The sequence below is a fragment of the Nostoc sp. genome, assembly GCF_036917655.1.
Classification (GTDB): Bacteria; Cyanobacteriota; Cyanobacteriia; order Cyanobacteriales; family Nostocaceae; genus Nostoc.
Genome location: NZ_JBALCY010000065.1, coordinates 173,014 through 230,684, shown reverse-complemented (window position 1 = coordinate 230,684; position 57,671 = coordinate 173,014). Strand labels below are relative to the sequence as shown.

Here is a 57,671-nt window from a genome sequence, read left to right as displayed (position 1 = left end):
ATGCAAGATATGCAGCATTTTTTGCCACCATATCTTGTTGATTACTACAGCCAACATTGCCGAGGTGAAGAAGATATGTTGATTCAGTTGGGAGTTAGTTTTCAACGGTCAATGTACTGTGTCACTTCTGCGGTAATTCAAGCCTTGCGAACTGCACTTTTATATCCATTAGATGACCCAAATCCCAAGCATTTACAAGCCAATCGAGATTTTTTTGAAATGCAGCTAAATCGTTTTACTCGACCCGACTACAATATTCGTGATGCTGCACGTTTGGGGAGTATTCAAAAGCAAGATTATAGATAAGAGATCCTCCCAATCCCCCTTAAAAAGGGGGCTTTTTTTACTAATAGTGGATTTACAGTTTCTCTTGATAATATCTGTGGAATAGATTAAAATCACGCCCTTAAGAAATTAAACATTCAAATCCCCCCCTTTTTAAGTGGGGTTATATCATGTCCGCTTGATTGCTTATTAAACCCGAAGAACCCCACCCCGCCAAAGCTATGCTTTGTCTCCCCTCCCGAAGAGCGGGGAGGGGATTAAGGGGTGGGGTGCAATGACTATGGGAATCACAACGAATTACCCGGACATGATATTAGGGGGGATCTTCACCCGTATCCACAAATGTCTAGACAAAAAAGCTTACTCCACCCAGATTTTCACTTACCCTACAACCCGAAACTTGTGGAAAGGGCAAAGGAGCTACGAAAAAACATGACCCCAGCAGAGAAAAAGCTGTGGAACAACTACTTAAAAAACTTGAAATTTAGATTTTTAAGGCAAAGACCAATTCATAACTTTATTGTTGATTTTTTCTGTGCAAACTTGAAATTAGTGATTGAGGTTTATGGTGATAGCCATTTCACACATGAAGGTAAAGATTATGATGCAGAAAGAACAGCGATACTAGAAGGTTATAGACTAAAGGTGATAAGATTCACCAATGATGATGTTTTAAACAATTTTGAAGGTGTGTGTCAACAGATAGAGGAAGTTATCACTTTTACTAACAGTTAGTTGAGATCCGAATGGCACTAAGTTAAGATATAACCCTTGCCCTGACTGGTTCCTAGCCTGAAGGCTGGGAACCCATCCTGGGAGGCTCCGCCTCCTCTTTCTTGACGAGAGGCAGAGCCTCTTGGAATACATTCCCAGCCTCCAGGCTGGGAACGAGCAACACAAGGCTTTGGGCTTATCTTAGTGCCATTCAGTTGAGATCCCTCCAACCCCCTTTAAAAAGCAATACGCTTAGTATTAGTGATATTTTGCCCCGGAAGATCCCCCCAACCCCCCTTTTTAAGGGGGGCTTAATTCAAAAAGGCTTGCTCTTATCCCCCCCTTTTTAAGGGGGGCTAGGGGGGATATTATTGCTACCCAATCTCCAATTATTATTAACTGGATAATACTCCTGCAATACTCGTCAATTCCATAATTTTCTCAAACTGAAAATCATGAGCTAAATTCTTGATAAAAGTTCGCAGCGCAGGATTTTTTGAAGGGATTTGCTCAATCAATTCTAAAATCAGGTCATCACTGCATTGGGCTGCGGCAGTGTATACCTGTTTCACCCATTCAGGCGACATTTCAGATAATAGAATCACTAAATCCGTAAGCGTCAACATTGATTCTATTTCCTGCTGGTTTGCGTTTGCTATCTGATAGCTTTCTTCTTGATAAATATATTGAACTCCTAAATATTCGTTCAATTTTTCTAGTAATATTTCCTCACGGAAAGGCTTGTTAATATAATCATCACAACCCGCTTTGATCATTGCCTCTCGCTGTTCCTCAAAGGCATTAGCAGTTAAGGCAATGATAATAGTCTTGCGATTTGGCATTTGGGGTCGCACCTTTGGTGTGCTTCCAGCGCAACTGAGATTTGGGATTGAGCTTTCTTCTCTAGCTTTAATAATTGTTGTGGCTTCATAGCCGTCCATAATCGGCATCCGCATATCCATTAAAATTAGGTGTGGTTGCCATGTCTGCCAAAGTGCGATCGCTTCGGTGCCATTTGTTGCTTCCTGGACTGCAAAGCCGATAGATGTCAGAATTTTCACTAGCACTAAACGGCTGTCTGTGGCGTCATCAACCACCAAGATCCGGTATTCGCTTTGATCAGGCGCTAAACTAATAACTTGGCGTCTAATTTGCTTTATCTGGATCTCGCTGGCTGCGGCTAGACCAATTTGAATATCAAAGGCAAATTTACTTCCCTTGCCAATAATGCTGGAGACGCTAATATCTCCCCCCATTAATTGCACGTATTTGCGGCTAATTGCTAAACCTAGTCCTGTTCCCTGTTGCGATTTCCTTCCGGTTTCAGTTTGCCCAAAAGCTTGAAACAGCAAATCAATTTCTTGTGGGGCAATACCGCGACCAGTGTCTTGTACCTCAAAGATTAGGGATTGGGCATTAATTATTTTCTTCTGCTCCTCTGCTTGTTCCCCATCCCCCACCCCTACATACAGCATCACCCTCCCAGTATCGGTAAATTTGATTGCATTTCCCAAGAGGTTAAGCAACACTTGACGCAGTTTACTTTCGTCAGCTTGGACGTACTGGGGGAGGTAAGACGTATATTCAAAGACCAATTCTAATCCTTTGGAGGTGGCGCGGAAGCGCAACATCTCTTCGAGGTTTTCTAAGAGGCGAATTAAGTCAAAACTATTGAGATTTAATGTTATTCTCCCAGCTTCGATTTTAGACATTTCCAAAATGTCGTTGATTAAGTTGAGGAGATGTTCGCCAGCACGATTGATGATTGCTAGATTTTGCTGATGTTCAGTAGATAAAGCATGATCATGACTCATGACTTGGGTAAAACCGAGGATGGCGTTGAGTGGGGTACGCAGTTCGTGGCTCATGTTGGCGAGGAATTCGCTTTTGGCGCGGTTGGCAGCATCAGCTATAATCACAGCTTCTTGCAATGCTTGTGACTGCCTTTGAGTTTGTGCCAGCAATTGTGCCTGCTGTAAAGCAACACCCAACTGATTACCAATTTGAACTACGATGTTAATTTCTCCTGGTTTCCATTGGCGGGGATCGGAATTTTGATAACTCGCCAGTAATCCCCAAAGCTGACTACCATATAAAATGGGGACAATAATGTAGGCTTTAGCCTGAAAGCGCTCTAAGAGGTTGATATAAGAAGGATGAAAACCAGCGTTGTAAATGTCTGGGACACAGCGGAAACTTGCACCTTGAGTTGCTTGCACATAAGGATCTTCCACCTGGCTATCCGCGCTATCCAAAATTTTAGCTAGGCAACGGTCGTCTTGTAAGACACCTTCTGTGAGATGAGGGTCATTGTTGTGTTCTTCTATCAGAGAAATCCAACCATTACCCACCGACTCGGAGACAAATTCGCCACTCCAGTGGGGATTGAAACGATAGACAACAACCCGATCGCAGTTGAGTACTTGCCGTAATTCTTGGGTTGTAGCTGCAAATATAGTCTCTAAATCCAGTGTTTGGCGCATCCTTTGAATCACTTGGGCGATCGCTCTTTCCCGTTCTGCACTCTCACGCAAGGCTTCTTCTGCCAATTTTCTCTCGGTAATATCTGTAATTGTACCGATGTAACCTTTAATTTCTCCATGATCGCCAATTTCGGGCAATGCTTGAGCAATTACCCAGACAACTGCCCCATCCTGATGTAAGAAGCGATACTCGCAATTGGATGGAACTTTCCCGGCGGCTGCTTCATACCATAAACTCAACACGCGATCGCGGTCTTCTGGATGTAAAGCATTTGTCCAACCTTTCCCCAGAGACTCTTGTAATGAAAGTCCGGTAATCTGAGTGCAGCGCTGATTTAAATAGAACCAATTGCCATCTATATCTGCGTTAAATATACAAACTGGTGAAGCTTCTGCTAAAAGTTGATATCGCTGCCTACCTGACTGCAAAGCCAGTTCTGCCAGTTTAGCATCGTTGATGTCTGCCCAATAACCAACATATTCTATAGCGTTCCCAACTTCGTCACGGATTAACCTCATCTTTTCGTAAAACCAGTGATAAGTTCCGTCAGCGTGTAGCCACCGATATTCGTAGGAGCTGTACTCCCGTTCAACAAGTTCTTTAAATTTTCCCAAGATGAGTTCAACATCTTCTGGATGGACGTGATGGAGCCAGAAACTGGGATTTTCGATAAATTCCCGCGCTTCGTACCCAACCATTGCCTTAACGTTCTGACTAATAAAGGTAGTGCTAAAATCTCCTAAGGTTTTTTTGCTGCTATAAATAACCACAGGGCTAGATGTAAGCAGATATTGTAGCCGTTCGTTGGCTAAACGCAGTTCTTGTTCGACACGTTTGCGATAACTAATTTCTACTAAAACTGTTCCCACACCAGAGGGGCGATCGTCCTCACCAGGAATCGGAAAATAAGAAGCTAAGAAGTGGCGGATAATATCTGGTTGTTTAATTGATGCGCCGCTTAATTCTTGATTGAGAATGGGTTGACCAGTCAACAGAACCTGTTGATAGATTGGTTCCACTAGGGGGGCGATGTGGGGTAAGACTTCATGGATGGTTTTGCCAATATGATCTTGTTGAGGTAGTCCATTAATCTCCGCCAGCAGTTGGTTGATTTGCACAAACCGCAGCTGGTTATCTACAATGTTCATGCCGACAGGAGCACTGCTAAAAAAGGCATTGAGGCGAGCTTCTCTGAGTGCTAGTTCTTGTTCTAGGGTTTTGCGCTGAATCAACCCACCTAACTGAGCAGCAACAGCACTAACTAGCAAGAGCAAACGTCTATCTACCAATACTGAGCCACGTTTAAAAAACACTAAAACAGCTAATACTTGGTTCCCAGCCAGTATGGGAACACCAAAACCAGCTTTTAATCCTACTTTGGCAGCTTGTTGCGATCGCAAAAAAATTGGCTGTGTAACTTGAGAAACATCTTCTATCCATTCTGGTTCCTGGCTTTGCCAAACTCTTCCTGGTAGTCCAACTCCCAGAGCAAATTTCAGAGTTTGGCTTTGGCGGCAGAATTCTTCTAAACTGCTTTCCTCACCGTACCAGCGCAGACTGTGTTCTAAAGTACCATCTTCATTAGATATCCATGCTTCACCAAAATCCCAGCCAATGGTATGACAAATTAAGCGCAAGACCACTACTAAAGCGCTATTAACATCACTGGTGCTAGTGATAGCTTGGGTTGTCAACAACAGCAAACGGCTTTCATTTTCTGCCTGCTTGCGTTCAGTAATGTCTTTCGCTGTGCCCAGTACGTACCATTGCCCATCAATCTCGATCATTTCCGCACTAAACAGTGTCGTCCTGATTTCTCCTGTTGAAGTGCAGACATCAATCTCATAGTTGCGGATAGCTTTAGTTTGTTGCAGCGTCTGGGCGAGGAAATTATATTCTTCTGGATTCGCCCAAATATTCAATTCTTGCTCGGTGCGGTCAATAACCTGAGAACGAGAATAACCAAAAAACCGACAAAAGCTGTCGTTAACTTCGACATAGCGGTTGTTGGGAACAGTAATTAAGGCAATTGGATCGGGAGATGACCGAAAAGCTGATGCTAACTTTTCTTCAGAAGCCCGTCGTGCTGTTTCTGCGCGTTGGCGTTCTTTTGCCTCCAACACTAAAGATACTAAATTGCCCAGAGAGCGAGCGAAATTTTGGTCTTCTAGCGTCCAATGATGAGTAACTCCCACTGCCTCCAGACATAAAACTCCTACGGTCTTACCCTCCAGCCTAATGGGTGTATGGAGTATAGAGGTAATGCTTAATCTTGAGTAAAATGCAGAAAATTCTCTAGTTCTGGGATCAGTATGGGCATCATCTGCGGCGATTGGTTGGTCTTGCTGCAAAGCTGCAAAATAAGCTGGATAGTCTGCTACTATCAAGGAAAATCCTTCGCTATGTTGATTGCGACTGGCCTCAAATCGGTCAAAACACCGGATTTTCGTGCCTGTTTTGTCATACAGCCAAACACTGGTTCGTTCCACCCCAATATTTTTGACAGCTGTTTCTGTGATTTTACTCAAAGCTGTTTTCAAGTCACCCTGATAAAGCGTCTGATTTTGTGCCAGTTGGGTTAGCACTAGGTTATGATTGCGGAGCTTAATCGCACTTTCTTGGAGTAATTTTTCTGCTCCTCGACGCTGTGTAATATTACTAGCAGTGCCTGTCATGCCTACAACTAGACTCTCTTCGTTGCGTAAGGCGATCGCATTAAACATTAGATAAAGTAAAGTACCATCTTTAGCTATACAGGTCGTTTCATGCTGGAAGATCGACTTTCCCTGAAAAACACGCTCAAAGGCTACTTTATCTTTAGCAACTTGTGTAGGCGAGATGAAATCAGTCAAGGCACGCCCGATCATTTCCTGGGGTTCGTAGCCATAAATCTGCTTGACTGCCGGGTTGACAAAGGTAATTAGTCCATCAATATCCACCGACCAGATCATATCCTGGGATGTCTCAACTAGGTGGCGATACTGACTTTCACTCTTCTTCAGAGCGGCTTTGGCGTAGCCATCGCTTTGGTAAACTTCTCTACAAAAGGCTTTGCCAAGGCTAACGGGAATTTCTTTAAAAATTTCTTCTATTTGTTTGTTCCGAATATTTAACTCAATAGCAACCCGTTGACGCTCTTTAATCTCCTCTTGTAGTTGGGCATTTTGTTCTTTTAACTGTTTTTTCAGCCCTTGAAGAGTGAGTTGATTTTGTATGCGTAATAAAACTTCTTTAGTTTGGAATGGTTGAGTAATATAGTCAATATCGCCTAAATCAAAGACGTTTATTTTTTCAGACAATTCATCTAAAACACCGAAAAAAATTATTGGAATATCTTGAGTTTTCTGGTTAGCTTTCAAATGTTGACAAACTTCATAACCATCCATCTGTGACATGAGAACATCTAGCAAAATCAAATCAGGGGGAGAAGCTAGCGCCGTATTGATTGCCACTTGTCCAGAAAGGACACTTTGTACCTGATAACCTTGGTGTTGAAGGATGTCTGATAAAAAATGTAAATTCTCTAGCTTATCATCAACTAATAAAATTTTTATTTTTTGAGCATCCATATCAGTTACTAAGTTAATTGTCAATCAGGAATAAATTATTGAATCAAACCGAACATAAATCAGAAGGCAAAACTCTGTTACAAGATTGTAAATAAAATTATCGTCGCTTACCAGCATACTTCAGCGTAAGGTGTAGAGTATTGGTATCAAAAAGAAAGAGCAGTGCGATCTTCTCCCTACAGCCCTTCTCCTAAAGGAGACGCTCTTGCGAACGGGCATCCTACGGCGGGCGCTAGCCTCTCCCATAAAGGCTATGCAATACCCGAATCTTTTTTAACATAAGTGTAAGGCAAACGCGGAGGGGATAACAGAAATAAATCACGGAATATGATTGACAAAACAGACGGAAAATGTAGTAGGAGGGCATGGCGCGATCGCCTAGCGTGTCGGAGGCAATCGTTAACTAGTAACATTAGATGGAGAATCTGAATGTAAAAGTTAGTATTTACGCATCATACATAAGTACTCAGGACTTACGCAAACAATAGCCGAAACACTTATTTTCAGGTAGGGGCAATTCATGAATTGCCCCTACAGCGTGTAGGTTTGCGTAAGTCCTAGTACTATACAAAATTTGGGCTTTTGATCCATATATAACACCCAACACAGTAAATATACGACTAAATCAGCGTTGTGAGCAGCGCTTGCAACGGATATTTTGGGTAATACACATTAGGATTAGTTTGTACACTGCCTAATAGCCCTTTCAAGGTGACTCCAAAAATCTCTTTTTTCTCTCTGTGTTCTCTGCGCCTCTGCGGTTTAAAAGTAATTTTTTTAACCACATAAACACAGATAACACACAGGTAAGAGATTAAAAAGGGATCTGTTGAAGATGAGTTAATCCAAGGTGTTCGGTGTACCTTGTTAGCGCTCTTTTATTACTCTGAAAAAATCAAATATTTGTAGGTTGGGTTGAACATTCGTGAAACCCCAACAAAATCAATAATTTTTGACTTGGGTTTCGTTCCTCAACCCAACCTACCCCTAGATTTATAGAAACTAGTGACAACATAGGTTTCTGATTTTTATCTGGTGAGAGTCATAGAAGAGGGTTAGTGCAGGGCTAGATCAGAAAATGAAAATGTACTCTCAACGACTCTGTTTAGAACCACTAGAACCGGATCATGCCGAACTGCTTTTTGATGGATTACAGAGTACGAGTATATACGACTTTATCGAAGATATGCCGCCAGAAAGCGTTGAATCGCTTCGCGATCGCTACATGGTGTTGGCACGTCGTCAATCACCAGATGGAACGGAGATTTGGTTGAATTGGGCTGTCTACTCTCTTATAGAGAAATGCTATGTTGGATATATTCAAGCAACAATTACTGGAGATAATAGTGCAATCCTGGGATATGTGTTTTTCCCTAATTTCTGGGGAAAAGGTTATGCACGTGAAGCGGTGAATTGTATGATTAATTTTTTAGTTAAGACATACCAAAATATTTATTTTTGCGCTTACGTTGATGTAGGAAATCATCGTTCTATTGCTTTATTACATAATCTAGGATTTGTCCGCTCGACATTTTTTCAAAATATTCAGTCTAACCAAGATGAATTTAACTACGAAGTAGAGTACCGAAAACGGTGATGTTTTGAAAACACGCTTTTTTCGATGTCCTGATCAAGCCAGACGAAACACCCAGTATTGGCATTATCTCTTTATGTTTGTATCCACATAGCAGCATTTTGACTGCTATTGCTCGGATGATTTCATGCTTGTCTTGATTATTTTTGATAAAATCTTCCAATGATTGCATCCACATTGCTACACCTTATATTTTTGTAGCAAACATAACTTTTATCCTACTTCAGTATTTTCTCACGAATGATTCAGGATTGCTAGAAAAGCTGGCAACAGTAACACACAACTCAATATTACATTCCAACAAAGCGTTCAAACTGCTTGAGAAGATGTTCTATTCTCTCATTCAATAGTTCCTATATTTCTGTATTAGGAAAATTTTGATAGAAACCCCAGCTAAACTAATCGGCTGGGGTTTTTGTCGTTTAACTCCTAAAAAAAATGGATAGCCTAATTGAGATGTTCTTACTCTTGGCTATATTGATCGAATGAGGCTTGAGCAAAATGTTGGAAAAAGTTTGAGTAAAATTTTGTAGCCTACTCGCAACTTCAGATATTTGCCCAATGGCAGTAAATTAAGCCAGAGGGTGCTATTCCTCTTGCACATCAACCCAGATACTGCCTTCTTCCACACGAATAGGAAACACTGGGAGTGTCTTTGGTTGTGAAACCAACGAGAGTACTTTACCTACACCAGGGGGCCAGGAACACCAGTCTTTTACCTCACCAGTCCGCAAGTCAAAAGCACTGTGATGGAAGGAACAAACAATTGCCCCACTTTCAGTGATTTTCCCACTTTTCAGCGGTAATTTTAAGTGAGGACAGGTGTTATCTACAGCATAAAGCTGATTTTCGTGATTCAAAAGCAGAATTTTCCGGTTGCCTACTTTCACCACTTCTCGCGCACCTGGGGAAAGTGCTTCAACTGCAAGAACTTTAGTCCAGCTCATTAGGTTCTCCTTTCCTAATAGATCTGCTTTCAGTTTCCCGCAATTGTGACCAGTGCGATCGCCTTTCAATACTGGGAGTGGGGAACGATAAAGTCAGTAGATCACAAACTTTTCCTAAAAGAGCGATGTCTAAGACATGCTCCCTCTACGAGAGGCGACGCTGGTGAGATGCCAAAACTATAAAATCTTACATCAAAATACTATCTTGTTACTGAATAAACTGATTTTTGGGTAAACTAAAAAGAGCACTTCCTATCCTGGCATCATAGGGCTTGTAGCTTATAACAGACAATTTTCAGGGATATAAAAAATGATTAAGACAAGTTACGAATTTGACCAGTCTATCCTCCCCGCAGGATCTTCATTAAAAACTAATATTTTGCTACGTTTTCGGGCTGACATAGCTGAATCTCCCCGACGTAACCTTAACCTTTCTCTTGTAATTGACCGTTCAGGCTCTATGGCAGGCGCCCCCTTGCATCACGCACTCAAAGCCGCTGAGTCTGTGGTAGATCAACTTGAGCCAGATGACATTCTCTCAGTAGTTGTTTACGACGATGAAGTAGACAGCGTTGTGCCACCCCAAGCTGTGACTAACAAAGCCACACTGAAAAATTCTATCCGCAAGGTTAGAGCAGGGGGTATTACCAACTTATCGGGGGGATGGCTCAAAGGCTGTGAACATGTGAAGACGCGACTTGATCCGCAAAAAATCAACCGTGTTCTCCTGCTTACCGATGGTCACGCCAATATGGGCATTCAAGACCCCAAGATACTCACAGCGACATCGGGGCAAAAAGCTGAGGAAGGCATTACCACAACTACGTTAGGTTTTGCTCAGGGTTTCAATGAAGACCTGCTGATTGGTATGGCAAGGGCCGCCACGGGCAACTTCTACTTCATTCAGAGCATCGACGAAGCAACTGAAGTGTTTAGTATTGAGCTAGACAGTCTCAGAGCAGTAGTGGGACAGAATCTATTGGTGACACTTGAGTTGGCTGATGGTGTTAGTCTTGTTGATACCTTAAGTCTTGCTAAAGTTAGCCAGAATAACGCTGGTCAAACTGTCCTCACCTTGGGAGAGCTTTACGAAGGCGAAGACAAACTTCTCGGATTAAGTCTGGTGATATCAAGCGCTCAAGTTGGCGAGTTACCTGTGATGAAACTGCATTACAGCGCCGATGTTGTGCAAAATGATCTGATTCAAAGTGTGTCAGGGACAACAGATATTATTGCCAAAGTTGGCACCGTTGAGGAAGCAGCTTTTGCCTCTACAAGCCATATCATTCTTGAACTGAGTCGCCTCACGATCGCTAAGGCCAAAGAGACTGGTCTTAATCTAGCTGAACATGGCAAGCATCAGGAAGCTGAACAAACCCTCCGGGCGCTTGTAAAAGATTTGCGCGATAAAGGGTTGAATGAGAATTTTGAAATTGCTGAAGAGATCGATCAGCTTGAGTATTTCGCGGGTCGGATCGCCCAAAAAGCTCTAGGCAATGCCGGACGTAAAGAGATGCGGGATCAGTCTTACCAGACGATGACGCGCAATCGCAGCGATCTGGTGGGTCGCGGTGTCACTGCTGGCGATGAAGTCTACGCGATGCCGATTGTCAAAGAAGTCGGTTCAGGTGTTGAATTGCACTGCGTTCGGGAAGGGGGAAAACTGCGCGTCAAAGTCATCTCCGAAGGCTACGATTCAACCAAGAACATCCAGTTTCCTCGGGCCATTCGGGCCGAGGGAGCACGCTATGTTGTTGAAGGGCTGGAACTCTCAAGCGAAGGCACTTTCTACCGTGTACGTGGCAATATCAACCGTTTTGCTCAACTTGGTGAAGCAGATATCTTCGTTGCCCCTAGACAATCGAATCTAACTAACACAGGCAAAGCCTCCAAAGGCCCTGCCAGTGCTGCCGATCTTCCCACAACTGACAGTGTAGGGGACAGCATTTTAGTTCAGTGTGTCAAAGATGGCAGCAAGCTCCGTGCTAGGGTGGTTTCCGACGGATATGAACCGGATTGGAATATGCGTTTTCCGCGATCGGTTCGCGAGGAAGGAATGCTTTACCTCGTTGATGAGGTCAAAACAGCACCTGATGGAAAATCCTATATTGCGTGTGGTGAAATTAAGCGATTTGTCCAACCTACTACTAATGTGTCAAGTTGAAATTGATGGGTAGACATACGCTTGGGTTAAGGCTTGATCCTCCCTAACCCTCCTTAAAAAGGAGGGAATTAGAGCAAGCCTTGCTCTTAAAGCAGCGGTGAGTGTCAAGCCTCGATCGCAGGGTTATAATCATCTGGGTTATTAAAACCTGCAATCCAGGCGGCTGCCTGATGGCAATTTCGCATATCAGGGGGAACGCGCAAGACATGAATATGTCCTGTAGATGGACAAGTAACTTTCAAAATCATAAGCGGCTCGTCATCCTCAAAAGGAATGTAGACTAGTTGACGTTCTCCACCCGCGTCTCGATCGCGATCGCGGATCAACCCTCCCACTTGCTGCAAAAATGTCTCGTATCCCAGACGCTCAATCAGCACGCGACGCAACTCAACATTCTCTATATTGAGGATATCCTGCCCCGTTAGAGACTGGGATTCAAAGGCAATGCGATCGTTCACCTGCACACCTCGCCAGCGCCAGACAAAACCATGTCCCGCAGCTAGACTGGTAATCCCACTTCCGGCCAACTCGATCCAATAAGTGACGTGGAGTCCTTGGGGAAGGGTAGTGAGGTTTACACAGTCGCTGATATCGATACTTTCACAGGTGAGATTTTCAGGTAGATTGTAAAGATCCAACGCACCGCTTAAATCCAGATGACCCAAAACGCGCATACCATCCCAGGCGCGATGCTCAAGGATGAGTTTTCGAGCATGTTCAGCCGATACAGGCTCGTGGCTTTCGTTTGGACGCTGCAAAACTTGTTTATTCGGCACACGTCCCTTCGACATGAACTTGAGCATTAGTCCATCACCTCCACGTAAGTATCAGGGCGATATTCACGTTGTCTCCAGACGCGGTAAAGCCCTTGGGGTAATTCAATCGCCCGATGTTCTTCATGAACTAAAGTCGCACTTGGTTCTTTAACCTCAAGAAAAAGGTCACTACCATGTACCCACAACTGAACAGCATGGGATTGCTGAATGCGATGGCTGTGTCCTGTGATTTCACCATGAGCCAGAGTAGCACCTACACGCCTCTGAGCACCGACAGGTAAGGTAACAATACGTCTGATCAAAACGTCGCCATGTCTGTAGAGAATAGTAGCTTGGTTAGCTTGGGAGTTATTGCTGTGGTTAGACATCTTTTCATTATAACTAGGACTTACGCATCATGCATACATATGTACTATACTATTTTTGGGCTTTTGAGCCATGTTTAACACTCAACACAGTAAATATGCGACAAAATCAACGCCCTAGTCTCAAACCTCTTTCCATAAGCATCTGAGGTTCGATATTCTCAACTTTAGGTATCGCTTCTAACTGAGGAATGCCAGCGATCGCATCAGCAATATTACCTGATTGGGCCCGCAACCAAGCGGCGTGAGGTGCATAGCCAAGGCTTTGCGCTATTTCGTAACCCGCTCGATTTATTACCTCGCGCTGGGACTCCACATCAACGCCTTCAGCAAAGCGGATGAAAACCAGTCCAGTTGGTACTGCTAGGGAACCATTGGATTGTAGTGTGTAAATTGGACTTAGTGTCCTCTGTTCTGATTGATTGGGTTCGCCTGGAAAAACTGCGATCGCACCGTCGTTAAGTTGTAAAATTGCTCCTGATGCCACGCTGCTGCGTTGATTGTAATGTATTGCATAGTATCCAGGCTTACGAGTGTAGAATATAGCAGTGCGTAGGCGTAGCCCGCCGTTGGCATCGCTGCTAACGCGAATTTGTTCAGGATACTCAGAAAAGTAGTCTTTTTGAAATCTCACTTCAGCAATCAGGGGTAAAGAGTACACCTGTAGAAAATACTCAGCCGGAAAATAAAACATCTTTCTCAAGTTCTAATGATGTTATAGCGTTTTTCAGTGGTATGGAATACAAATCTTTCATCGGGATGGAAGCTATACGCCCCTATTAATAATGAAGATTTTTAAAGTAACCTGACTTTAAATTCCTCTTTTGTAGAAAGACGAATCGAAGGCTTGTATAAATTTAGTACAGCATTTGATTAATTCGTAGCAAATTAAATTTGGCAATACCCTACAATCCCAATGCATTCTTATGCATTGTTAATACGTCAGCTTATATTGTGAATGCGTTGGCTTGCATTGTGAATGCGTCGGCTTGCATTGTGAATGCGTCGGCTGACATTGTGAATGTGTCGGCTTGCATTAAAAAGACTACGCTTTTACGCAAAACTGTACTTATAGAGATTACATTCTGTTTAAGCTGTATCTTTTTAATGCCGTAATACACAGATAACACATGAAATAAGAAGCTTCTATAAACTAAACGTAAGCGCAAAGCGCCCGCTACGGGAACACAACACATGATGCGGTTTTTCCCATCCCAATGTCCCAGACCCAATTTTCAAGACATTTAATATCCCAGGAGATTAAACTATGGTTCAGGTTCGCTATGGTGGACAGAACGGACAACAGTATGAACTTGCTATCAGTAACGAACATGTTGTAGTGCGTACCGAAAGCCGCAGTACTCTTGTCGGTGCAAGACCCTTTGAAGTCGCATCTATGTCACCCACAGCTCGTAGCATTCTCAATCAATTCGAGTTAGTAACGCGATTTCGGCAAGCGGGTGTAGAAATTCTGCGAACGAAAGTTTCGACTCAGGGTGTCGCTTTGCGCGATCACGCCCGTGAAATTCTCAACAAAGAGTCTGAAGTCGAATTTGCCGGACGTGTTCTTGTCGATCCAGTATCCAAACAACCTGTAGTCTACACCGAAAACCTCTTCGTTAAATTCGATAACGAAGAAGAGTCAAGGGTCTGTCAAAGGGTCTTAGGACGTTATGGCTTAACAATTAAACGCCAACTTGAATATGCACGAAATGCTTACTTTGTCAGTGCGCCGGCAAATACTGGTATAGCCGTCTTTGACATCGCCGAGAGACTTCTGAATGAGGAATCAGTAGAACTGTGCCATCCTGAACTAGCGCGTGAATCACGCCAACGTCAGGTTTTCCCGCAGCAGTGGCACTTAAAGCAAATAACAATTAATGGTAGGGTAATTAAGGCCCATGCCAATGTTGAGGCAGCTTGGAAGTTAAGCGATGGTACAGGGACGATTATTGCAATAATCGACGACGGTGTGGATCTCGATCATGAAGAGTTCCGTTCCTCTGGAAAGATTGTTACCCCGCGTGATGTCACACGTAAAACTAACAATCCCAGACCAGGAAACGACAATAACCACGGGACAGCCTGTGCTGGAGTAGCTTGTGCAAACGGCAACTTTGGTGCATCTGGTGTCGCACCTGGGGCAAAGCTGATGCCGATTCGTTTAGCTTCGGCGTTGGGGTCACAAGACGAAGCAGATGCTTTTATTTGGGCGGCTCAAAATGGTGCTGATGTCATTTCTTGTAGCTGGGGGCCAGCAGACGGTGTTTGGTATGAGCCAAACGATCCTGCACACAACCAGAAAATACCTCTGCCTGACTCCACACGACTTGCCATAGATTTTGCAATCAATAAAGGGCGCAACGGCAAGGGCTGTGTAATTTTATTCGCGGCTGGTAATGGTAACGAAAGTGTGGATAATGATGGCTACGCCAGCTACCAAAAGGTAATTGCTGTAGCAGCTTGTAACGACTTCGGCACGAGAAGCGCTTACAGTGACTTTGGTCAGGCGGTCTGGTGTGCCTTCCCCAGCAACAATGGCGATAGTTCTCAAACCTCTGGCATTTGGACAACCGATCGCTCTGGCGTAGTTGGCTATAATTCGGTTAATCGGAATCTGGGTGACGCCGCAGGCAACTACACGAACGAATTCGGCGGAACTTCCAGTTCTTGTCCAGGTGCAGCTGGTGTGGCAGCCTTGATTATTGCCAGAAACCCAAATCTGCGGTGGGACGAAGTGCGAGACATTATTAAACGCTCCAGCGATCGCATTGATCCATCTGGAGGTAAATATGATGCTAATGGTCGCAGCCCCTTCTACGGTTACGGTCGAATGAATGCCCTCAAAGCTGTAGAATTGGCCAAACCAGATCAAACATCGCCGATTAGCATTTTCAAAGCAGTGCAAGATATCCCAATTAATGACTTGCAGATATCAACATTGTCCTTGGCGATCGCTAATACCAGTCTGATGAAATCCATCAAAGTTAATGTAGACATCGAGCATACTTATATTGGGGATCTTGTAGTTACTCTCCTTCCCCCAGTGCAAATAGGCGTACTTCCAATAATTCTGCACGATCGCCAGGGCGGAGCTACAGATAATATCAAAACAACCTATGACGAGGTAAACACCCTTAAACTTGCTGCCTTTAAAGGTAAAAGTCCTCAAGGAACCTGGACTCTTCAAGTTGCAGATAAAGCTAACGCAGATACAGGAAAAATTCGCAGCTTGACCATTGAAATTGGATTTTAAGCTGCCCAGCAAATTACCCATAAAAGAACCTCACCCCCAACCCCTCCCCGCAAGCGGGGAACTCGGGGCCCCCTCTGGGGATTAGGGGCAGGGAGACAAAGCATAGCTTTGGTGGGGTGGGGTTCCTACTGTATTGCCTTAACTTTGAATCACACCCATAAAGAACCTTACCTCCAACCCCTCCCCGCAAGCGGGGAACTCGGGGCCCCCTCTGGGGATTAGGGGCAGGGAGACAAAGCGTAGCTTTGGCGGGGTGGGGTTCTTACTGTATTGCCTTAACTTTGAGTCACAGCCTCTTTCGCCAAGAACTTCTCTAATTCTGTCAGCGCATCAGCATCAACCTTGGTTTGCATTGGGCAGAACTTAGGCCCACACATTGAACAAAACTCAGCAGTTTTATAGATATCTGCTGGTAAAGTTTCATCGTGATATTCCTTAGCTCTTTCTGGATCGAGTGATAATTCAAACTGACGGTTCCAATCGAAGTTGTAACGCGCCTTGGAAAGTTCATCGTCTCTATCCCTTGCACCAGGGCGATGTCTGGCAATATCAGCCGCATGAGCTGCTATTTTATAGGCAATCAACCCATTCCTGACATCTTCAGCATTTGGTAGACCCAAATGTTCTTTAGGTGTAACATAGCACAGCATTGCAGTACCGTACCATCCAGCCATCGCTGCTCCAATGGCTGAAGTGATGTGGTCATAACCGGGAGCAATGTCTGTTACCAATGGCCCCAAAACATAAAAAGGTGCTTCCGAACACTCTTCCATCTGCTTACGCACGTTAAACTCAATTTGATCCATTGGGACGTGTCCAGGCCCTTCCACCATCACCTGTACATCATCTTCCCAGGCTTTGCGAGTTAGCTGTCCAAGGGTTTTCAACTCAGCTAATTGTGCTTCATCTGAGGCATCATGGGTGCAGCCAGGACGTAAAGAATCTCCTAAACTAAAGGAGACATCATACCTTTTGAAAATCTCAATAATGTCTTGGAAGTGAGTATAAAGTGGGTTTTGTTTGTGGTGATGTAGCATCCACCGCGCCAAAATACCGCCACCGCGAGAGACAATACCAGTGATGCGGTTTCTCACCAAAGGCAAATGCTCAATCAAAATCCCTGCGTGGATAGTTTGATAGTCTACTCCTTGCTGGGCGTGCTTTTCGATGATATGGAGAAAATCATCAGCAGTCAGGTTTTCAATTGTGCCGTGGACGCTTTCTAAAGCTTGGTATACTGGCACCGTACCAATGGGAACAGGTGAAGCTTTAATAATAGCGGTGCGAATTTCATCCAAATTACCGCCGCCTGTGGACAAATCCATCACGGTATCAGCACCGTACTTCACGGACAGATTCAGCTTATCAACTTCTTCTTGAAGATTAGAAGAGTTGGGGGAAGCGCCGATATTAGCATTTACCTTACATTTAGAGGCGATGCCAATAGCCATCGGCTCTAGGTTAGTGTGATTAATATTCGCCGGGATAATCATTCGTCCCCGCGCTACTTCGTCACGAATGAGATCAGCGGGAAGGTTTTCCCGTTGGGCGACGTAGTGCATTTCTTCGGTGATAACACCTTGGCGGGCGTAGTGCATTTGAGATACATTACCCTGCCCACGCCGTTTAGCAACCCATTCTGTCCGCATATTGTAATTCCTCGATAAACAGCTTCCCTCCGCTGGTATTACCCAGACTCAGGTGTTAAGGGTGTGATCTCAGCCTGGTTATATAGGCACCCCTAGCATGGATGTAGTGTACCACCTTGGTTATGTCTGGGAGCAAGGGTGTTAAAAATTTATGCTGTTTTTCGGAGTCTAGCGATGTCTACGACGGGCTGCGCCTACGCTGTTTCTGTTGAATTCTAATATCGCCTTGTGGATTTCTTCTGGAGTCATGGATGCGGGATAAGTCGCAGAGGGAGGTTTTGCCGTCAAACGATCCGCAAATGCGTAAAAAGCCTCTTGATCGTCTCGATGTTCATAGACATAGGCGCGTAATTCTGCTTCACTCATAGCATCAAAGTTTGGTTTTGTCATAGATATTCCCAGTTGCCATCACGACTAATCAGAATTTCTATATTTTTATAGTAATTTAATGGAGCCAAAGCCATAGTCTGTTAATTTTGCATAGTTTACAGCCGGAGGCATCACTGAGGTTTATGGCTATTGGCGTGCAAAAATCTTAGGATTTCTCAAGCTGTAACTCGAATATTAGTAGAAATAGATTGTTCGCAATACTTTCTAATTAGGGCTTGGGCATTTTCTCGGCGGTTTCCTGTAAATAAATTACATACTACTTCTTCAGATTGAGAGTAAAGATGTAATAATCCAAAGTCTTTCACCCGTGAATAAAGTAAGGGAACTTCTGCAAGAGAGAGTAAAGTTGCCTTTTTGCGATCGCGCTCTCTTGCTTCAGGATAATCATGATATGAAGATTGAAAATCCACTACTAAACAAGGTTTATAGTCAGAATTAGTGATCGGAGCATCTACACTGGAGCTAAAGAAAAACTTTCTTAGTTCGATATCAAGGTTGTTATCTAGTTCACAAAATTGGCATAAGCTAACCTGTGTATGAATTTTATAATTTTCATCTACACAGGTTTGCAAAAACTCTAGCATCCTTTCTTCATAAGGATTAACAAGTATTTTTATTTTTACAGACATTACTGTTTCTCCATTAATATTTTTGCAAAGCAACCAAAAAATTCTTCTAAAACTTCTCTTGAACTAATACACACTTGCCATGTGTAAGGGAAAAGTTTATCTTCCTCTATAACTAAATAACTATTTATGCTTCCCAATTCTTCAATTTTAAATTCTTTAGGTGACATTGATATAATGTCACCCCAGCTTGTGCCCTCATGATCGACGTAACTATAATAAGAATTCAATGAAAATCTCCCTCTAATTTCACCATTTAAAATTTTCGGATAGTGAGATTGCATTGCTTTTAAAAATATATCTTCTTTACTAGGTAAAACCCAAAATGTACCTAAAATATTCGTCGTGTAATGTTCAAAATGATCTCCACAATCTATTAAATCACCTTCAGTCTCACAAGTAAGTTCCAAAATATCTGGCTGTAATACATTTTTAGGAATAGAAATACATAGCCCCTCCTTTCGCTGGGCTAAAACAAGCTGATAACGTTTAGCGCCTTTTCCAGGATTTTTAAGTCGATATCCTATGTACTGAGATGTACGGTTCTCCTCAAACTTGTCATAAAAACCAAGTTTCTCCAGCATACTGATAGCTAAAGACATTAAATCTTCCCCGCCTTCAATCACCTGGATATTTGTTGAAATCAAACGGGGAACGCCGTTTTCTACCTCAAAACGCTGGATAACATCATATATAATTTTTGACATGAATTAATTCCCAAAAACCTTGGCTAAGGTTCATGGGAACAGTCTAACGCTTATTCTTAAATAATCCAATAGTCTTAGCTAAGATTTTTAGATTTTCTGGAAAGTGCTAATTTTCCCCATAGCTTGATGACTATACTAAAGGCGATCGCACCCCTCACGCCCTTCAAGCAAAAGCTTTTAACTACCAGTTACTATGGAGCGATCGCCTTGACTTTGCACGTTGGCTCATCTACTGTTGAGTTGTGCGAATTGTACCTGAGTAAAATAAACCTCTAAGAGGTTTTACTACACAAAACCGTCCCTCTCCGAATCGGAGAGGGACAGACTTGAACGAAAATTCAAGGCAGGGAGAGATTTGTCAAACTCACGTTACTGTTAGCTAAGTACAGATTTTTCAGCAACTAGGCACGGCTACTTTCGTGTGTTTGTTAACGTAGTCCACAAATAATTGCTTTAGCCGGGGACTAACACCAGCGTGTTCAAAGAATCCAAAACCCAGATTCTTAGCTTTTGCTAAGGTTTCCTCTGGTGTTAATCCTTCCTGGATAGCGATACTTAAGAGCGCAATTCCAGTCGATCGCATCCCGGCTGCACAATGCACAACTGCTGGTTTAGGGATTTGTTCTAGGATCGTCAGGATTTTGGTAATCGCTTCTTCATTCAAATTTTTTAAATCCACCTTGAGTGGAACATTCGTATAATGCAGCCCCAATGCTTCCGCTACTTTTTGCTCATCCTTGGAAAATCCTAGCTCATCAGGCGATCGCAGATTTAGAACTGACTTAAAACCTTCTTGAATAGCTTGCTCAAGCTGTTTTGGTATAACTTGTCCTGTTGTTGTCAAGTTTTCGTTAATCTGTATGGCGTTGATCACATTCACTCCTTTTCACTTTTTAATGGCTTCCAGCTTGGTAAATAGTCGAATCAGCAAGCTTTAAGAAGATATTCAAATAAGCACCGCAAAATTAGCCAAATATCAAAAGATATTACTTGATTACTTCAAAAAACAGATTTTGAAGTTGGTTATTTTATTGCTTTATCTATAATATACGGTTTGTCGATAGATTTAGTGTTGATTAGAGCTTATTATAGTTTTTGCTGATAAAATTACCGTATCTTATATTTCAGGAGTTGTCATCGATCGAATTACAGGCGGCGGTGTGTCCCCAAACTTCCCTTGCGGCTGTACTTGCTCGCGTTACAGATGCGAGTCACAATCTTTAGGAAATCAGACGGGAGATTGTCCAGCGAGTTGTGACTCAATTCTCAACTGCTAATATCAATGAAGAGTGCTGAGTGCTGAGTTAAAAGACCACCCACAAGGGGCCTTGCTCGTACCAAGTACATAAGTGCTGAGTAGTTTTTTACTTGACTCAACTCAGGACTCAGCACTAAGTGTTGTAAAGTAGTTGAGAATTTGGCTAATTGATCTGTTGCGATGTCTACGACGGGCGATGACGCTCTCTACGAGACCAAGGCGTAGCTTGCTTCCCCGTAGGGGTACGCTATCGGCGTCGCAACTAAAATTTCTTATAACCAAAGTTGATATCTTTGGATCAGAAAGTCAAACAGGCATATAATCTGAATGCCAGCCTTGAATCTATGAGTGCTAACGAAATATCTCTTAGACTTGCCCAGGAAACAGATGCGTGGGTACTGAGTGCAATTCATATTGCTGCTATTAAAGCTCTGCCTGCAACTTTATACACCCAAAAAGAACTTTTAGCTTGGCGTAATTACCGCGACAAACCTGATGGTTCAAATATCTTGAAGAGTATGAAAGTGGAAACTTTCTGGGTTGCGATCGAGGGAGATGTTGTTATCGGTTTTGCTAGTTTTATTGTTGATGAACTCATCGGACTATATGTTCATCCTAAATATCAAGGTAAAGGGATTGGACGTGCTTTAGTTCAACATTTTTGCGACGAAGCAATTGATCAACGTATAGATAAGGTAATTACAACTGCTAGCCTTTATGCTGAAGGGTTTTATTTACGACTGGGATTTACTGCCATTCAAAGAGCAGCTCATTATTTAAGAAGTGGGGTAGTTGTCCCAGTTACTAAAATGAGTAAAACATTAGCTATCGTACCAAAAGAAATTTGAGCCGATACAAGATTTTCAATAACTTTAAAAATGCTGCTATCAAAATTATTTTTCCTCAAGTTGCGACAACTTTTTACATATAACCTATGATGTAAGTAAGTACTTGCCAGCATAAATGAATAAAACCATCCGTTCATCAACTCTCACCCGTACACGTTTGATAGAAGCCGCCTCGCAGGTATTTGCTAGTTTAGGTGTTCAAGGAGCAACTACCCGTGAAATAGCTCGTGTTGCTGGTGTGAATGAGGTGACTTTATTTCGCCACTTTGCTAGCAAAGAACAACTTCTGGGAGCAGTAATTAAAAATGCCTCGGCACTCCAGACAGAAGCGCTTGCACACCCCGAAGCGTGGACGCAGGATCTAAAAATTGATTTAAGACATTATGCCCATCTTTACAATACTATGCTAGAGGCACAGGAAGACTTAATTCGTACCTTCATTGGAGAAGCCAAACGTCATCCAGAGGCAGCCAAACAAGTCATTCAAGAAGCTGCCAAGCCGTTAGGGGAAAAACTGATAGCTTACCTGCAATCGAGTCAGAAACGAGGCACCGTTATAGCAGACCTTGATCCATTTCCAGCAGTCGATATGTTTACAGGAATGCTGTTAGCTGGAATGCTATGCCGCAGTGCAAAATTCAATCAAGGTAACTATAGCTGTGAGGATTATATCGAAACCTGTGTAGATATTTTTGTGCGCGGTATCAGTGCCACTCCCCTCTCAGTCGTCAATACGGCTGTAAGCTATAAGCCAAATCAGATAATTTATGGCAACAGCAGTGATTAGGAGTAGTTGAAATTAGCGTAGATGCGTAGCAGTGATGGGATAGAAATGATCTATGAAAGCTAAAAAGATAAGTTATTTCTGGGCGACTCGCTACCAAAGCTTTAAGAAGCAACAGCTTTAGCGATCGCTGCTCAAACTCGTTTTTTCTATAAATACTCAGTGATTCTTTTCAGGGATAATTCTTTTCTATAATTTCAAATCTAGATTTTTCTAGTATCAGTTTAATTATTCAATTAGAGGTTCACAACAGTTATTCTGAAGTAGTAATTTGAGTAGAGCCGCCACTAACTAAAAGGGCTTGTTGTTTTGCCAGCACTTGTTTACGTAACAAGAGTAATTGTCTATCTTTAATGCCTTCTGCGATTAATCCATCGACAGTTTTCATGAGATAATCAGCGCAGGAACCCAATTTTCCCGATGCGGTGGCAATACTATTAACAGTGGTTGGTAATGGTATCTGATGAGCGTACCTGGGATGTTGGCGATTGGCAACAAAGGCGATCGCCCGGAATTCCTGTGTACCATCAAATACCTTTACCCAACGAGCAACGTAGACACCAGCCAACATCTCTCGTCGCCAAATAAGCAATAATTCGGATGGTACATCGGCAGCAGCTATTCGATAAACAATACCACGACAGCTACCGCCCCGATCAAGTCCTAAGAGTAATCCGGGATTCTCTGGAGTCCCCCGACCAAGGATCATCCATGTACAGAAGCACCGATGCCAACCATAAATGATCCCAGCACGGCGCTCGACATATGTGATTAGGGGATTCCAAATTAGCGAACCGTAGGCAAATATCCAGATATCAGAATTTGGTGGTTGCTGTTGTAGTGTATTATCGAGCGATCGCTGTAACTCATCTTCGCTCAGGGTAGTTAGCTTTATTCCAGAGTGGGATGCTTCTAATAGTCTCGTCTGTTCATTTCCGGCTTCGAGGTCGCTACGACTGAGTGACATAATGTAGATTATTTCCTTTTCTGTAAATCTTCAGTAATTTCACTATTTCCTACTAAAGCTGTCGGTAAAAAAACGGAGTTAGGACTTATCTCTGCAAGCTGGAGAACTGGTTTGTTTACTTGGCCCTAATGGTGCGGGTAAATATACATTACTGCGATCGCTTGCTAAAATGCAACCACCCATAGCAGGTGAAGTGCGACTCTTAAGCGAAAACATATATCATTTAAAACCGCAATAATTCCGGCGAACTTGGTAAATGAAGCGATAAACCTGCCAACAAGTGCAAGAAAAGCCAAGGTGAGTTGAATAGAAGTGATAATATAGGTGAGTAAGTCTGCAATCAAGATCACGTTCATTTCTCCAACCATGAATAGGGGCAGTAGCGAAACGAATCGGAAATCTGTACTACCATAGTAAGTGAGTGTTACAAATAATTTCACTGTTTTGGTAATCACATTGAAGCACGTTAAAGTGAGCAATTGGAGTTAGGATGGATTTATATGCGCTTGCCAATCGCAATTAGTGCTATTTTAGTGGCGTCTTTGGGTTTGAGTGCACCTGTAATATCTCAACCTCCTATACAGGTAGCCCAAAAACCAGCGTCTACTAGTTTCGCCTTGGAACAATTTAAGATTAATTACCGATTATGGAGACGGCAAAGAATCTCTAATTATCGCTATGAATTCACTAGAAGTTGCAATTGTTTACCCAAAGCCACAGAACCAGTGATTATTGAAGTACGTAACGGTGTCACAACTTCTATCACTTCTAAAGAGACTGGTCAACCAGTAGATGGACAATTGTTTCAAAAATACAATACTATTCCTAAACTCTTTAATATCATTAGAAATGCGCTCATTCGGAAAGCGGCAAATTTGACTGGACAATATTATCCGAGAATCGGCTACCCAACTCAAATTAACATTGATTATGATAGTCGAATAGCTGATGATGAAATCTTCTTCACAATTAAGAATCTGCAAGAAATCAAGTAAATATAGCTAATGAGAGCATTCATAATAGTAGAGAGTTATTGACTTATAGCAAAAGGCTACTTAAGTCATTTTTTATCTAAAACTTGAAGCAGGAAAATCAAAAATATCTAAGTCAACGAACGGCTTTCAAGGTATCGTAAAGTAGCTTGTAGCGCTTAAACCCTGCTTCATACAAAGGATTTGCCTGCGGCTCTACCACATTACTATCCGGCGCGTAGATATTGAGTGCAGCTTCTAAATTGGGGTAGGCACCAATCCCCACCATTGCCAAAATAGCAGCTCCGTAAGCAGCTCCTTCTTCGGCTTTGGGAGCAATGAGTTTTGTTTGCAAAACATCCGCCAAAATTTGTAACCAGATGTGGGAGCGTGCGCCTCCACCCGTTGCTAAAAGTTGATCAACGGGAGCGATCGCACTGATGACTTCTAAGGCTGATCGCAAGCTAAATGCAACCCCCTCCAGAACAGCACGAGTTATATCTGCCTGCGTATGAGCTAATGACAAATTCACTAAAGCACCACGAGTATCTGGATCGAGATGGGGACTGCGTTCTCCTGAGAGGTGGGGCAGAAATAGAACACCACGGGCACTAGGCTGCGATCGCTCTGCCATATCCATGAGATCGGTGTAGGATATATGCGGTGCAAATGTATCTCGATACCAACGCAGAGAACCACCTGCCGCCAGCGTCACTCCCAGCAGATGATAGCCACCATCCACATGACAGAACAAATGCACCCGACCTTCTGGATCGGGAATTGGGCGATCGCACGGTGCAAAGATAACTCCTGATGTGCCAATACTCAAACTACCCCGCTTTAGGTTGCTTGATGAGATACCCAAACCGATGGCTGCTGCGGCATTGTCACCTCCGCCTGCGACTACAGGTAATCCCACAGGTAATCCCACACGGGCAGCTATTTCTGATTTTAACCGTCCAGCGATCGCGGTAGATTCGATTACCGGGGGGAACAACGTTGGCTTAATATCGAGTGCATGGAGAATATCTGTATCCCATTGCCGATTCGCCAGATTCAGACAGCCGACACCAGACGCATCAGATGGTTCTGTTACTGGTTCGCCAGTTAGCACATATCCCAGATAATCTTTTGGTAAAAGAATCTGCCACAGTCGAGCATAGGCTTGTGGTTCTTCAGTCCGCAACCATAGGAGCTTCGGGAGTTGAAACCCTGTAATTGCCGGATTTCCACTGCGCTGGATCAACTCATGACGGGGAATCGTGGCTTCAATCTCAACAACAGCTTTACTTGTGCGCTGGTCATTCCACAAAATTGCCGGTCTAATTGCTTTGCCTTGGGCGTCGAGAGGAACCATGCCATGCATTTGTCCAGACAAACCGAGGGCAATTGCTTGGTGTCCGTTTAGCTGTTGAGTAACATCAAACAGAGCATCCAAACTTGCTTCGACCCAATCCGACGAATTCTGTTCCGTCCAGCCGGGTTGTGGAGTTAACAGGGGATAACTTCTCATTGCCTGAGCGATAATTTGCCCTTGTAAGTCAACTGCGATCGCCCGTACTCCTCCTGTACCCAAGTCTAAGCCAACTACGATGTCAGTCAATTGCCCCTCCTAAATTATCAATGCGTAAGTCTTATTCCTGTTGCGTTGGTCGGATCAAAATTTCATTCACATTGACGTGAGGCGGTTGAGTAACAGCATAGGCGATCGCCCGTGCAATATCTTCCGGTTGCAGCGGAGTGATGGCTTTGAACCGGGCTTCGAGCGCCTGTTTCGCAGCGGGATCGGTGATGTTGTCGATAAATTCGGTGGCAACCAGACCGGGTTCAATAATGGTGACGCGAATATTGTGTTTGTGAACTTCCTGCCGCAGAGCTTCTGAAATTGCATTCACGCCCCATTTGGTGGCGTTGTACACACCCATGCCCGCCCGTGCAGTCCGTCCGGCAACGGATGAAAGATTGACCACATGCCCAACGCCCTGTGTTTTGAAAATAGGCAAAACCGCATGAGTCGCATACAGCAATCCCAAAACGTTGAGGTCGAACTGTCGCCGCCACTCTGCTGGATTACCATCCTCAATCGTTCCCAATGCTGCAATGCCCGCATTATTCACAAGAATATCGATTCGTCCCAAAGTTGTGTTCACCTTTTGCACCAGATCATTAACTTGGGTTTCATCGCTGACATCCGTGACAATCGGTAAAGCCTTTCCACCAACCGCTTCAATTTTTTGTGCAACTTCGTTCAATAGCTCGATTCGACGAGCTGCGATCGCCACGTGTGCGCCTTCTTCTGCAAGAGCGATCGCCGTCGCCGCCCCTATTCCCGAAGATGCACCTGTAATAATTGCCACCTTTGCGTCTAATTTGCCTGCCATCATTTGCTCCTGATAATTTTCTGATACTTGATGATTGAACTCACTCTCTAGTAACTGTAGCCCATCACTACCAGCTTCAGCCGAGCACCACTGACTGCGCTTTCTTTCTGATGGTTCCATACCTGCGTACAGAGGACAAGAGATAGACTTTTCATACATTTGTGCTTTTGTCAATGCGAATTTCCAAGACGGAAATGAAACTTCCACCTTGGAAATTCGCAGCTTTCATCAGGTTAATTTTTCTCTAAGAATCGAGCTAATGTTTCTTTAGCTCCAAACTCATACAATTTGCGTAAATGGTTCGCAACTGCATCGGCAAAAGGCGACTGCGATAAATCGCCAAAAATCTCAGTCAGGTTGAGCAATGGTTTGGCATTGGAACCACTAGAATGAGCTAGTTGAGTTAAAGTACGTGCTATTGGGTCATCAATGGGAATGGCATTACCTTGGTCATCAAGTCCATTCAGGTAACGCAACCAAGCAGCAACCGTTAAGCTCATGTAATCAATCGCCACATTTTTGCGTAGTGCGTCACGGACTGAGCCTAAAACAAATTTTGGCATTTTGGCGGAGCTATTCAGGCAAAGACGCGGCAGTTGATCGCGAATCTTGGGATTAGCAAAGCGTTCAATTAAGGTTTTTTTGTAATTATCTAAATCAATTCCCGGTACAGGTTGGAGTGTGGGCGTAACTTCTGCCATTAAATTATCGACAGCTTGCCTAATCAATGGATCTGCCATAACCTCATAAACGTAAGTGTAGCCTGCCAAAGTGCCGAGATAGCCAATCAACAAATGACTGGCGTTGAGCAGCCGGATTTTCATCATCTCGTAGGGATGAACATCGCTAGTCATCTGCACGCCAACTGATTCCCAATCTGGTCTACCTGCGCTGAAATTGTCTTCGACTACCCACTGAAGGAACGGTTCGGCAACAACTGGAAAGGCATCATCAATGTTAAACTGTTCCGCCACCATTTTGATATCTGCTGGGGTTGTGGCGGGCGTAATGCGATCGACCATACAGTTGGGAAAGGCAACCTGTTCAGCCACCCAACGTCCCAATTCCGGGTTCTGCATTTGGGCAAATGCAGTTAACATTTTGCGGGCAATGTTGCCGTTACCTTGCAAGTTGTCGCACGATAACACGGTAAACGGTGCTATTCCCTGTTGACGGCGGCGATTAAGGGCTGCTGTCAAAAAGCCATATACTCCAATTGGCTGATCGGGATGCTGCAAATCGTACTGAATCGTCGGGTGATTGGCATCGAATTCACCGCTGCCTTCAATATAGTAGTAGCCTCCTTCGGTAATGGTGAGGGTGACGATGCGGCATTTGGGATCTGCTAAGGTGTCAATCACAGCTTGGCGGTTATCTGGGGCAAACAGATATTCGGTAATTGCCCCAATCACACGAGCGCGATCGCCTGATGGTGATTTTTCAATTAAGGTATATAAACAATCTTGCGACTTCAGTGCATCCCGCATCCTTTTGTCAAATTCTAGTAGCCCAACTCCGCAAATTCCCCATTCACTGCCGGAATTTTGATGAAAGTAATTATCCAGGTATAATGCTTGATGTGTCCGATGGAACCCACCCACACCGATATGGACAATACCGTTAGTAATTTGATGGCGATGGTAATTGGGTACGCGAACGTTATTTCTTAAACCAGACAGAGATGCTTCATTCAGCTTGATTGCTGAGTCTGTGCTGATATTGCTGTTCATGGGATTCATTCAGGGTTAGGTGGTGACGATTAACTTTGGGAATGGCTTCACCGTTTTGATCGAACAAATGGCAAAACTCACCGTTAATGTAAATAGGAACATAATCGTGCATTCTGGCGGGATTATCTCCATCTGTTTGCACAACTATGGTTTCGGCACCTGCAATCTTGATGTAGAGATAGGTTTCTGTGCCCAATCGTTCTACGACTAATACTTCACCATTCACGCTTGGGTTATTGCGATCGAGCTAATTTCCTCAAGTCCAGCAATCATGCGGAGTAAGGTTGATTTTCCGCAACCGGAGGGGCCGACGAAGACAACAAACTCGCGATCGCTAACATCGAGATTTATGCCTTTGATAATCTCTGTGTCGGCATATGTTTTATGGATATCTCTTAAAGCAACTGTTGACATAAAATGTTTCCATTAATGGGTTTAAGTTTTTTTCTCACGCACAGACGCAGAGAGCGTTAACCTATTTGACGGCACCAAAGGTTAGACCTCGGACTAATTGCCGTTGACTCAGCCAACCAAAGATGAGAATAGGTGCGATCGCCAGTGTTGATGCTGCCGAAAGTTTTGCCCAAAATAATCCTTGAGGGCTGGAAAATGAAGCAATAAAGGCTGTGAGTGGTGCGGCATCGGCTGTTGTCAAGTTCAAGCTCCAAAATGCTTCGTTCCATGACAAAATAATCGAAAGCAATGGAGTGGATGCAATTCCGGGTACTGCCAATGGCAATAAAACATGCACAAGTTCTTGCTGTGTGGTTGCTCCATCCATGCGATCGGCTTCGAGAATTTCTTTAGGAACTTCCTTGAAGAAGCTGTAAATCATCCAGACGACGATTGGCAAATTAATCAGGGTATAATGGAACTTTCCCCATAGAATGGCACGGCATAGAGTTTGCCATTGTTGGAAAGCCCTTCTCGTATGGGTTTAAGCAGATACATTTACGTCGTAGTTTGCGCCTAGTTGATCCAAGGGTGTCAACCAATCCCGCCTAGCCCAGATTGGTGTTTCATAAGAACCGATCGTCATGACATCAAACTGCCCACCAAGGCTTGCAACATCTGTAGTTGTGCGTTGGCGCAACACATTTTCTTCCAGCACAACCCAGCGAAGTTGAATATCAGGATTAGCTGACTCAAATTTGCGAGAAAGCCCTTGCATAACCACCATATCGCCATTATTAACAGTGGCGATCGTCAGTCTAGTTTTCTCTGCGGCAAGCAATCGCGGTGAACAAGCATATAGAAGTTGCACCAGCATCACTCCAGCGAGAAATGCAACCAGCACTTTAGCGAAGCGGGGGATACGCATCGCATGACTCCTTTAAAGTAAAAAAACCGAACAAAATAAATTTTTGATTTTATGCTCTATTTTTGGGCAAAAGCTCAATAATAGAAATCATACCAATCTCATTTCCATCACAGGCATTTGCAACAATTCTTCAATTAATCCCAAGATTCACACAGCCCGAATATAGAAGGCGATTCAATCCGGTTCGGATAACGATCCTCCCGCCTGTGGCGACCCCCTTAAAAAGGGGGTAAAGAAGGAAAATAGCCCCCCTTTTTAAGGGGGGTTGGGGGGATCTTCGCTCGATAAACAAGCTAACCGAACCGTATTGGAAGGCGATTCCCAATCTAAAATCCAAAATCCAAAATGGTATAAGAGGTTGAAAATTATGACGGCAAAAGCAACCTATCAGTTTGCAGGTAAGACCATCCTGATTACGGGTGGTGCGGGAGATATTGGCAAGGCAACTGCACACCGTTTTGCTGCTAATGGGGCAGGAATAGCCCTGCTAGATTTGAATGAACCGAAGATGGCAGATGTGGCTCAGGAACTAAAAGGTTACAACGTTCCAGTCAGTACATTTTGCTGTGATGTTACAGCTAGTGATGATGTTGCCAAAGCTTTTACTGGCGCTGTAAAGCAGCTTGGGCGGATCGACTATGTATTTAATAATGCGGGTTATCAAGGAGTGTTTGCTAAAACAGACGAGTATCCTGAGGATGACTTTCAAAAGGTGATCAACATTAACGTTGTCGGCGTTTTCCACGTTCTCAAGGCGGCTGCACAGCAATTACGCGATGCCGGTGGAGGTGCGATCGTCAACATGGCGAGTTATGCAGGGGTGGTTGGGCCGCCAAATATGTTGGCATACGCCGCTTCCAAGTTTGCGGTGATTGGAATTACTCAGACGGCAGCGAAAGATTTGGCTCCTTACGGCATTCGGGTGAATGCGCTCTCCCCGGCATTGATCGGCCCTGGTTTTATGTGGACGCGGCAAACAGAATTGCAAGCAGCAGTAGGGTCGCAATACTTTGATGCCAATCCCAAGGTGGTTGAGCAACAGATGATCAATTCAGTGCCAATGCGGCGTTTGGGAAGTTTGGAAGAGGTGGCGAATGGGGTAGCGTTTCTGATGAGCGAAGAGGCAAGCTACATTACTGGGTTTAACTTGGAGGTTACTGGGGGAGGATAGAAATTTAAAGACATTTGAGCAAAAAGTATTTCTTTAGGCATATATTCAAAAAGGCAATCATTGCTTTGGTAGGTATTTGGTCAAGAGAGAATCTGGGTCAGAGCTTGGTTTGATTAATATGTATGATGTTATCAATCACACAAGAGGGTGTGGTGATAGGATTAATTAAATTTTGAGCCAATTCAACACAACGAATGGTAAGCACAACCCCAGGACAGAAGATTCCTATTGATAAACTCCAAGCGACTCTAGCTTCCCTAGAAAAGCTAGAACAGAAGGATAAAGAAGAACTATCACTCCCAGAGAGCGTTTACTTTCTGCGAGATCAGCTTAAATCGGCTCTGAAGAAAGGTTATAGCTATCTAGACCTTTCTGAGATCCTAAAAATTCAAGAAATAAAAGTTTCGGCAGCGACATTCAAGCAATACTTAACTGAGATTGAGAAAGAAAAACGTTCTCGCAAAATCCGGGTTAAAGCAAAACCAGTTTTATCTGCTGAGAATTCGACTCAGATTTCAACAGAATCATCAGTTACGCTACAATCCGCCTCAGAAACTGAAGACTCTCTTGTTCTTGAGACTTTTTTAGAAAAGCCAACTCCAGAGATTCAAGTTCAGCAAGAATCAAAGGATAAGATAAAGGCATCTCAAAAAACTACCAAAACTACCAGGTGGCAACTGCCAAAAAGTTCTAAGCTTGGGAAAGATGTATCAGACGAGTTTAATAACTATTAGAGGTGGCTGTAATGCCGACGATTCATTTGGTGGATGGTGAAAAAGGCGGGGTAGGAAAGTCTCTCTTTACTAGGACAATGATTCAGTATTGTCTGGATAAGAAAATCCCGTTTGTACCAGTGGAGACAGATAGGTCGAATCCAGATGTAGCAGGGGTGTATAAGGAGATATGTAAGTATGCTGTGTTTAGTGAGAATGAACGACAGGCAGATAAGGCAGATAGAATATTTGAGTGGGCGATAGAGAAGCCAGTAATTGTGAATTTAGCCGCACAATCGCATAGAGCAGTACAAGGGTGGATTGACTCTAATCAATTACTTGAACTAGGGAGTTCGCAGGGAGTGATGTTTTGCAAATGGTTTGTATCAACAGGAGGATACGACAGCATCAACCTGTTTGCTCAGTCAGTAAATACCTACGGTGAGAAAATCCCTCATATTCTGGTGAGGAATTTAGGACTGTGTGATGATTGGGAGCATATAGAGTCAGACTCAAACTTTCAGAAAATAATAAATAAATATAAGATAAAAGTTATAGATTTTCCGAAGTTAGCATATAAAGAAAGAAACATAATTGACCAAAATCGCCTGACGTTTGCAGAGGCGAGAGAGTCTAAAGAATTGGGGATAATTGGGAGACAGAGAGTAATGAATTTTCTAAAGCTTGCTTATGGTGCTTTTGAGAGAGTAGGTATCTGGTATGAAAAAGTTGAATAGCTTTGCCCTAGAGGGCTTAATCATTCTGGCTGCGGCGGCTTTACACTAGGCGCTGTTGGGGAGAAATGCAACATTCGCCTTTGGTGCATCTAGAGAAGGCAATTATTTTTTATCAGGAGGAATTGTTTAATCTGCTGTCAAACAGATCGGTAAGCGTTCTTCAATAGCGTTAAGCTAGAAGAAGTCCATTTTAATATTAGTGATGCCTAATATTCAAGAACACGTAAACACTCTCGTTACGAAATTTGTTCCGGGTTATAGATTTCTTCGTTTACAAGAACTTACAATTGATAAAAATAATTCCCTCCAAACAGAAATTAATAGTAAATCAATTAAAGTTCTCAGTTGGAATATTGCTAAACAAAACTATAATAAAACTTGGGTAAAAGATTTTTCAAAAATAATTGAAACTTATCAACCAAACCTCATCTTTCTACAAGAATTTTCCCTAATGTTAGAAGCAGATAAATGGGGGAAATGGCTGAGGATGAATTGGAATTTTGCTCCTAATTTTATAGATATTCATCATCAAACCTATTCGGGGATTTTCACAGCAGCTACAATCAGTCCAATCACCAAGAAAGTTATAACTACTAAGCATTATGAGCCGATTGTTAGAACTCCTAAAATTTCTTTAATTACTGAGTATCTGCTATCTGAGCAAAGCACAACTCTCCTGACAATCAATAGTCATCTGATCAATTTTGTAGATTTAAATAAATTTAAAATACAACTAAATGAATTAGAGATAGCGTTATCTACACATCGGGGGCCACTAATATTTTCAGGAGATTTCAATACTTGGAGTCGAAAAAGAGCAGTTATCCTCAATGAAGTAACAACTCAATTAGGATTAACGCCTGTGATTTTCGCACCTCATGAGAAGGAGAAAATTAAACGCTTCCTGTTATCACCCCCTTTAGATCATATCTTTTATCGAGATATCAGTGTGAAGAAAGCCAGTGCTAAAGTGCTAGACCAAATTTGTTCATCCGATCACAAGCCATTGCTGGCAGAATTTACTTATATCAATACTCAAAAAAATTAAGATGCTTGTAGATGCTGGTGTTCTAGCTATTTTTAGCACAGCTACAGTTGTTGTTCATCTCGTGGGAGTTGCACATGCAGCCCATGCAGTGATGAATGTGCGTTCTTCCCAAGGGGCAATTGCCTGGAGCATTTCTCTAATTACCTTCCCCTGGCTAGCTATTCCGTTGTATTGGATTTTAGGAAGAACTAAATTTCATGGATATGCTGAAACACTGCGTTCAGTCTATGCACAACACTACAAGCTTGTTCATCCGACTTATAGTGAAGTTATTAAATTTCAGGTTGCGCCACCAGATAATCTAGCCGAGTTGCAACCATTAGCAGAGGCTTTGACAGAAGTTTCTTTCACATCAGGTAATGCTGCCGAATTACTGATTGATGGTAAGCAAACCTATGAAGCGATGCTGAAAAAGATTGCATCGGCGACAAATTATATTCTGTTGCAATCCTATACTGTTAACGATGACCAAGCAGGTAATGAGTTTAAAAAAGCATTGATTGCTAAAGCCAAGCAAGGAATAAACATTTACTTTCTCTACGATGAAATTGGTTCAAAGAAACTATCTCGCCCTTATATCCAGTCTCTACAACAGCATGGAATTGCAGTAAGTGCATTTAACACCACCCAAGGTCACGGTAATCGGCTCCAATTTAATTTTCGCAATCATCGGAAAATTCTGGTGGTGGATGGAGAAATAGCATTTGTAGGTGGACTGAATATTGGTGACGAATATTTAGGAAAAAATCCTCGCTTGAGTCCTTGGCGCGACACCCACATGATGCTCGAAGGCCCAACTGTCCAAAGCCTACAAAACTCCTTTGTGCGAGATTGGTATTGGGCGACTCGAAAACTTCTCGAAGTTAACTGGCAGGTAAAAATTAATCGGGAAACTAATCAAACTGCATTCATTCTTCCTACAGGCCCCGCAGATCCGCTACCAGCTTGTAAGCTTTTTTTCGTCGAACTAATTAATCAAGCTCAAACTCACCTCTGGATTGCTAGTCCATACTTCGTGCCAGATGAGGCAACATTGTCAGCCTTAAAACTGGCTGCAATGCGAGGTGTAGATGTGCGAATTCTCTTACCAAATCGACCTGATCACTTATTTGTTTATTTATGTTCCTTCTCTTACTACACCGAAATGGAAAGAATCGGGATCAGGTTGTATCGTTACAAAAATGGGTTTATGCACCAGAAAGTTATAGTCATTGATGAAAAGATAGCAGGGGTAGGAACTGTTAACTTAGATAATCGCTCTTTTTCCCTCAACTTTGAAGTTATGGGTTTTGTTACTGAGCCTCGGTTTATCCAAAGTGTGAAAAAGATGTTAGAGGATGATTTAGCTGTCTGTGTTGCTGTTGATCTTGATGAGTACGATAAAAAACCTTTTTGGTTCAAGTTAGCTGTGAGAGTCTCTCGATTGCTGACTCCTTTACTTTAATCACTAATAATTGCTCCTACCTCTAATGTATACTAACTGGCTGTGGTGCATGAGTAACAGAGCTAGCCTTCATGGGTGTAGAATGTTCAGAGGCTTGAAGATCAGTTACTTCAAGAGAGCGAATCAACTCTCGAATGACATCAGTTGCTGGTCTGCCTGTGATTGCACAATATCGTTCAAGTCTTTCGCTCTCAGTTGATGCGAGATTTATCGTCATTCGTTTGACAGCCCATTTTTTGTTCATGACTTGCTCTATTAATCAAAATTAAGAAATTAAACTTACAAAGCACTCTGACAATGGTTGATAAATAACAGTGCAGTCAAATATTAACCACAGCATACTTGCTTTGCCGTAAGACTATTCTAGACATAACTCTGTCAGGGCATTTACGTATAATCAAAAACTTCACCAATAAATCACTTATATGAATTTCAGATTCAGATGAACAGCTTCTGGATACAGAGTTTGTCAGCGATTACCAAACTAAACTGTCCAGTCTAGTTATTGCATCAACCCTGACCCAAGTGATAGAAGTAGAGCCACAGCACAAAAATTTCCTGAATATTTTGGAGGAGATTAGGAAGCTGAACGTTTATCAGGTAGTTAGCGATCGCAAAAGAGCCATTTTTGCACATCTTCATCATTGCTCCCGGAGTGGACATATTGGAGACATCTCCAGCTACAAAGAGGTTGAGTCCGGGAGGGAAGTATTGGTAACTTCCATTAAGTTTAAGCCAGCACCATTAATTGCGAATAGTGCGTAACTACCACTAGCATGGTTGTGGGTGGCAACAGGAGTTAAACTTTGCAGTGTAGGTAATGCCATATTACCCTGTAACTCAACACCCAACAGCACAGTACCAGTAGCCGTAGACCGCAGTTCGGAATCCCTGAGACTGAAAGTAAAGCGATCGCTTTCACCCACAGCTAAACTATCACTAGTCGTCTTGCCAGTAAATTGTGCTGCACTACCCAAGTCAGCCAGCACGAGGGATACTTGCGGTATTGTGGAATAAGCATAGACGCGTACTCCTACGGAGAAGCAAGCTACGCGGAGCAGATCGTAGAGAAGCGGCTTGTCGTAAGACACTGTATTCTTATTAAGAACGGCGGATTTCTAGATAACGATGAAGATATTCCGTGATAATCCCATGCAACATCAAATCGCGAGCAGCTTTGAAAGGGCTGTTCGGAGCTAAAGGATGGCGATTTGTAACTATATGATTCCAGTTAGAATCATCAATAATTGTACTGATGTATACGGCAAAATTTTCATCAAATTGTAGTGATAGCACTGCCCGTGTAAATTCATCACTAGTTAAACACAAGGAGTAAAACACTTTAAACAGCTCAATTGTTGATTCCAAGTCAAGAATTTTCCAAGGAGGACGGATGTCAAAATCTATATCTATTTTTACAGGCGTAATGCTATCGTAATTTAGTTTTCGTTGTTTGAGTTGTTCCAACCATTGAGGATTTGCTTGTTGCGCCTGGTGATAGTCAAGGACAAAGTTATAAAGAATCAGGTCATGCTCTAAAAAGGCATTTTTTTTAGCTAAGTCATCAACTGTACGTGGGTAAAGCTGAGATTTTTCTATCATTGGGTCAGGGCCGTTATCAATCAGAAAATTAATAATGCTAGAGCCAAGACAGATATGACGCACAATCAAATAACAAGCTTCTGGTGAGACAAAATGCTGGAGGAAAAATGCAGCAGATTTGTGCATTAAACCATATGCATTAAACTGAAATGGCAGCAAGCGTTTGACAGTGATAATCAGTGCCAACAGTACATTTGCCAGTAGTTTAATAGGAATTAACAGATAGTTGCGAGTCCAAACTTGTAAGTCCCGAATCATGCAAGCTTTTGCAAGTGGATCAACAGCAATCGCTGCATCCAAGTAAAGAGAATCCCAAACATTGGGGTCAAGTCGATTATGTGGTTGTGGTGTCCAAGGTTTGGGGTTTTGGGATTCTTGGACTTTTGATAGTTGCTTTTCCTGTATAATTTGTGAAGATAATATCTCTTTCATTACTTAATTTCCTCAAGTTGTAATTGATATAAACGAGCAGTGACTTTACTTGTTTTAACAATGCGCTCTTGGATTTCGGCAGTCATCCAGTCAGCATTAATAATTGACTCAAGTTTGTTAATATGGGATTGATCATTAGCAGCGTGATAAGCTAAAAAAGAAACTTGGTCATCTCGCAAACCCAAAGTTTTCTGAAGTAAGGAAGCCCACTGTGCAGCCAATTGATTTCCTAAACCTTCAATAATGAACATGCTGCCAATCAGGTCAACTGGGTTTTCCCGTGATGCCTGATGGAAAATAAACGCTGATAGCGCTTCCGAGCCAATATTTTTTTGAGCCTCAACAATTTCTTCTAACGCACCCCCAACTGACACATAGTTGCGTTCTAACATCTGATAGTCACGATGCTCATCTTGTGCATGACCAATAAAGGTAGAACGCAACTTAAAATCTGTCATATTCGATGCAGCACGAGCTATCCAACGCGCTCCCTCCACAACTTGAGGACGCAGATTACGTAACAAAGCTTTGTAGTCTTCCAGAGTAAACGCGCCCCGATGCAATTTGCGAACAATCGGCACAGAACGTAACTGGTGTTCAAACTCCAACCAAACTTGTGCTAATTGACGCAGTAAATCAGATGCAACCGAGTTTGGTTGTTCTGCTTGAATGCTGTCGAGAAAAAAATTAACAGATGCAAATTGAATATTTTCTGACTTCTGTACGTTTAGGGAGAGTGACTTAGGGTGTAAGGAGTTAATTTCCTGGGTATAATTACTGTCCTGCACAGAGTCAAATTGTTCTGTTAAATTGCTTTTGGTAACTGTTGATGTTTCTACCACACTCAGCATCATGTAAGCCGTTGTGTAGCGTCCGCTCTCTGGCACAAAACAGAAGATTTTCTGACCTGAGCGCAACTTACCCGAATAAAATAACTCTTCTAGCATTAGGTAGATTGAGGCACAGCCAGTATTACCCCGTGTATAGAGGTTGGTGAACCATTTCTCTTGCGGAATCATACAATCAGCTTTTTGTAAAAGCTCAACTATTTTTCCTCGAAAGAAGTGAGAGGAGTAGTGGCACAAAAGCCAATCAATTTTCTTTGGTTCAACTCTTCGGGACTCAATCAACTTCAACCAACCTTCAACTCCCAATTTGATCACATCATCTATTCCGCGGATATTTTGCCGCAAATTAATACATCCAGTAGCAGCAGCATCAGCATAGGATGGATAATCGATCCAACTTTTTTGACCAGTTTCATCTTCTGTACCAGCATACATGCATAAAGGATAAGCATTAGCATGAGAAACTAGTTCAATCCACTCAATTTTTAAACTAATATTATCAGCTCTCGGCTGATTTTGAATTAAGAACGAGCCAGCACCATCTGAGAGCATCCAGCGAAGAAATTCAGTATCAAAAGGTAATTTTTCTCCTCCATCTTTAAATCGAGATTGGGCTTCAAAGTGAGTGTGTTTAAATAAACGAGAGGCTAGTTCGGATGCTACGGCAACAGCAACCTGCTTTTTTCCCAATTCGACTTGAGATGCTGCATACTTCAATGCCGCGATACCAGCACAACAAACGCCTTGATTTGAAGTAATTTCTAAAGAAGAAAACTCTGGTAATTCGCCATGTACCATACTGCCAAATCCGGGTATCAATAAATCAGACCAGCTAGTAGCACAAGCTAACAAATCAACCGCAGTCGGTTCTAAATTCATCTTCAAGAGTGCATCACGCACAGCATTAGCAGCCATCTGGCTATTAAGATAGGTAGTGTTCTGCTGTCGGTCAAGGGCATAGTAACGTTGTTGAATACCATTACTTTTGAGGATGCGATGTCTGGCTTTAGAAGCCTGTCCGCCTATTTTACCCAGGTAGTCTTCTATCTGATCGTTACTAATCGGTTCACCAGGTAAAAATTTACCGATACTGTTGATATAAGCGCTGTTCATGGTAGGAACTATCTTTTCAATGGTAGATATAGCAATCCTATTTGATATTTTCCCAAACTGCATTAGTATGCAGCTTGGGAAAATCAAATTCTTGGTGATTGGTAAAGAACTTAAACAGCCACTTGACAACAGTAAAAGATTTGCACAAAATCCAAAACTTTCTCAAAAAATTTTGGTCTGTAACCAAACATATTCCGAGCAGATTTTGCTCAGGTGCATTGGGTGCAAATGGCATATACAGCGCTTCCTGCTGTTATGAAGTACAATTTCTCCCCTCCCCGTTACCTCCTGTACCCTTTCAGGACTAAGAACGTACCTCACAATAGCGGGAACTGCTGTAAGTAGTTTGCCACTGCCCCAGGTATCCATTTTATATCGGTTCACCGTCAGCCACGCCGATGAAGTCACCAACCTTGGAGGCAAGTAAATGAGTAGAACTTACCCGCACTTTCTAACCCTTGTCTTAAAGAACAGCCTCAATTCCTTCCACCCTTAGACAACAGCCCTTGACTCCACAGAGTTCGATGTTTGGCGAATATCCTGTAAGGTTGTATCAGTGACTTGTGTTTATAAGTCTATATTATTGGTGACTGACACGGAATTTAAGACGATATTTTGAGCGCTGGCTAGTATTGAGGCTTCATCCCGATTTAACCAAGGAAAGGAAAATGAAATCACGCTCGTCATCGGGTAGAACAAACTGGTAAACACACTCGCGGTTTTCTCTTGAACCAAGCCGGCCCAAATAGTCGAGTGTCAAGTCCACCTTGCCCAATAACTTTTGAGCTTCAGATATGGAAACCCCTAGGTAATTCTTGATAACGTGCCGATGTTGAACAGTCTGCGCTTTCAACTCTTGCATCTTATCGTCATACTAAGTTGCGTTCAGAGGTAGTAAATCTCACCACGGTGTGCTTTTTCTTTAAACGCATCGAGGAAATGTAAGCGATCGCTGTTCATGGCAGTGGCAGTGCATTTACCAGATGGATCGCTCATCTAATTATTCGTGAACTGGATTAATGATCACACCACTTGCAGTTCGGCGATTATTGGCTTGACTATTGTCATAAGCAGCTTGGGAACAAGTTTGTGGTGTGACGCAAATATAGTCATTGCAAGAACTTTTGCTGAATAAATCGCAATGGAGCAAATCAAAAGACCCCAGTGGATTAGGCTGGGAGTATAACTTAAAAGTTAGATATGTCGGGGTTGCTGTCTGAATCTATTGCGTAGTAGATTAACTATTACGCCAACGGTGAGTTATCCAGTCAAAAAGTGTGGGCTAAACATCCTTCACGTAAGAAATCCAAGTGTAGAGCTTATGGAAGCCAACGGATTCGTAAAGCTGCAAAGCACCATTCGGGTTATTAAAATCGACTGACAGCTTTGCCATATCCATACCAGCAGCTTGTAACTGACGCATTCCAGAAAGCAACATTGCACGTCCCAGCCCTATCCGGCGAAAACCACGTCTTGTACCGAGTTCATCAATCGAGCCTTCGTTGTGTCCGTTGCGAGTATTACTCTCTGGATTAATTATGCACTTGCAACAGGCTGCAAAAGTGCCATCAAGAGCGATCGCCACCAGATCCAAATCGGTTCTATATGTGGGGTGACTGCGCAGGTATTTGTAATGTTCGACCGTTAAGTCATGGTGATTCCAGGCGTCGATAAACGACTGGTTATGCATCTCTACCCATGCTTTGGCATCCTGTTGATCTCTAACTTGGCGGAGGGTGAAATTTGCTGGTAACTGTGGTTCTGGGATCGGTTCTTTAAGCGATCGCCTCATTGTCAGCAAGTAACGCTCAGACTTAAAACCACTACTTTCCAGTAGAGCAATACTACCTGCTTTATCATCACGAGCGGATGCACGCAGTTTAACACGCACACCTTGCTCTTGCTGAACCTCGCGCATCCGCTCATCACCCCAGGCGATAATCTGCCTTTCCAAATTACCACTACGGGCGCTAGGGTGGACGCGGCACGAGAGGAAGCCATCTATGACCTCATCTGATGGAGAAATTTCCAAATGACCAATGCCAATTAGCTTACCGTCGGCATCTTCCCACAGACGGATATCACGCGCTTTGTCCAGGGATGGGTGATCAGATGCCTGTTGCAGTTGGGAGACGGATGCCTCTTGGTTCAGTTTATCAACTGCTTCACAAGCCTTTAGCAGGTCAGAAATCGCCTGTAAATCAGTTTCGCCCTGATAAGAGCGGATTGTGAGACTAATCATCAATTCCTCCGAACAGCTTTTATGTTTTAGCCAATTTGTCAGAGGGACTAGGCAAGAAACCTCCGTCTTGCAGTTCCCTTACACTATCCTTAATAGCCTGAATAATGAAATCAAGGTCTTCATCTGTATGGGCTGTGGATAGTGCATGTAATGAAGATCGCAGGTAAACTCCTTTATCGAGAAGGTGATGATACAGTAATAGATTTATCAGTTGCATCTTCTCTAAAGCATCCGAACTAACCGAGGAGACTGAATTTCCAAAACGAACAGAGTTAAATATTGAACCAAAATTCGCAAGTCTGATGGGTATTTCATCAGCTTCAAAGAAAGTATTCAGCGTTTTAACGAACTGCGATGTGCGTTGATTCAACTGTTGCTGAAGAGCAGGTCCTTCAGTCTTAAGACGCTTAAGTACTGCTCGTGCAGCAGCCATAGCTAACGGATGCTTGCAGAAGGTGCCAGAAAAAAATGTCATTTCTGCCTCTGGCTGAGGATAGGATAGATCCCCATAGTTCCACATACCACCGTCGATTCTATCCATGTAGGTAGCTTTACCAGCAATGATACCAATTGGCATGCCGCCACCGACAATTTTTCCATAGGTAGCTATATCCGCTTCAACACCAAACCAAGCCTGCGCGCCACCTAGATGAACCCGGAAGCCAGTAATTATTTCATCAAATATTAAAACTATCCCTGATTCTCTTGTCAATTGCCTCAGTTGCTGGAGAAACTCTTGAGGTTGTAAGTCTGGTCGGCTACTCTGTACTGGTTCAACGATAACAGCTGCTAATTCCTGCTGATGCGCTTTTATGATTTCAAGCGACTGAGGATTCACATAGTCCAGAACTAAAACATCAAGAGCAACATTTGGTGGTACTCCTGGATAACCTGGTACTGAACGTGAGCCGTCTGCTTTCTCTGCTTTAACTAGAGTACTATCAGAATGCCCATGATAAGAGTCTGAAAACCGAACAATCTTATAGCGACCTGTTGCTGCTCGTGCCAAGCGTATTGCTGTCATGACAGCTTCTGTGCCTGTATTACTAAAGGTCACTCGCTCCATCCCCGTTAGTTCACTGACTAACTCAGCAACCTCACCGGCAAGGTCTGATTGTGGTCCGAAGTGTATGCCTTGTTCAAGTCGCTGTTGGAGAGCTTCCTTAATAAAGGGGGGGTTGTGACCAAAGAGATTCACCCCAAACCCCATTACTATGTCTATATATTCATTCCCATCAATATCCCAAACTCTAGAACCCGAAGCGTGCTTACCAATAACGGGATAAACCATCTCTTTTACGAGAGGGTAAAATCCTTCTAAACCTCTTGGGTCAGCCAGAACTGAACGATAGGTTTGCGTGAGTTGTTTTGAGGTTTTTGTGCGCTTGGTGTATCGTGCAATTAAAGTTTCTAAATGTTTCTGTTGACGGTAATTTGGACTTTCTGTTGATATCTGTTCGGGAGATTGCATTGAATTAATCTGCGGCTGATTTTCTTGTAAGTTAGATTCTTTGGTTTTCATAAAATTGTATGTTTATTGACTTGAATGTAAAAAATGGTGATTCACAAAATGAAGGACTTTTCCTACCTCTTTGGCTGTACCCTGGTCTACGTCGTAGTCTGTATAGATAGACCGTAATAATGAATTCACAGGAAATTTATACTGAATATTCAACTTGGTTTACAACAAACAAAGCAGACCATATCAGCCTCTGGAATTAATCCTAAATCCAGTTGTAAATCATAGACAATAACTTCTGTAAAGCCGACATTCTCTAGAGATGACTGGACTTCATCCTTTGAATAGCTCATGAGTGAAAAACTAGTATCTAGGCGTTTCCAGCAATCTCTTTCTCTTAATTGAAATGTCGTTACAAAAACTTGACATTCTTTGCTTTCTGGATGATAAATGTTTTTCATAGCCCAAGCATAGTCATCCTTAATATCGCCTAATACACGATTGTTCAAAGTGGAATTATATGCGTCTTCTAGACGGAGGTCGAATATAAATATACCGTTGCTGTGAAGTGCGCCGTATACATTGTGGAAAGTACCTGTTAATTCTTCTAAATTCCGAATGTGATTGAAACCCAAACCCATTGAAGAAACTGCATGAAAAGTAGGTGGTAATTCAAAGAAGCGTACATCACCAAAAATCAATTTACAATTAGGTGCATTCTGACGAGCATATTGCAACATTCTCTGGGAGCGATCAATTCCAGTCACCTGATAATCTTTATTTAGCAGCCATTGTGACAGTTCCCCTGTGCCACAACAGAGGTCAAGGATATTCGCTTTCTCAGGAATGTAAGGTAATAGTAATTTTTCCAAGGTTGGCAAGGCTATTTTATTGTAACTTGGCCCCAAAGTCTCGTTATATATTCGGGCAAATGGTTCGTCAAATTTGTTATAGCTAGTTGCTGAAGACGAAGACATAAAAGATTTATCCTTGCTTTACGTATTGCTTTGCAACCCTATCATTGCTTTAGCAATGAAAAATGATTTTTTTATCAACTTTTCCAAAGCTACAGCAGAATTCAGAATTCAGGAGTCAGAATTCAGAATTAGAATAGGCTCTTTCTTATTTCATGTAATGTGTGTCTCCTTTCTTCGAGTGTTAGAGCAAACCAACAGCCCCTAGAGTTCTGCCTAGCAACGGAAATTTCACAACTAGTGGAAAAAGATGACCTTTTATTGGATCACGCTCTAAAAAACCTTGACGAACTAGTTCATAACTCCATTCATTCATTGTGTTTATAGCCAAGCCGATTGTGTCTTCGAGGTTTTTTAGATGATGCCACCAATCCGATGGTATGTAGAGCATTTCTTCCTGGTTTAGTATGCATTCGACTGGTTTGGCATTGGCGTAGAGCGGAAACTTTTGTAAGTCCGGGTTAAAGCAGTCAACTTGACCTTCGTACAAATATTTTTCTTGATCTGGTGACAACAATACAACTTGCTTCTGCCCAGAAATCACTGCAACCCATGCGGTATCATGACGGTGATCGCAGTGAAGACCTACCGATGTATTTTTCTGACCTATCTGGATGTCATAGGTATCGTTGATATATTTTTTAAAAATTTCTAATGGTATTTTTCTATACCAATCATTGAAATATATTGGATCTTTGCAATCTTCCCAAAGTTCGGGGTGATCGCCAACATGGAATTCCGATAGGTAAAGCAATCTGTCACAAGTACCACTAGTTATCACATCTATATAATCAGCAATATTCATTGACATGTAAGTTCGACCCCACATCTTAGTTTCAGCCTTATAATCTAATACAAAAGCCTCGAATGAGCCATACTCAGACTTGAAGAAATCCATATTCCACTTCGTCAAGGCTTTCCAATTTTTCATCGCATCAGTGATGATAACAGGCTTTCCAATAGATGCGTACTCTTGAACAAACTCTTCATACGAGAGGTTACTGCGACGTTCAACAGAATCTATTGGTGTCCATATCAACTGACATTTGTTATTGTACCGCTGAGATTTGGAATAGCTAGTTTGAGAATAGCTAGTTGCTGAAGACGAAGACATAAAATATTTATCCTTACTTAATGAATGTCAGTTGCAGAACTAGGATTAACTCCAAAAGTGGAGTGGAAAAATAACAGTTTACTCGCGTTAATATGCGAGTCAAATGTGAAACAGCTTATTAAAACTTCAGGTTACTTAGGGTAGTAAAAACTTGCCGTCGGTTATCGTTAAATGCTCTACGACCGTGGAGAAATCTTGAATTATCCATCATTACCAGATCACCTGCTTCCCAAGGGATCTTTTCCGTTAACTTGTCAAAGATTATCTCAATTTCGTCAGCGACTTCATCAGAAGCTCTTGAACCGTCATCAAAAATTGCTTCTTCTGTCTTTTTCTGATATACCCAAAAGTGATTGGCAAATGCATTTTGATGACTATATTTGTTTTTTACGATAGATGAACAAGTATATTCGACAGAAACAGTTTGATCATCGTTAAACTGATAACTTACACCATCAAGACTGTCCAATATTCGCTTAATATCGTCTATGGTATTAGCATCGGAACCTGTTATTCCCTTCAATGTATCAACAGGAACATTATTATAAGAAAACTTGAGTTGCTTGGAAAGAAATAACTGTTTCGACTCTTGACTTAGCTCCTCCCACACTCGAACACCATCCCAGAATAAAGTTTCGCCTTCTTGCTCGGCTGGTACAGTACAGCAAAACCAAATAACATCAGGTCGAAAGGGAAAACAAGAATTTTCACAATGAGGAATAAGACCATCCATCCCGCCATCTACAAAATTGACAAACTTATCAGAATTAATGCTGACTTTTGTAAAGTCTATGATGTGTTTGTCACTAAATTGTTCTGAAAAATCTTTCATCTGGTTGGCAGTTACCCCAAAACCTCGAAAAAGAATAACTCCAGATGACTTGAATAGCTCCATAGTCTCTGCTACGGAGATGTGAAAAATATTTTGGCAATTACTACTATATAGTATCTTTCCTGTACTAGTGCCTAGTGGCTCGGTTTGACTGATCATAGCATCCATTTCTCCGATTATTTAGGTAATTTATGTTGCTTTGCTAATATAGATGTCGCTTCCAGACTAAAAAATAAAAAACATATTAAACATCTTGTAAAAATTAAATTATTTAAGTTTTGATAACTAGTCAACAGTAAAGTTTTTAAAACACACATATTTTAAAAAATGAGTCAGGATGATTATTTTCGAGTAATATCACGTCGACTTTTTAATGAAAAATTCATTTTTTTTTAAATTTGATTGATAAAAGCATTCAAATGCTCTACAACATTCTGAATATTAGGCTTGGTAATAATTGTGTAATGATTGCCAGGGATAGCAATAATCTCTATTGGTTTACGTGAAAGTCCAGCCCAAATTAAAGTAGGATTATGCAATTCATTAGATACTTCATCGCTAGCTTTAAAGTATACAATTTGGTTTGGATAAACTGGTGGTACATAAATCTGTAAAGCTAAAACGTTACTCTGAAAAACCTTCAGAAGACAACGAAGCTGTTCTAGTTCAAAATCCAAAGGCACGAGGTTAACTATCCTTGCCTGCTCTAAAAAATAGTTTAATTGCTCGTCCAGCGTCATTCCCCGAAGTTGGTCAACCGAACCCGATAAGTTTTTCCCAGCAGAACGTGCCATATCTATGGCAAAGTCGGCTAACATTTTCACATCATCATAGTCATCAATCTCTGTAGTTTGTTCGCTGTTAACTGGTACTGGACTGTCTATCATGGCAAGCATGGCAACTTGCTCACCATATCTTAGTAACTGAGTTGCCATTTCAAAAGCTACAATACCGCCCATAGACCAACCTCCAAGAAAATATGGGCCATTCGGCTGAATTTCGCGTAGTGCTTCGATATACTTGGTTGCCATATCTTCTATTCGGGTGTGGGGCTGCGATTCTCCATTCAGACCTACTGCTTGCAGCGCGTAGAATGGTTGATCTGAACCCAAATGAAGTGATAATTCGTAGTAGCAAAAAATATTTCCACCTATTGGATGGACGAAAAACAGAGGTGGCTTGGAACCCTGAGGTTGAATTGTTACCAAGGGAGACGAGGTTTGGTGATTAGCCTGCTCGTGCAAGATATTCGCTAAGTGTTTGATAGTTGGGCCCTGGAAAAGGGCAGATAGTTGAATATTGTGTCCCAACTGTTTCTTAATTTTAGCTATTAGATGTACAGCCAAAAGCGAGTGTCCTCCAAGCTCAAAAAAGTCGTCGTTGATGCCCAAGCGCTCAATACAAAGAATTTCTTGCCATATCTGAGCAAGGGTTTGTTCAATATGAGTGTGAGGAGCAACATAATTATTTCCTAGATTGGGGCGGGCATGGAGTATTCTGGCAAGACTTGTTGAAGCTAATTTCTCTTTTATGTCCCCAGCAAAAGAGGTCTGCTCAACATCGCCTAAAGATTCTAACTTCAGCCATTGATCGAACCTAGCTTGTAAATCTCCTGGGGAGACAACAACTTGAGTTATTTTCCCACTTGTTAAAATACGTTGAAAAGCTTTTATGCCTTCTTCTGGGGTGATAAATAATTCAGCTAATGTTGTTTTAGCTGTGTTTTGTTCTTCTCCCAGTTGCCAACGATGTCTACGACGGGCTACGCCTACGCAATTAACACCAATCCAGGGGACAGGATTTGTTTGATTTTGTTTTTGAGCAAAAATATCCATAAAAATGTTCGCTGCTGAATAAGCGATGGATCTTAATCCTCCTAAAATGGATGATAAAGAAGATATCAACAGATAAAAATCAAGCTCTCTCCCCTGCAAAACTTTTTCTAGTACGAATAGTCCATGAGCCTTTGATTGAAATTGATACTGACAATCAGTTTCAGAAATTTCTTGAACAGATTTTTGTGAATTGTCGTCCACAATCTCTGTTGCGTAAATAACGCCATGTATGTCGCCAAAATGCTCCGTGACAAATGCGATCGCACTTTGCATCTGTTCAAAGTTGGTCACATCTGCGCTCAAAATTAAAACCTCGGCTCCTAACTTCTCTAACGCTTGCACTTTCCTGATTTTGCGGCTCACTTCATCCCGATCATCATGACTTTCTAGCCATCTGAACCACTCACCTTTTTCTGGAAGATTCTTCTGTCCAATCAAGACGAGTTTTGCTTGCACTGTCTGAGCTAGAGACTCCGCCAGTATCAGTCCAATATTTCCCAAACCCTCAGTAATTAAATAGACTCCGCCGTTGCGTAATCTTGATGTTTTTCCCTTAGCTTCTGACAATCGCACTGGCTCAAAAGTTTGCACCCAACGATTCAAACCACGGTAGGCTATAACCAACTCTGAGGATTGAGTTTGTAGCTCGTCCAGTAAATGGTCTAAAAGTTTCTCCTCTTGCCAACTTCCTTGCTTTAAAAGAGCAACATCAATACTACGACAGCTGATGTTTGAGTATTCTTGAGGAATGACTTTAATCGGGCCCAGTACAGTTGCTTTCTCTGGGCATAGCATTTCTTCTGCTGTTACTGATTGTATATTGTTGGAGACAATCGTGATTTGAAACTTATCAGTCCAATTCTGCTTTCCAAGTGCCTGGGTGAGAAACAGCAGGCTGTAGAATCCCAAATATTGAGCGCTATCAAACCACTCAAGTTCTGATTCTGCACGGTAGTCTGGTGTGACACTCCATAGATGAACAATTATGCTGGGGATCTTGTTTTGTGCTGAGAGTTCATTAAGCAACGCATCGTAATCATTACTTTGTCGAGGATTGAGGGTATATAAGCGATCGCTTAGTTTAGAGAATTCTGATCCTATCTTGATTGCGATCGCATCTTTTCCCTGCTGTTCGAGTCGTTTTACTAGTTGAGAACCCAAGCCGCACTCATCGATAAACACAAGCGTGCAAAACTTTTGCTCTGCTACATCTCCTTTACAAATCAATCCTGGCGGTGCAGATTGCTTCCATAAAGGTAGGTAGAACCAGTCAGCGATATCCGGCTTTTTACTCAGTGATCCTTGCGTAGCGCGGACATCACGTGGCTGCGCTTGTGGCGAAATCCAGTAACGCTGACGCTCAAATGGATATGTTGGTAAGGGGATGCGATAACGCTGTTCGTTGGCGTAAAAGCCAGACCAGTCTACTTGAACTCCGAAAAGCCAGAGGCGACCCAAAGTATTGAGTAGAAATGCTCCATCTGACTGTTGCTCCTGGGGATGGCGGATGGAAGTCAGCACCACAGGCTCCAAATTATAATGCTGTTTAGCGAAAGTACTCAATGTCCTTCCTGGGCCAACCTCTAGTAAAATTCGCTCTGGTTCTTTCAACAATTCAGTCATCCCTTCGCCAAAGCGCACAGTTTGCCGTAAATGCCTTGCCCAATAGTGAGGGTCTATTGCTTGGGCTGTGGTAATCCAAGTGCCACTTACATTAGAGATAAATGGAATTTGCGGTGGATTTCGCTTGACTTTTTGGAGTAACTCGGTGAATGGCTCGATGATCGCATCCATCATCTGAGAATGAAAGGCATGGGATGTATGCAGTTTTCGACAACTTACGTCTTTCTGAGATAGTTGCTGCTGCAATTTATCGATGACATCTGTCGAACCAGAAACAACACATAAGGAAGGACTATTGATTCCCGCAAGAGCAAGCTCTTTTCCAAGCAGAGGTTGCACCTCTTGTTCAGAAAGTTGAACGGAGAGCATCGCACCTTTTGGAAGTTGCTGCATCAGTCGTCCTCTTTCAGCTACTATCGCCAAAGCATCTTTGAGGGAGAAAACCCCGGAAAGAGTTGCTGCCACATATTCCCCAATGCTGTGACCAATCATTGCTTCTGGTAGCACACCCCAAGCCATCCACAATTTGGATAAGGCGTACTCAATCACAAATAGCGCACTTTGGATAATAGAAGTTTGTTTTAATTGTTTTGTAGCTGTTTCAGTTTGTGCTTCGCTTGGATAGAGAATATCTCGTAAATCTAGCCCTAAGTAAGGTTTTAGAATCAGGCAGCAGCTATCGACTTCCTCCGTAAATTTGGGTTCCCTCTGGTACAATTCCTGAGCCATATTCACGGACTGTGCTCCCTGTCCAGGAAACATAAATACGACACGTCGATTACAAGGCTGTTGGTAGTGGGTGAAAGCTGTTTGAGCTTCCAAAGTATGCAGTGCTTCAACCGCATCTTCAATTGTCTCACACACCAGTATCCGACGATGGTTGAAAGTCTGACGACCAACCTGGAGAGTGTAAGCCACATCAGCCAGGTTCAAATTGGGATACTGCTTAAGATGATTTGCCAGATTGACTGTGGCGGTTTCTAAAGCAGAACTAGTTTTAGCAGACAGCATTAACAACTTATGGGTTCGCCCAGGGTTAGACGCTTCCATAAAAGGAGCCTCTTCAACAATCACATGGGCGTTGGTTCCACCAAAACCAAGAGAAGTAATTCCAGCCCGACGAGGAATTATGCCCGATTTCCATTCTGTTAGTGCAGTATTAACATAGAAGGGACTGCTAGCAAAGTCGATCTGGGGATTGGGCTGCTCACAATGTAAGCTAGGTGGTATTTGTTTATGTTTGAGAGCCAGAATCGTCTTAATTAAGCCCGCGATCCCAGCTGCCGCATCCAGATGTCCAACATTGGTTTTCACTGAACCAATAGCACAGAAACCGCGCTTGAGTGTACTGGTACGAAAAGCTTTTGTCAGAGCTTTAATTTCTATAGGATCGCCTAGTGGTGTTCCTGTCCCATGTGTCTCTACGTAAGTGATAGTTTCAGCTTCTACCCCAGCAGCAGCAATGGCTTCGGCAATCACCTCCGTTTGACCTTCCACACTGGGAGCTGTGAATCCAGCTTTCAAAGAACCGTCATTATTGACGGCAGAACCTTTAACTATTGCATGAATGCGATCGCCATCAGCGATCGCATCCTTTAACCTCTTGAGAACCACAATTCCTACACCGCTACCGAAAATAGTTCCCTTTGCCTTAGCATCAAAGGCGCGGCAGTGTCCGTCAGGAGATAAAACCCCATCTTCTTGATAGTGATAGCCACTTTTTGGTTGCATATCCAATATCGAAATGCCACCCGCCAAGGCGATATCACATTCGTAATTGAGTAAGCTTTGGCAGGCAACATGGACAGCAACTAAAGAAGTAGAGCAGGAAGTTTGAATTGCATAACTTGGCCCAGTTAGATTTAATTTGAAAGAGACGCGCATCGGAAGATAATCGGGATGATTTCCCAGACTAATTTCCACATCGCTTGCTAATTCTCTAATGTTGGAGTTTGAATAAAGATTGAACAAATAATTACTTATAGTTGAACCAGCGTAAACCCCGATTGAACCAGAATATCTTCGGGAGTCATAGCCAGCATTTTCAAGCGCAATATATGCACACTCTAAAAAAATGCGGTGTTGGGGGTCCATAATTTCAGCGTCTCTAGGGTTATAGCCGAAGAATGACGCATCAAACAAATCCATATCTTCTAATGGAACTGCTGCTTTTACATAGTTGGGGTTACTAAGCGTAACAGAGTCTATCCCCGCAGACTCTAATTCTTGAGCAGAAAAAAATGAAATTGATTCTACTCCATCTCGCAAATTCTGCCAAAATTCTTCAATATTTGTAGCTTTGGGAAACCGCCCAGATAGACCAATAACAGCTATATCTGCCTCATCTACGTCATTAATTTTTTCTAATTTGTTCATAATAATTTATCTTTTTGTTAATTTATTAATACTACTGATTAGTATTCGCTATTTTTTCTACGGCATTCTTAAATAATTTCGTAAATTATTTGTTTTTTTATTCTCTACGAGACGCTGCGCGTTGGCGGAGCCTCTTGCAAAGAAGGCGCTTTTGGCGGTTCGATAATTTTTCTAATTTAAATAGGATTACTATAGTACTATCGTTCATTTCTTTTCTCCCTTCGTCTTTGACCACGAGAAATACTTTCTTTAGCAGAAAGCATTTCATTCTGTTCAGGGTATATAATATTCGCAAGAGAATTTATGGTTGGTGCTTCGTAAATGCTCTCTATAGGGATGTCAACATCTAATTTTTTGTTTAACAGAGAAATAGCTTGCAGAGCTGTTAAAGAATCACCACCCAACTCAAAGAAGTTGTCGTGAATATTCACGTTGTCAAAACCAAAAAGTTCTTGCCAAATGTCACCAATAGCTTGCTCAACCTTTTTACGGGAAGCAGCAGAAGTATTCCCCAAAGCATCAGGCATCTGCTCAACCAGGGTTTCAAATAACTCATCAGCGGACTTTGCGCTTGAAGTAACTAGGATTGACTCAGTAGCTAAATCAAAATTATTTGATAATCCACCAGTTTTATTATTGAGTTCAGATGGAAAAAATCCCCCTTGTTGCATTTCAACTATACTTTCCTTTACTGCCAAAATCACCTGCTCAATATCTTCATCAGTATGGGCTGTAGATAGATAAAAAGTGCGGCCTTCCCACACATAAATCCCTTTTTCAAGCAGGTGGTAGAAAAGCAAATTACTAAGTTTAGTCTGGCAATTAAAACGGAAGAGAGAGCCAAAATTAACTACTTGAATTGGTACTAGATTTTGTTCAAAGTAACTATTAAGAATTTCGGCTAATTGTGTTGTCCGTTGATTTAACTCCTCCTGAAGTTTGGCTCCGTTGTTCTTAATGTGATTGAGTACAGCCCAAGCGACAGCCATAACGAGAGGATGCTTGAAAAAAGTACCAGCGAAAAAAGTTGTTTTCGTCTGGGGGTAAGACTCATCTCCATAGTTCCACATACCTCCGTCCAATGCATCCATGAAAACAGCTTTACCAGCCACTACCCCAATAGGTATGCCAGCAGCAACAGCTTTACCATAGGTAGTGATATCTGCTTGAATGCCCCATAAAGCCTGGATACCACCTGGGTGCATCCGAAAGCCAGTAACCACCTCATCGAAAATTAAAACAGTTCCAGTTTCTTGAGTTAATTGTCTTAGCTGAAATAGAAACTCTTTCGGCTGCAAATCTGGCCGACTGCTTTGTATCGGCTCAACTAAAATCGCTGCTAAGTTATGAGCATGGTTTTTAAGAATATTCAGAGATTCGGGAGTACCATACTCTAGCACCATCACATCTTCAGCCAAATATGAGGGAATACCTGAAGTTATGGGGATAGAACGCAGCGTTCCGTCGTTGGCTGTTACTCCTTTGACCAAAACTCCATCAGAACCACCATGATAAGAACCAGCAAATAAAGCAATTTTTGAGCGGCCTGTAACAGAACGTGCTATGCGTACAGCTGCCATAACCGCTTCTGTGCCATCGTTACAAAAAGCTGTCCGTTCCGCACCCGTTAACTCGCAAATTAACTCAGCTAATTGACCTGCATGACGTGATTGTGGGCCATGTAGTATACCTTGCTTGCTCTGCTCTTGGATGGCTGCGATCGCAAAAGATGGCGAATGACCAAATAAAAGCGTACCAAACCCCATTGAAATGTCTACATACTCATTGCCATCGACATCCCAGAGTCTAGCACCCTCTCCGCGTAGAGCGTGGATGGGATATATCATCTCCTTAATAAAGGGGAAGAAGCCTGATACTGCCCTGCTATTAGCATGGTAAGAACGATAAGCTTGCGTGAGTCGTTTAGATTCTTGGGTACGCTTGACAAAACGTGCAATTAAAGCATCCAAATGTTTCTGCTGGCGGGGACTCAACGAAGTTATCGATTCTTTCTCATTCTGTTGAGCAGCAGCTTTGGGTATCGGATCAATTTTCCGGTCTTTGATTTGTTGCTTAAACTCTGCCCCAATAGATGTAGACTGATTTACACCAAACGTAGGGGCATTGGTTGAGGTTTGAGCAATTTGTCCATTTTGATATTGGATAGCTGCCAATGAAGGCAAAACTTCCTTGGGTAAACTTCCCTGTGATAATAAGTCTACCAGTTTAGACATTACCTGAAGATGCTGTGAAATAATCTCTTCAATGGCTGTATTTGCTATAGGTTGGTTAACTACTTGCGTATCTTCTGGAGCTTTGATTGATAATGGTGGCTTTGAGTTAGTTATGACATCTTTTGGTTGAGACACAGAAATTTCCTTTTTAGACGATGGATTGACATCATTAGCTTTAGAAGACTCAATCCAGTATCTTTTGCGCTCCCAAGGATATGTGGGCAAGGGAATGCGATGACGTTGCTCGTGGGCATAAAATTCTGACCAATCTACATTTATTCCCTCCAGCCAGAGTTTGCCCAATGTATTTAGTAAAAACTCCACATCTGATTGTTGATGCTGTGGATGTCTTAGTGAAGAAAGAACTACTTGCTGAGGCGCTTTTTGCTTGTTAGCTAAGATGCTTAATGTCCGCCCTGGGCCAACCTCCAAAAGAATTCGCTTTGGCTGTTGTAGCAATTCGGCAATTCCCTCGCTAAAGCGTACTGTTTTTCGTAAATGTCTTGCCCAGTATTTCGGGTCTGTTGCTTGTGCTGTAGTTATCCAAGTACCAGTGACGTTAGATATAAAGGGAATTATTGGAGAATTAAGGCTGGCTTTGCTTAACTGCTCTCTAAATGGCTCTACAATTGAGTCCATCATTTGCGAATGAAAAGCATGGGAAGTATGCAGACGACGACAGTTAACACCTTGCTCGGCCAATCGGTTTTGTAAGTCATTAACCGCTTCTTCCAATCCAGAAACCACGCACATATCTGGTGCGTTGATTGCAGCTAGAGAAAGTTTTTCGCCTAACAAGGGTTGGATTTTTTGCTCTGGTAGTGGAATAACCATCATTATTCCCGATGGAAGTTGCTGCATCAGTCGTCCTCGGTTGGCTACGAGTACCAATGCGTCTTCTAAGGAGAACACACCAGCAATGCAGGCTGCGACATATTCTCCAATGCTGTGACCAATCATTGCAGAAGGACGGATACCCCAAGCTATCCACAACTGAGCCAAGGCGTACTCAACTACAAATACTGCACTTTGGGTAATATGAGTTTGTTGTAGTTGCTCTGTTGCTGCTTGCGTCTGCTGATGCGGATACAATAATGTCCGCAGGTCTAACTTCAGATAAGATTTGAGAAATTCACAACAGTAATCAACCTGTTTGCGGAAAATTGTCTCAGTCTCGTATAGTTCTCTACCCATGTCCACATACTGGGCACCCTGTCCGGGAAACATAAATGCAATCTGTTGTCCAGAGGGTTCGGTGAATTTGGTGAAAACCCCATCTGAAACAGGCATTTCTAAGACTGTCACTGCATCATTAAGGTTTTGACAAACCAACATCCGGCGATGGTCAAAAGCCCTTCGCCCCAGCTTAAGGGTGTAAGCAATATCGGCTAAGTTGAGTTCGGGATGTTGCTTGAAGTCCTTTCCTAAGTTTGCCGTTGCGGTTTCTAGTGCAGAACTGGTCTTAGCAGAGAGCAACAATAGCTGCCAAGGGCGAGAAGAACCAGAAGTTTTAATAGCAGGAGCTTCTTCGAGAATCACATGAGCATTGGTACCGCCAATCCCAAAGGAACTAACCCCCGCCCGGCGAGGACTACCATTCGACTTCCATTCTGAAAGCTTGTGGTTAACATAAAAGGGGCTGTTAGCAAAATCAATCTGGGGATTGGGCTGCTCAAAGTGTAAGCTGGGTGGTATCTGCTGGTGTTTGAGTGCGAGAACTGTCTTGATTAAACCAGCAACACCAGCCGCAGCATCTAGATGTCCGATATTGGTTTTTACTGAAGCGATCGCACAATAGTTTTTACTATAGTTCTTTTTATTAGTAGGGCAAAAAGCTTGTGTCAGCGCTGCGATTTCAATGGGATCGCCTAAAACTGTGCCAGTGCCATGAGTCTCTACATAGCTAATCGTCTCAGATTCAACCCTAGCCATTGCAAGTGCCTCGGCAATCACTTTTGCTTGCCCATCTACACTAGGAGCCGTAAAACCAACTTTGAAAGACCCATCGTTGTTAATAGCTGAACCTTTAATTACAGCATGAATGCAATCTCCATCTTCTAGAGCATCTTCTAACCGCTTTAGAACTACAATACCCACGCCGTTGCCGCTAATAGTTCCTTGGGCTTTGGCATCAAAAGCACGGCAGTGTCCATCGGGAGACATAATTCCCCCTTGCTGATGGCGATAACCAGCTTTGTGTGGCACTTGGATCGAAACACCACCTGCCAGAGCAATGTCATTTTCGCCATTCAGTAAGCTTTGGCAAGCTAAATGAACGGCAACTAATGAAGTCGAGCAGGCAGTTTGGACGTTAATGCTTGGCCCCTTAAGGTTTAATTTATATGAGACATAGGTAGGCAGAAAATCTTGACTATTGCCAATGGAAATTCGGTAACTGCCCACCGATTCTATAATATTAGGTTGTGTATAAAGGTTCGATAGGAAGTACGTGTTTAGACTGCCACCAGCGTAAACACCAATCCGACCTGTATATATTTCAGAATCGTAGCCGGCTCCTTCAAGAGCTTCCCAAGCACACTCTAGGAATAAACGGTGTTGTGGATCAGTGATTTGGGCTTCTTTCGCCGAAAAATCAAAGAATGTAGCGTCAAATAACTCAATATCTTCTAATACATATCCGGCTTTGACATACTGAGATTGACTCAGCATCGCTGGGTCAATGCCAGAAGACAACAATTCTTCATCCCTGAAAAAAGAAATTGACTCGACACCATCTCGGAGATTCTGCCAAAACTGTTCGATATTTTTGGCTCTAGGAAAACGACCATTCATGCCAACGATCGCAATTTCATCGAGGCTATCAAATGTACTTGATTGATCCATCATAGCCTCCTCCTACTGGCTTGTTTCTTGATGTTTTTGTCGGAGTTGTCTTTGTTGCTTCTTGGATTCTCTACGAGTCTTAACTAAATCATCGCTTGGTTGCAAATCAGGTTTTTCCGCTAATTGCTGACTTAAATGTTTTGCCAACGCGCTGATAGTTGGATATTGAAACATTTCAACAATTGATATATTCTTGTTAAGAGTTTGATCCAGTTTGCTGTGTATCTGAACCATCAGCAATGAATGACCGCCGAGATCGAAGAAATTGTGATAAATGCCTACTTTCTCGATATGAAGTACCTCTTGCCAAATTGTAGCAATAATTTGCTCAAGTTCAGTCTCAGGAGCCACAAGGTTTTCTTCCAGATTCAGCTGTGGCTGATCGGGTAGCACCCGACGATCTACCTTGCCGTTGGGCAACAGTGGCATTTCCTTGAGCAGAACAAAGGCTGACGGTACCATATATTCAGGCAGATGATCCAACAAGTAGCGGCGAAGTTCGCTAATGAGAACACTTGCCTGCTGGTTGGGAACCAAATATGCTACGAGGCGCATATCCTGAAGTTTGTCCTTTTGGGCTATAACTACAACCTCCCCCACCTCTGGATGTTGACCCAGTACCGCCTCAATCTCTCCTAGTTCAATCCGATAACCCCGGATTTTAACTTGCTGGTCAAGCCTTCCCAGAAATTCAATGTTGCCATCACTCAGATAACAAGCTAAATCTCCCGTCTTGTAAAGGCGTATTCCTGGGCGATCGCTAAATGGGTTGGGAATGAACTTTTCGCTAGTTAAAGCGGCTTGGTTGAGATAGCCTCTAGCTAAACCATCACCACTGATATAGACTTCACCGATAACGCTAATAGGAACAGGTTGCAAATGAGAGTCAAGTAGATAAATCTGCATATTAGCAATGGGTTTACCAATCGATACTTGCGCTCTGGTTTGTTGAGAGCCACAAGGATATACACTGCTCCAAACTGTGCCTTCCGTTGGCCCATACTCATTAAATAAAGATGGTTTTGATTGCAATTGGTGATGACGTTCTACTAACTCTATTGGACAAGATTCACCAGCAACAATGACGGTGCGAAGTGATGTTAATTGTTCCGATTTTGCCTCCTCCAATAAAATAGCATACAGAGATGGAAGGCTTAATAGATGGGAGACATGATTTTGGACGATTAACTCTAATAGTTTTGGGATTTCCAATTGTAATCCTTCTTGAGGAAGACAAAGAATTC

The 57,671-nt window shown here is 42.6% G+C and carries 46 protein-coding genes, 2 pseudogenes and 1 riboswitch (2 of these 49 only partly in view); of the genes and pseudogenes, 15 read left to right on the top strand and 33 right to left on the bottom strand.

Going from position 1 to position 57,671, the window contains the following annotated elements; genetic code table 11:
- Both V7K30_RS22840 and V7K30_RS22835 read left to right on the top strand, forming a co-directional pair.
- Positions 1-306: the 3' portion of a CO2 hydration protein gene (locus V7K30_RS22840; protein ID WP_335003142.1), read on the top strand. The gene continues 1,002 nt to the left of window position 1, outside the view; 306 of the gene's 1,308 nt are visible here — the last part of the coding sequence; its start codon lies beyond the left edge, outside the window; it ends in the stop codon at positions 304-306.
- A 321-nt stretch (positions 307-627) separates the two neighbouring features.
- Positions 628-1,020: an endonuclease domain-containing protein gene (locus V7K30_RS22835; protein ID WP_335003140.1), complete on the top strand. Its 393-nt coding sequence runs from the start codon at positions 628-630 to the stop codon at positions 1,018-1,020.
- A gap of 374 nt (positions 1,021-1,394) precedes the next feature.
- Here the strand turns inward: V7K30_RS22835 and V7K30_RS22830 are convergent, their stop codons facing one another.
- Positions 1,395-7,052 carry a PAS domain S-box protein gene (locus V7K30_RS22830; protein WP_335003138.1) on the bottom strand — a complete coding sequence of 1,886 codons (5,658 nt, stop codon included), beginning with the start codon at positions 7,050-7,052 and terminating at the stop codon, positions 1,395-1,397.
- A gap of 1,078 nt (positions 7,053-8,130) precedes the next feature.
- Here V7K30_RS22830 and V7K30_RS22825 point away from each other — a divergent pair.
- A complete protein-coding gene (locus V7K30_RS22825; protein ID WP_335003136.1) occupies positions 8,131-8,649 on the top strand; it encodes a GNAT family N-acetyltransferase in 519 nt (172 codons plus the stop codon).
- 584 nt (positions 8,650-9,233) lie between these two features.
- Here V7K30_RS22825 and V7K30_RS22815 read toward each other — a convergent pair.
- Entirely contained in the window at positions 9,234-9,593 is a 360-nt protein-coding gene (locus V7K30_RS22815; RefSeq protein ID WP_179068165.1) for a Rieske (2Fe-2S) protein, read from the bottom strand.
- Positions 9,594-9,903: 310 nt separating this feature from the next.
- On the opposite strand from V7K30_RS22815, the gene V7K30_RS22810 reads away from it, so the two are divergent.
- Positions 9,904-11,757: a vWA domain-containing protein gene (locus tag V7K30_RS22810; protein WP_335003134.1), complete on the top strand. Its 1,854-nt coding sequence runs from the start codon at positions 9,904-9,906 to the stop codon at positions 11,755-11,757.
- Between the two features lie 104 nt (positions 11,758-11,861).
- Here V7K30_RS22810 and V7K30_RS22805 read toward each other — a convergent pair whose 3' ends face one another.
- The 3 genes from V7K30_RS22805 to V7K30_RS22795 all read right to left on the bottom strand — a co-directional run bounded on the left by V7K30_RS22805 (position 11,862) and on the right by V7K30_RS22795 (position 13,592).
- Positions 11,862-12,560, bottom strand: a complete 699-nt coding sequence (locus V7K30_RS22805; RefSeq protein ID WP_335003133.1) for a DUF6745 domain-containing protein — start codon at positions 12,558-12,560, stop codon at positions 11,862-11,864.
- Entirely contained in the window at positions 12,560-12,901 is a 342-nt protein-coding gene (locus V7K30_RS22800) for a hypothetical protein (RefSeq protein ID WP_335003131.1), read from the bottom strand. Before V7K30_RS22800 ends, V7K30_RS22805 begins: the two co-directional genes overlap by 1 nt.
- A gap of 106 nt (positions 12,902-13,007) precedes the next feature.
- Complete coding sequence (locus tag V7K30_RS22795) at positions 13,008-13,592, bottom strand: hypothetical protein (protein WP_335003129.1); 585 nt, start codon at positions 13,590-13,592, stop codon at positions 13,008-13,010.
- Positions 13,593-14,165: 573 nt separating this feature from the next.
- Here V7K30_RS22795 and V7K30_RS22790 point away from each other — a divergent pair.
- Entirely contained in the window at positions 14,166-16,154 is a 1,989-nt protein-coding gene (locus tag V7K30_RS22790) for a S8 family serine peptidase (RefSeq protein WP_335003127.1), read from the top strand.
- 275 nt (positions 16,155-16,429) lie between these two features.
- Here the strand turns inward: V7K30_RS22790 and thiC are convergent, their stop codons facing one another.
- From thiC to V7K30_RS22770, 4 genes are all read right to left on the bottom strand, one after another.
- Positions 16,430-17,803 (bottom strand): phosphomethylpyrimidine synthase, encoded by a 1,374-nt coding sequence (thiC, locus tag V7K30_RS22785; RefSeq protein ID WP_335003125.1) that lies wholly within the window; start codon positions 17,801-17,803, stop codon positions 16,430-16,432.
- Between the two features lie 7 nt (positions 17,804-17,810).
- A riboswitch (TPP riboswitch) is annotated at positions 17,811-17,907 on the bottom strand.
- Positions 17,908-17,971: 64 nt separating this feature from the next.
- Positions 17,972-18,193 carry a DUF6887 family protein gene (locus V7K30_RS22780; protein ID WP_335003124.1) on the bottom strand — a complete coding sequence of 74 codons (222 nt, stop codon included), beginning with the start codon at positions 18,191-18,193 and terminating at the stop codon, positions 17,972-17,974.
- 155 nt (positions 18,194-18,348) lie between these two features.
- Positions 18,349-18,822, bottom strand: a complete 474-nt coding sequence (locus tag V7K30_RS22775; protein WP_335003122.1) for a DUF2726 domain-containing protein — start codon at positions 18,820-18,822, stop codon at positions 18,349-18,351.
- A complete protein-coding gene (locus V7K30_RS22770; RefSeq protein ID WP_335003120.1) occupies positions 18,822-19,526 on the bottom strand; it encodes a hypothetical protein in 705 nt (234 codons plus the stop codon). The genes V7K30_RS22775 and V7K30_RS22770 overlap by 1 nt, the downstream gene beginning before the upstream one ends.
- 126 nt (positions 19,527-19,652) lie before the next feature.
- On the opposite strand from V7K30_RS22770, the gene V7K30_RS22765 reads away from it, so the two are divergent.
- Positions 19,653-19,802, top strand: coding sequence for a hypothetical protein (locus tag V7K30_RS22765; RefSeq protein ID WP_335003119.1), 150 nt, complete (start codon positions 19,653-19,655; stop codon positions 19,800-19,802).
- 118 nt (positions 19,803-19,920) lie between these two features.
- On the opposite strand, the gene V7K30_RS22760 is transcribed toward V7K30_RS22765, so the two are convergent.
- Complete coding sequence (locus V7K30_RS22760) at positions 19,921-20,400, bottom strand: protein tyrosine phosphatase family protein (RefSeq protein ID WP_335003283.1); 480 nt, start codon at positions 20,398-20,400, stop codon at positions 19,921-19,923.
- 677 nt (positions 20,401-21,077) lie between these two features.
- Here V7K30_RS22760 and V7K30_RS22755 point away from each other — a divergent pair.
- Together V7K30_RS22755 and V7K30_RS22750 are read left to right on the top strand one after the other, a co-directional pair.
- On the top strand, positions 21,078-21,632 hold the full coding sequence (locus tag V7K30_RS22755) for a GNAT family N-acetyltransferase (protein ID WP_335003118.1): 555 nt from the start codon (positions 21,078-21,080) through the stop codon (positions 21,630-21,632).
- Between the two features lie 115 nt (positions 21,633-21,747).
- Positions 21,748-22,419, top strand: a complete 672-nt coding sequence (locus V7K30_RS22750) for a TetR/AcrR family transcriptional regulator (RefSeq protein WP_335003117.1) — start codon at positions 21,748-21,750, stop codon at positions 22,417-22,419.
- Positions 22,420-22,669: 250 nt separating this feature from the next.
- Here the strand turns inward: V7K30_RS22750 and V7K30_RS22745 are convergent, their stop codons facing one another.
- Positions 22,670-23,383, bottom strand: coding sequence for a gamma-glutamylcyclotransferase (locus V7K30_RS22745; RefSeq protein WP_335003115.1), 714 nt, complete (start codon positions 23,381-23,383; stop codon positions 22,670-22,672).
- 88 nt (positions 23,384-23,471) lie between these two features.
- Between V7K30_RS22745 and V7K30_RS22740 the strand changes: the two are divergent.
- Positions 23,472-23,618 (top strand): annotated as a pseudogene (locus V7K30_RS22740) (ATP-binding cassette domain-containing protein); the annotation flags it as partial.
- Here V7K30_RS22740 and V7K30_RS22735 read toward each other — a convergent pair.
- Positions 23,611-23,724, bottom strand: a pseudogene (locus tag V7K30_RS22735) (cobalamin biosynthesis protein CbiM); the annotation flags it as partial. The pseudogenes V7K30_RS22740 and V7K30_RS22735 sit on opposite strands and share 8 nt — an antisense overlap.
- Before the next feature lie 159 nt (positions 23,725-23,883).
- On the opposite strand from V7K30_RS22735, the gene V7K30_RS22730 reads away from it, so the two are divergent.
- Positions 23,884-24,378 (top strand): DUF6174 domain-containing protein, encoded by a 495-nt coding sequence (locus V7K30_RS22730; RefSeq protein ID WP_335003113.1) that lies wholly within the window; start codon positions 23,884-23,886, stop codon positions 24,376-24,378.
- Between the two features lie 112 nt (positions 24,379-24,490).
- Here V7K30_RS22730 and xylB read toward each other — a convergent pair whose 3' ends face one another.
- From xylB to V7K30_RS22695, 7 genes are all read right to left on the bottom strand, one after another.
- Positions 24,491-25,957 (bottom strand): xylulokinase, encoded by a 1,467-nt coding sequence (xylB, locus tag V7K30_RS22725; RefSeq protein WP_335003111.1) that lies wholly within the window; start codon positions 25,955-25,957, stop codon positions 24,491-24,493.
- A gap of 31 nt (positions 25,958-25,988) precedes the next feature.
- Positions 25,989-26,909: an SDR family oxidoreductase gene (locus V7K30_RS22720; protein WP_335003109.1), complete on the bottom strand. Its 921-nt coding sequence runs from the start codon at positions 26,907-26,909 to the stop codon at positions 25,989-25,991.
- A gap of 59 nt (positions 26,910-26,968) precedes the next feature.
- Entirely contained in the window at positions 26,969-28,465 is a 1,497-nt protein-coding gene (locus V7K30_RS22715; RefSeq protein WP_335003107.1) for a mannitol dehydrogenase family protein, read from the bottom strand.
- Positions 28,422-28,691: a hypothetical protein gene (locus V7K30_RS22710; protein WP_335003105.1), complete on the bottom strand. Its 270-nt coding sequence runs from the start codon at positions 28,689-28,691 to the stop codon at positions 28,422-28,424. The genes V7K30_RS22715 and V7K30_RS22710 overlap by 44 nt, the downstream gene beginning before the upstream one ends.
- A complete protein-coding gene (locus tag V7K30_RS22705) occupies positions 28,688-28,879 on the bottom strand; it encodes an ATP-binding cassette domain-containing protein (protein WP_335003103.1) in 192 nt (63 codons plus the stop codon). Before V7K30_RS22705 ends, V7K30_RS22710 begins: the two co-directional genes overlap by 4 nt.
- Positions 28,880-28,940: 61 nt before the next feature.
- Positions 28,941-29,354, bottom strand: a complete 414-nt coding sequence (locus tag V7K30_RS22700; RefSeq protein WP_335003282.1) for a carbohydrate ABC transporter permease — start codon at positions 29,352-29,354, stop codon at positions 28,941-28,943.
- Positions 29,355-29,402: 48 nt separating this feature from the next.
- A complete protein-coding gene (locus tag V7K30_RS22695) occupies positions 29,403-29,786 on the bottom strand; it encodes an extracellular solute-binding protein (protein ID WP_335003101.1) in 384 nt (127 codons plus the stop codon).
- 367 nt (positions 29,787-30,153) lie between these two features.
- On the opposite strand from V7K30_RS22695, the gene V7K30_RS22690 reads away from it, so the two are divergent.
- The 5 genes from V7K30_RS22690 (at position 30,154) to cls (ending at position 34,899) form a co-directional block, all read left to right on the top strand.
- A complete protein-coding gene (locus tag V7K30_RS22690) occupies positions 30,154-30,957 on the top strand; it encodes an SDR family NAD(P)-dependent oxidoreductase (protein ID WP_335003099.1) in 804 nt (267 codons plus the stop codon).
- Positions 30,958-31,151: 194 nt separating this feature from the next.
- On the top strand, positions 31,152-31,691 hold the full coding sequence (locus V7K30_RS22685) for a hypothetical protein (protein WP_335003097.1): 540 nt from the start codon (positions 31,152-31,154) through the stop codon (positions 31,689-31,691).
- An 11-nt stretch (positions 31,692-31,702) separates the two neighbouring features.
- The gene (locus V7K30_RS22680; RefSeq protein WP_335003095.1) at positions 31,703-32,407 is read left to right on the top strand and encodes a mobilization protein; all 705 of its coding nucleotides are present in this window, start codon (positions 31,703-31,705) and stop codon (positions 32,405-32,407) included.
- Between the two features lie 202 nt (positions 32,408-32,609).
- A complete protein-coding gene (locus V7K30_RS22675; protein WP_335003094.1) occupies positions 32,610-33,455 on the top strand; it encodes an endonuclease/exonuclease/phosphatase family protein in 846 nt (281 codons plus the stop codon).
- A 1-nt stretch (position 33,456) separates the two neighbouring features.
- Entirely contained in the window at positions 33,457-34,899 is a 1,443-nt protein-coding gene (cls, locus tag V7K30_RS22670; RefSeq protein WP_335003092.1) for a cardiolipin synthase, read from the top strand.
- A 22-nt stretch (positions 34,900-34,921) separates the two neighbouring features.
- Here cls and V7K30_RS22665 read toward each other — a convergent pair whose 3' ends face one another.
- The 14 genes from V7K30_RS22665 to V7K30_RS22600 form a co-directional block, all read right to left on the bottom strand.
- Positions 34,922-35,143 carry a CopG family transcriptional regulator gene (locus V7K30_RS22665; RefSeq protein WP_335003090.1) on the bottom strand — a complete coding sequence of 74 codons (222 nt, stop codon included), beginning with the start codon at positions 35,141-35,143 and terminating at the stop codon, positions 34,922-34,924.
- A 266-nt stretch (positions 35,144-35,409) separates the two neighbouring features.
- Positions 35,410-35,562 (bottom strand): hypothetical protein, encoded by a 153-nt coding sequence (locus tag V7K30_RS22660; protein WP_335003088.1) that lies wholly within the window; start codon positions 35,560-35,562, stop codon positions 35,410-35,412.
- 17 nt (positions 35,563-35,579) lie between these two features.
- Entirely contained in the window at positions 35,580-35,990 is a 411-nt protein-coding gene (locus V7K30_RS22655) for a hypothetical protein (protein ID WP_335003086.1), read from the bottom strand.
- 10 nt (positions 35,991-36,000) lie between these two features.
- Positions 36,001-36,933 (bottom strand): DUF6999 family protein, encoded by a 933-nt coding sequence (locus tag V7K30_RS22650; RefSeq protein ID WP_335003084.1) that lies wholly within the window; start codon positions 36,931-36,933, stop codon positions 36,001-36,003.
- A complete protein-coding gene (locus V7K30_RS22645; protein WP_335003082.1) occupies positions 36,933-38,894 on the bottom strand; it encodes a 3-oxoacyl-[acyl-carrier-protein] synthase III C-terminal domain-containing protein in 1,962 nt (653 codons plus the stop codon). Before V7K30_RS22645 ends, V7K30_RS22650 begins: the two co-directional genes overlap by 1 nt.
- Positions 38,895-38,931: 37 nt before the next feature.
- Complete coding sequence (locus tag V7K30_RS22640) at positions 38,932-39,129, bottom strand: hypothetical protein (RefSeq protein ID WP_335003080.1); 198 nt, start codon at positions 39,127-39,129, stop codon at positions 38,932-38,934.
- A 1,047-nt stretch (positions 39,130-40,176) separates the two neighbouring features.
- The gene (locus tag V7K30_RS22635) at positions 40,177-41,136 is read right to left on the bottom strand and encodes a GNAT family N-acetyltransferase (protein ID WP_335003078.1); all 960 of its coding nucleotides are present in this window, start codon (positions 41,134-41,136) and stop codon (positions 40,177-40,179) included.
- Between the two features lie 19 nt (positions 41,137-41,155).
- Positions 41,156-42,658, bottom strand: a complete 1,503-nt coding sequence (locus V7K30_RS22630) for an aspartate aminotransferase family protein (RefSeq protein ID WP_335003077.1) — start codon at positions 42,656-42,658, stop codon at positions 41,156-41,158.
- A gap of 149 nt (positions 42,659-42,807) precedes the next feature.
- Entirely contained in the window at positions 42,808-43,572 is a 765-nt protein-coding gene (locus V7K30_RS22625; protein ID WP_335003075.1) for a class I SAM-dependent DNA methyltransferase, read from the bottom strand.
- 181 nt (positions 43,573-43,753) lie between these two features.
- On the bottom strand, positions 43,754-44,683 hold the full coding sequence (locus V7K30_RS22620) for a cupin-like domain-containing protein (protein ID WP_335003073.1): 930 nt from the start codon (positions 44,681-44,683) through the stop codon (positions 43,754-43,756).
- Between the two features lie 118 nt (positions 44,684-44,801).
- The gene (locus V7K30_RS22615; RefSeq protein WP_335003071.1) at positions 44,802-45,683 is read right to left on the bottom strand and encodes a TauD/TfdA family dioxygenase; all 882 of its coding nucleotides are present in this window, start codon (positions 45,681-45,683) and stop codon (positions 44,802-44,804) included.
- 224 nt (positions 45,684-45,907) lie between these two features.
- Positions 45,908-51,349 (bottom strand): beta-ketoacyl synthase N-terminal-like domain-containing protein, encoded by a 5,442-nt coding sequence (locus V7K30_RS22610; protein ID WP_335003069.1) that lies wholly within the window; start codon positions 51,347-51,349, stop codon positions 45,908-45,910.
- Between the two features lie 197 nt (positions 51,350-51,546).
- Positions 51,547-56,430: an aminotransferase class III-fold pyridoxal phosphate-dependent enzyme gene (locus V7K30_RS22605; RefSeq protein WP_442941093.1), complete on the bottom strand. Its 4,884-nt coding sequence runs from the start codon at positions 56,428-56,430 to the stop codon at positions 51,547-51,549.
- Between the two features lie 9 nt (positions 56,431-56,439).
- Positions 56,440-57,671, bottom strand: partial view of a non-ribosomal peptide synthetase gene (locus V7K30_RS22600; RefSeq protein ID WP_335003067.1) — the 3' end only. 2,011 nt of this gene lie beyond the right edge of the window; only the last 1,232 of its 3,243 coding nucleotides appear in the window; the start codon falls outside the window, past its right edge; the stop codon is at positions 56,440-56,442.

Coding starts and splice junctions, on each gene's coding strand:
- V7K30_RS22835 (WP_335003140.1), top strand. CDS start 628: ATGTCTAGACAAAAAAGCTTACTCCACCCAGATTTTCACTTACCCTAC.
- V7K30_RS22830 (WP_335003138.1), bottom strand. CDS start 7,052: ATGGATGCTCAAAAAATAAAAATTTTATTAGTTGATGATAAGCTAGAG.
- V7K30_RS22825 (WP_335003136.1), top strand. CDS start 8,131: ATGAAAATGTACTCTCAACGACTCTGTTTAGAACCACTAGAACCGGAT.
- V7K30_RS22815 (WP_179068165.1), bottom strand. CDS start 9,593: ATGAGCTGGACTAAAGTTCTTGCAGTTGAAGCACTTTCCCCAGGTGCG.
- V7K30_RS22810 (WP_335003134.1), top strand. CDS start 9,904: ATGATTAAGACAAGTTACGAATTTGACCAGTCTATCCTCCCCGCAGGA.
- V7K30_RS22805 (WP_335003133.1), bottom strand. CDS start 12,560: ATGCTCAAGTTCATGTCGAAGGGACGTGTGCCGAATAAACAAGTTTTG.
- V7K30_RS22800 (WP_335003131.1), bottom strand. CDS start 12,901: ATGTCTAACCACAGCAATAACTCCCAAGCTAACCAAGCTACTATTCTC.
- V7K30_RS22795 (WP_335003129.1), bottom strand. CDS start 13,592: ATGTTTTATTTTCCGGCTGAGTATTTTCTACAGGTGTACTCTTTACCC.
- V7K30_RS22790 (WP_335003127.1), top strand. CDS start 14,166: ATGGTTCAGGTTCGCTATGGTGGACAGAACGGACAACAGTATGAACTT.
- thiC (WP_335003125.1), bottom strand. CDS start 17,803: ATGCGGACAGAATGGGTTGCTAAACGGCGTGGGCAGGGTAATGTATCT.
- V7K30_RS22780 (WP_335003124.1), bottom strand. CDS start 18,193: ATGACAAAACCAAACTTTGATGCTATGAGTGAAGCAGAATTACGCGCC.
- V7K30_RS22775 (WP_335003122.1), bottom strand. CDS start 18,822: ATGTCTGTAAAAATAAAAATACTTGTTAATCCTTATGAAGAAAGGATG.
- V7K30_RS22770 (WP_335003120.1), bottom strand. CDS start 19,526: ATGTCAAAAATTATATATGATGTTATCCAGCGTTTTGAGGTAGAAAAC.
- V7K30_RS22765 (WP_335003119.1), top strand. CDS start 19,653: ATGACTATACTAAAGGCGATCGCACCCCTCACGCCCTTCAAGCAAAAG.
- V7K30_RS22750 (WP_335003117.1), top strand. CDS start 21,748: ATGAATAAAACCATCCGTTCATCAACTCTCACCCGTACACGTTTGATA.
- V7K30_RS22745 (WP_335003115.1), bottom strand. CDS start 23,383: ATGTCACTCAGTCGTAGCGACCTCGAAGCCGGAAATGAACAGACGAGA.
- V7K30_RS22730 (WP_335003113.1), top strand. CDS start 23,884: ATGCGCTTGCCAATCGCAATTAGTGCTATTTTAGTGGCGTCTTTGGGT.
- V7K30_RS22715 (WP_335003107.1), bottom strand. CDS start 28,465: ATGAACAGCAATATCAGCACAGACTCAGCAATCAAGCTGAATGAAGCA.
- V7K30_RS22705 (WP_335003103.1), bottom strand. CDS start 28,879: ATGTCAACAGTTGCTTTAAGAGATATCCATAAAACATATGCCGACACA.
- V7K30_RS22695 (WP_335003101.1), bottom strand. CDS start 29,786: ATGCGTATCCCCCGCTTCGCTAAAGTGCTGGTTGCATTTCTCGCTGGA.
- V7K30_RS22690 (WP_335003099.1), top strand. CDS start 30,154: ATGACGGCAAAAGCAACCTATCAGTTTGCAGGTAAGACCATCCTGATT.
- V7K30_RS22685 (WP_335003097.1), top strand. CDS start 31,152: ATGGTAAGCACAACCCCAGGACAGAAGATTCCTATTGATAAACTCCAA.
- V7K30_RS22680 (WP_335003095.1), top strand. CDS start 31,703: ATGCCGACGATTCATTTGGTGGATGGTGAAAAAGGCGGGGTAGGAAAG.
- V7K30_RS22675 (WP_335003094.1), top strand. CDS start 32,610: ATGCCTAATATTCAAGAACACGTAAACACTCTCGTTACGAAATTTGTT.
- cls (WP_335003092.1), top strand. CDS start 33,457: ATGCTTGTAGATGCTGGTGTTCTAGCTATTTTTAGCACAGCTACAGTT.
- V7K30_RS22665 (WP_335003090.1), bottom strand. CDS start 35,143: ATGAACAAAAAATGGGCTGTCAAACGAATGACGATAAATCTCGCATCA.
- V7K30_RS22660 (WP_335003088.1), bottom strand. CDS start 35,562: ATGTCCACTCCGGGAGCAATGATGAAGATGTGCAAAAATGGCTCTTTT.
- V7K30_RS22650 (WP_335003084.1), bottom strand. CDS start 36,933: ATGAAAGAGATATTATCTTCACAAATTATACAGGAAAAGCAACTATCA.
- V7K30_RS22645 (WP_335003082.1), bottom strand. CDS start 38,894: ATGAACAGCGCTTATATCAACAGTATCGGTAAATTTTTACCTGGTGAA.
- V7K30_RS22640 (WP_335003080.1), bottom strand. CDS start 39,129: ATGCCATTTGCACCCAATGCACCTGAGCAAAATCTGCTCGGAATATGT.
- V7K30_RS22635 (WP_335003078.1), bottom strand. CDS start 41,136: ATGATTAGTCTCACAATCCGCTCTTATCAGGGCGAAACTGATTTACAG.
- V7K30_RS22630 (WP_335003077.1), bottom strand. CDS start 42,658: ATGAAAACCAAAGAATCTAACTTACAAGAAAATCAGCCGCAGATTAAT.
- V7K30_RS22625 (WP_335003075.1), bottom strand. CDS start 43,572: ATGTCTTCGTCTTCAGCAACTAGCTATAACAAATTTGACGAACCATTT.
- V7K30_RS22620 (WP_335003073.1), bottom strand. CDS start 44,683: ATGTCTTCGTCTTCAGCAACTAGCTATTCTCAAACTAGCTATTCCAAA.
- V7K30_RS22615 (WP_335003071.1), bottom strand. CDS start 45,683: ATGGATGCTATGATCAGTCAAACCGAGCCACTAGGCACTAGTACAGGA.
- V7K30_RS22610 (WP_335003069.1), bottom strand. CDS start 51,349: ATGAACAAATTAGAAAAAATTAATGACGTAGATGAGGCAGATATAGCT.
- V7K30_RS22605 (WP_442941093.1), bottom strand. CDS start 56,430: ATGATGGATCAATCAAGTACATTTGATAGCCTCGATGAAATTGCGATC.